This window comes from Natronolimnohabitans innermongolicus JCM 12255 (assembly GCF_000337215.1).
Taxonomy (GTDB): domain Archaea; phylum Halobacteriota; class Halobacteria; order Halobacteriales; family Natrialbaceae; genus Natronolimnohabitans; species Natronolimnohabitans innermongolicus.
Genome location: NZ_AOHZ01000017.1, coordinates 1 through 57,671 on the forward strand (window position 1 = coordinate 1; position 57,671 = coordinate 57,671).

Consider the following 57,671-nt stretch of genomic DNA (forward strand, 5'->3'; position numbering starts at 1 on the left):
CCCGCTCAGAGATGTGTATAAGAGACAGGTTCAGAACGGCGAAGGGGCCGTCGATGTGTTCGCTGGCGGCGTTGACGGCGTCGGCCGTCCCGGCCTGTTCGGTCTGGACCGCATACGAGACCGGAACGTCGCGGTACGTCTCGCCGAAGTAGTCGCGGACGGTGTCGGCTTCGTAGCCGACGACGAGGACGATTTCGTCCGCGCCGGCGTCGATCGCCGCGTCGATCGTGTGGGCGACGAGCGGCCGGTCGGCGACCGGCAGCATCGGTTTCGGTACCGAATCAGAGAGAGGTCGAATACGTGTCCCCTGGCCCGCCGCGAGAACGACAGCTTTCATACGTTGGTCGGTTCCATGACCTGCCGGATAAGCGGTTCGCTCCATCACGCTAACTGCCGATCGGTTGATCAGACCGCGACGCGGCGAAACGATGCCGCGTGCACCCGTCAGTGAGAACTCTCGACCAGACGAGGTAACCAACGATTGGACCCGCTGGCGGGAAATCGGTTGCGACGCCGACGAACGTGGTCTGGCGCGCTCGGTCGGTTCGGTTGCGCTCGTGCAGAAGTGACCGGGTACTACCGCCCGTTACGGGACATTAGTCGCTCACAACGATTACCGGCGTATAAGAAACATCTCGTGGTCGGCCCCTCCGGGTAATGAGAATCGAAGAACTCACACTCGAAGAATGGGAGGACGAGTTTCCGGCGGACGGGTTCGGCGTCTTCCATCGTCCGGAAGCCCTCCAGGTGCTTGAGGAGTACTGGTCCGGTCGGCTGCTGTTGTACGGCGGCTATCGCGGCGAACAGCTCGTCGGGCTGATGCCGCTGTTCGTTCGGACGATCGCCGGCGTCACGGCCGTACTGTCTCCGCCGCCCGGGTTTAGCGTCCCTCGGCTCGGACCGATCCTCTTGCCGGCGAGTCCGAAACCCCACAAGCGTGAGCGAACGAACCGAGAGTTCGTCGAACAGGTCCTCGAAAAGGTGGGTGCCGACGATCCGCTAACGCTCGTCGGAACGGTGGCGACGCCGGCGTACGCGGATCCGCGTCCGTTTCGCTGGCACGGGTTCGACGTCGAACCACGCTTTACCTACAGCATCGACCTCGCCGACCGCGATATCGACGACGTGATGATGTCGTTTTCGAAAGATCTTCGGACGGAGATACGGGACGCACAGGAACTCCCGCTCACGGTCTCCGTCGCGGACGTGGACGCTGCGGCGTTCGTTTACGATCGCTATCAGGACCGGTTCGAAGAGCAAGGGCTCTCCATGCCGACGTCTCGAGACTTCGCGATCGACCTGGTACACGCGCTCGGCGATCACGCGCGGGTCTACGTCGTAGAGGGGCCGGACGGCGAACGGCTGAGCGGGATACTAGTGCTGTACTCCGACGAGGTCGCCTACTCGTGGATGGGTGGGACGCCGGCGTACTACGAGGGCACGAGCGTAAACGGCCTCCTCGAGAAACACCTCATGAGCGATATTCTCACGGAGCCCGAGCTAGAGTCGATCGTCGCGTACGACCTCGGAAACGCGAACAAAGAGCAACTCGTCGAACAGAAGAGCAAGTACGCACCCGAACTCGTCTCGCACTACGAACTCAAATCCGGACCGCTGATGTCGGTGGCAAAGCGTGTTTACCAGGAACTGACGTACTAGGTGTCGCTGGGCGGGGATCGCCGAGCGCGGCCGCGCGGGTCGCACGCGAACCGGCACGGCAGAGCGTTTCGCCCCGAATTCGCGGCGCCATCTTATCGGACAATAACCATTTTCCGACGGTGTCGACGAAACACGTGGTGTCGAAAGGCGGCGCGGGCCGCCTCGAGGGCGGACACCGGCACGGGCGAGTTTATCGCGGTGGTGACGCGACGAAAACCCCGCCTTGTGTCGTCGCGCCGGAAATACGAGTCACAACGGATCGGTAGCGCCGAATCCCTCGCGTCGGAGCGTCTCTGTATCCCGCCTATAACAATGCTCGACAGCGGACAGCAGTTCGCCGTGACACGGGCAACGAAACGCACACGGGCAACGGAGTCGGTACCCATCGTGCGTCCGAGCGCGTTGGTCGGAGTGAGGACGGGTGCCGACGACCGAGACCGGCTCGGAACTCGGGACGCGACGAGCGAAGAGCGACGCACCTGGAGGACGGATCGATGACGGGGCCGATCGGGCCCCTCGGCGACGCCGGATGGCCCTTCGACGGCGCGGTTGCACTGACGCTCGATCTGGAGTGTGATTACGGGACGGCGCTCGAGACGAACACCTACGAGGCCGCGAGACGGACGCCGAAACTGCGCTCGTTGCTCGAGACGTACGACGTGCCGCTGACCTGCTTTCTGCAGACGGAGCTGCTCGAGGACGCGCCCGAGGCCGTCGAGTCCCTCGAGCGGGCGTCGGTTCCCGTCGAGTTCCACGCGCACTCGCACACGCACCCGCATCCGAAGCGGGCGGATTTCGCGGCCGAACTCGACGAGAGTCTCGAGCGAATCGACGACCGGTACGCGAACGAGGTCGTCGGGTACCGATTTCCGGACGGGGCGATTCCGTCCGACGGGTACGAACTCCTCGCCGAACGCGAGGTCGATTTTAGCTCGAGCCTCTTTCCGACGTGGCGACCCGGTCGGTTCGACAATATCGACCGACCGATCTTCCCTCACGCGCCGCGTCCCGACCTGGTCGAACTCCCGTTGACGCCCTTCTCTTCGACGGTGCGGGTTCCCGTTTCGCTCTCGTATCTGAAGGTGCTCGGGCGGCCGTATCAGTGGCTCACGGAGCGGCGTCCGCCGAGCGTGATCGTCTTCGATCTGCATATGCACGACCTCACGACCCCGTCGGCGATCGACTCGCTTCCCTCGTCGTACCGACTACTCTACGAACGACGCCGCGACCGAGGGTACGCGATCCTTCGATCGTTCATCGAGACTCTCCAGCGGCGCGGATTTCGCTTCGTCACGATGTCCGAACTGTACGCCGCGTTCGAGAACGCGTCCGACGATCGATCGGAAACCGATGCCCGCATCACCAGGTGAACCGTTCGGGATTACCGAGCAGGCGCCGTGGATGCGGCCCGTACAGCCAGAAAAACAGCATCGTATCCCTGGATTTGACCAGCGAGATCGTCATTCCGTCGACGACGTTTCGCTGCGCCAACAGCTCGTTTCGCTGCTGCCAGAGCGTCTCGAAAATTCGTTTCATCGGTCCGATTTTGAACCCCGTACGGGCGAATCCGTACGCCGACCACAGCAGCGTCGAGAACACGACGTAGCGCCACGGAAGGTTCCGAACGGCCAGCCGGATCCGGTTGCCGACCAGCAGTTCCAGGACGACGTGGTCCGGCCGTCGAGCCGTCGGTGACTTCTTGTGGCGAACGACCACCGAGGGGACGTAGAGAATGTCGTATCCCGAATCGAGGACGCGGATGGAAAGGTCCATCTCTTCGAACCCGTACTCGAAATTATCCGGGAAGTCGCCGGCCGATTCGAGCGCCGACCGACGGATTGCGGTGCCGACGCCGATGAAGCTGGTCGTCCGGTACTCCTCGGTCGGATCGGTCTCGAAGTCCGGCGGATCGGGAATCTCTTTTCTGAGGATCTCGTCGTCGTAGTAGTCGCGACTCTGAAACGCGAGGACTCCGACGTCTGCTTCGCGTTGAAACCGAGAGACGATGATGTCCGTCGCGTCCGGACTCGCGAAGACGGCGTCGTCGTCGGTCGTGACGAGGATCTCGCCCGAGGCTCGTTCGTAGCCGATGTTTCGCGCTTCCGGCGGACTCAACCGGGTTGGAAAGTCGTAGAGCGTGACCTCCGGTCGGTCGAAACGCGCGCCCGATTCGAACATCGAGGCGGTCTCGTCGGTCGATCCGCTGACGACGATCACCTCGATCGGCCGGTACGACTGCTCGAGGACGGAGTCGACCGCTTCCGCCAGATCGTCGGGGCGATTGTACGTCGGGATAACGTACGAAACGAGCGGCTCACCGTCGTCGCTCTGTGTCGGCGTGGCTGCCATGTGAAAGCGCTCATCTGCGACGGGCATAATAAACGTTGAGGAGAAGAATACGGGATTACCCGACGCACCCCGGACGGAAACGTCGTATTTTCGTCCGGACACTTATTGTCGACTGTCTGACAGTTCAGCCTCGCCGATAGTCGCTCAATCCGCGCCGGTGGCCGGTTCGACGATCGTCACATCGTCGTTCTGATACGCGATCGACCGATCCTCGAGAACGACCTCGACCTCGGCGGCGCTCAGAGACGACACGGGAACTTCGTCGGGGTCGCCGTCGTCGATCGCGGCGTGGCGGATGAACACGTAGCCGTCGCGGGTTTCTTCGGGTTCGAACGTCGGTTCCCACTCGTCTTTGAGCATGACGATCTCGACGGTGTAGTGTCCCTCCGGTGTCACGGCGCGAAACAGCTGGGAGGACGTTCGGTCGGTGTATATCGGCGCGAGGTCGTCCTCCGACAACGCCTCGGCGTCGGCCGCCGTCTCGACGGGCTCGACGTCGGGCTGGCTTTCGATCCACTCGGCGGCTTCGATCTCGTCGTCGCTGAACGAGTAGTCGTGTGCGTCCTCGTTGAACGTGTAGTCTGAGGCGGACCCGATCGCGGCGCCCGCAAGACCCGCGTTGATGACGAACAGGGCGGCCAGCAGGGCCGCGATCGCCGACCAGTGCTCCTTCGAAATGCCGGGAGCGCGCTCGGCCGCTGTGGCGAGCGCGGAGAACCCGACGACGGCGAACGGCGCGAGAACCAGTAGAACCATCTGATACACCCTGTCGGCCCACAGGTCGACGATGAGCACGTACGACGTGCCCAGAAAGAGAAACAGCGGAAGCGCGATCGCGGTGAATTCGACCTGGTCTCGACGAAGCGTGACGTCCCGCCAGACGCGATAGAGCGTCGACGACGTCTTCCAGGCGAGACCGAGTGCGATGAGCAGCGTCAACAGGACGTAGAGCGCGAGATTTACCTGTTGGACGAGCGCTTCCTGGCCCGCGACGTAGCTCGCCCCCGATCCGGCGGCGGTATCCTCCCCGAGGGTCGCGAGCTGCGCGACGATCGACACCGGAATCGAAGCGAGCGTCTCGAGCAACTGACTCGAGGCGTAGGCGTACCACGCCGTCGCGCCGACGAGGAACCCGGTCGGGTACAGCGGTGAAAGCCCGTTGTCGTATCCCCCGTGGATTCGATCGAGGAGGAAAAGCCCGATCGATGCGGCGAGAGCCGAGAGTCCGAAGACGTACGCCGAACCGTAGTGTGACTGGACGAGTCCGATCGCCAACAGGACGGCGGCGGCTTTCTCCCCCCGCCCGTGAGAACTGCGATGGAAATACAGGAGGAGCAACAACACCACGAACACCTGAGAGAGCTGCTGTTTTTCAGGCGTATGATAGAACGTGCCGTGGTAAAATACGAAGAACAGACAGCCGTACAGTGCGACGTTCGTCCCGAAGAGATCGCGTGCGAGGTAGTACAGCCCCACCGGAACCGTCGCAAAGATGATCGGATAAACGACGATGAGAACCGTCGTTAGCTCGAGGCCCGTCAAGACGGAGTACGCGGCCGGCACCGCAGCGACGACCGGCAGCGACGAAAGCGATCCGCCGACGTCCGGCGCCCACTGGTGGTTCTCTGCGATCACCGAGGAGAGAAAGAAGTTGTACTGGATGTCCGCGCCGACGACGTGGGTCGCGGTGAGATTTCGGTGGAGGAGTACGGAGACGGCGACGAGAAACACCGTGACCGGATACTGCTGGGGTCGGATCAACCGCGTCGCGGAAAGCAGCGTGACGAGCGCCACGCCGACGACGAACAGTCCCATTCCGTAGTTGGCACCGAAGCGGCTCATCTGCCAGGCGCCGACGACGGCCAGCACCGGAAGGAGACACGGAATAGCGTACGTGGAAAGTGGTTTGGCGATCGGAACGTGAAGCTCGCGCGACCGGTCCCTCGTGAGCCACGCGAAAAGAGACAGCGCGAAGATAAGTGCGGAGACGATAGCCGCGAGCGGAATCAACGACAGCGGTTCGGCGACGCCGAGCGGCGGAAGAATCACGCTCGCGAGGACGGTGACGACCGACAGCACGACGAGGCTCAGCCCGACCGCGAACACGGAGAACTCGCCGGCGCCGCGCGTTCGAACGCCGAGGAGGTGAACGAGCAATCCGCCCGGAACGATCCCGAGCAGTACCACGCCGAACAGCGCTCGAACGGGCGGAATCGCGAGGCCGACTGACCCGAGACCGATGCTGACCCAGAATCCGACGAGCATGCTCAGCACGATCGTAATAACCACTGACGGACGCCAGTCGACGGACGTATCGAAAACCGATATTGAGTGTGCCATTGATGAAATCTCGAGCGGTTGTCTGCGCGGGTACCGCTCGAAAAACCCCTGTCGGATTAACGGCTCTCGACTGTTTTTCGAATAATGTTCAATTTATGTTTCAGTACTCCCTGTTGACGATAGTCGTCCGAACGCGACGCGTAGCGTCTACGACACCGCTATAGTAGCCGCTGACCGCCCCCGCACATCTGCTCGCAGGATGGCGTCGTGATCAGCGTGTCACTCGGTTCGGTGGCTCCGACGCTCCGGCGTTCCGGAATAGCGCCGGATCGGACCGGCTCGCGACGACCTGCACGGGACGCGGGGATTCGAAGCCGAAGTCGATCGATCGGCGGAGAGCGCTGACGGCGTTCGACGATCGACCGCGTCGAAACGGAGCGGCTTCAAATGAGCGCTCGTACCGCCGGAACGACGACGTCGTTTCGGACCGTCGAGATCGAAATCACGAAGATTCCGTACAGCACCATGCCGAATCCGATCATGGCGAACAACACGGCGGTGTTCGTGACGGGGACGATCGATTGAACGCCGAGAAGAATCGCGCCCATGAGGGCCGACGAGGCGACGTACCAGCCGGCGATCCGATACGGAAACTCGATCGTGATGAGCCGACTGAGGTAGTACGAGTGCAACGCTGCGCTGACGATGCCGGCGACCGTCGTCGCGATCGCTGCACCGACGAACCCGACGGTGAGAACGAGAACGGGGTTGAGAACGAGGTTGACCCCGACGGTGACGAGCGTCGCGATGGCGGCGAGATCGGGCCGGTCTATCCCGCGAAGCGTGCTTTCGATGATATCGTCAACGGACTGCACCAGCTTCTCGACCAGCAGAATAGCGAGCACCGCGGCGCCGATCGCGTACTCGGGTCCGAACAGGAACCCCAGCAGCTCCGGTGCGAAAATCGTCCCGCCGACGAGCGCCGGAACCGAAAACAGCAATCCGAACGAGATCCCCTTCGAGACGACCCACTCGATCTCGTCCTGGTTTCCGTCGGCGTCCCACTGGCTTACCTGCGGGAAGATAGTCCAGCCGATGGATTTGCTGACGAGTAACACGAGGAGCGTAACCTGCCAGGACACCTCGTACACGCTGACGAACTGCTGGGTAAGGAAAAAGCCGATAATCGCGACGTCCATCCACTGGTACACCCGGCCTCCCGTCGACGAGATCGCGTGGAACTTCGCGTACCGGACGAGCGATCGAATCGGTCCGATCGCCGGCCGGCCGATTCGGGTCCGACACTTCGTGTATCCCCAGACGGCCGTCACGAGACCCGAGACGGCGAGCGCGACGGCGATTGCCATCACGCCGTAGCCGAGCGACACCGCGACGGCGCCGATGCTGACCCAGAGCAACCGCTGCGTGAACATGACGCCGGCCGTTTCGCCGACCCGAAGTTCGCCGCGCAACGTCTGGACGAACAGGTCTGAGAGTTCGAACGTCGCGAGCGCCAGAATCAGCACGATCGCCAGATCGGCTCCGATATACGCGTTCACGAAGGGACGAGCGGCCAGGACGACCGCGGCGACACACGCGTACAGAATCGCTTTCAGGAACAGCGCCGATCCGAGCATTCGGTCCGGATCTTCGCCTTCGCTCAGTCGCTTCTCGAGAGCGCCGCGAACGCCCAGATCCGCCGGAATCGAGAGTAAACCGATTAACGCCTGAAAGAGGAACAGCGAACCCAGTTCGCTCGCACCGAGCTGGCGTGCGAAATAGATCACGGCGAAAAAGAGGATCAGTGACCGTCCGGACTGCATGAGAAAGAGTTTGAAGGTCGAACGGCCGAGATTCATGGCCGCATAGTGAGGAACGATGGTATTGAGAGTGAGGGGAGTAGTCGATCGTTAGCGCCGGGGGTACGAAGGGACTACAGAACCGTTTCGCGGGTAATGATTCGCGACCGATTGTCGCGTTCGCTTACCGGTCAGTCGGGTACGGATGTGATTCATAACCCCCGGTACTGAGTGGCCTCGTATGAGAGACGACAGCGCACGCCGCAACGCGAAACGAACGGACGAAACACGAACCGCGCGAGCGAACGGTGACGTCCGACTGCTGTCGACCGTTGTGGACCGCTGGGTGAGTTGAATCATGAGCGAGTCTTCACCCAGCACCTCGCAGTTGGACGTCCGAACGTACCGCAAGCCGGCGGCGTGGAACGCGTTTCTCGAGGAGAACGACGGCCCGGTGTACGGGTCGTGGGAGTGGGGGGACGCGGTCGAAACGTACGGCCACGATCGGTACTACCTCGCCGTCGAAGCGGACGGCGAGATCGTCGGCGCGCTTCCGCTCGTTCACATCGAGAGTTTCGTGTTCGGCTCCAAGCTGGTCTCCCCGCCGTACGCCGCTCGAGGCTCGGTTGTCGTCGACGAGGCCGCCTCCTCGGCGGTGACGTCGTTGTTGGTGGATCACGCGAGATCGCTGGCCGACGAACTAGCAGTCGATTTCGTCAGTCTCCGTGGCAAGGATCTCGACGACATCGATCCGTTCGAAAAGCGGACCCGCTTCGTAACGCACCGCGTCGATCTCTCCGGTGGCACGGAACGAGTCTGGGAAAACGTCCAGGAGAGTCGACGTCGACAGATCGAACAGGCCGCCGACGATCCGACGCTCGAGTACACAGTCGGACGATCCCTGTCGGAGCTCCGCGAGTACTACGACTTGCACCTCCAGTCGATGCGGGGCCACGGGACGCCGGCTCACTCGTTCGAGTTCTTCCGGACGCTCTGGGAGCTTACGGAAGCGGGACCCGGAGACGTTCACCTCGGGATGATACGGCGAAACGGCTCGCCGATCAACGCGATCCTCGATCTCTCGCTCGGCGGAACCACCTATCAGTGGGGCGTCGTCAACGATTACGAGTACCGGGAGCTAAACGGCGGGAGCTGGCTGTTGTGGAAATCCCTCGAGCGCGCAGCCGAGGCGGGGTACGAGACGTACGAGATGGGGCGGACCCGCGAGGGGTCCGGCGTCTACATGTTCAAAAAGAGCTTCGGCGGGTCGAAGACGTGGTACGACGATTATCACTACTTCCCCGACGGCGACGCCAGCCTTCCGGATCCCGAAGACGACAAATACGAGCCGGTAAAGCGCGTCTGGAAGAAACTCCCGCTCCCCGTCACGAGAACCGTTGGCCCGTTCGTTCGCAAGGATATCAGCCTCTGAACGCATGGCAGGATACCGACCGACCGACAGTTCGAGGGGAGTCGAGTCGTCCCGGCAGCGCAACACCGAATCAACCGACGCATGAGTTACACGTACGATCACCTCGTCGAACACGTCAAGACCGCGTTTTCGGACCGACACAGTTCCGGCGAGTCGGCGAGCTACGACGGACCGCTCGAGTCGCTGCCGATCTCCGTCTGTCTCACCACGAAAAACAACGTCGAGACGATCGACGCGTGTCTCGAGAGCGTCCACGCCTGGACGGACGAGATCGTCGTCGTCGACAGTAACAGTCAGGACGGGACCGTCGAGCGCTGCGAAGCGTACGGCGCGAACGTCTACCAGCACGAGTTCGAGAGCTTCGCCCAGATAAAGACGCAGGCGATGGAGCACGCGGAAAACGACTGGGTGTTCATCCTCGACGCGGACGAGAAGGTACCGGAGACGCTCAGAGACGAGATCCTCTCGACGTTCGGCACACCCGGAATCGTCGCCTTCCTCATCGAAAAACAGGAGTACATGATGGGGGCTCGAACCAACCAGTACCACTACAAACGACCGTATCTCGCCCGCAAGGACGTCCTGTACTTCCAGAACGAGTACATCTGGGAGCGCCTCTCCGTCGAGGAGGCGTACGAAGATCGGACGGAGACGCTCTCGAGTCGCATCGACCACTACCGGTTCGACCGCGCCTCGGAGATCGAATCGAAGATGATGCAGTACAGCGCGCTCGAGGCCCTCCAGGCCGTCGAGGGCGACGGCGGCGAGAGTTTCCTCTCGTTTCTGGTCCGAGGAATCGCCGTCGCCGGCGACCGACTCGTGATCAGTCGCGGACTCCTCGACGGCTACCGCGGATTCTACGTCGCGTTTCTGGAGTTTTACCAAATGATCGCAGCCTACGTCAAGGTTCGAGATATCTACCGCTTGCAGCGTCGGTATCCCGACCGCTGGAGAGAGATCTGGATTCGAGAGGAATGCCGGCGGTAATCGACCGAGCGGCGATCCGTCCGTTGTACGATACCCACCGATGACCCGAAATACCGATACCCCGTTCAGACGTACCGTTCTCCGTACCGGCGCCGCGGCCGTCGCCGCGTTCGGCGCCGGCTGTTTCAGCGCGCCCGACGAGACCGATCCCGCGGACAACGAAACGAGCGACGACGAAACGATCCCCGACGTTCCGCCGGAAGACGACGACGAACTCGAGCTCGTCTTCGAGGACTGGTTCGAGGAAAACACCGTCGACGCGGGCGTCTGGGAGACGGAGTTCCCGTGGGGCGAACGGATACACAACTTCAACGCCTACGCGTCCACGAACAACTCGTACGTCTACGACGATCGGCTCGTTCTCGAGGCCAGGGAAGAAGAGCGGTATATCGGCGACCTCGAGGAGGCCGACCAGAGCCGTGACGTCGGTGGACCGGACGAAGAGACGGAAGGCGACGACGATGACGACGAACGCGACGAGGAGCAATCGGACGTCGTCCCGTACACGACGGGTGTCGCGACCCCGTATCGGTCGTTCTCGCCGGGCTTCATCGAAGGCCGAATTCGCGTTCCGCCGACCGTCGACGGCTTCTGGCCGGCGTTCTGGCTCACGCCGGACGACGCGTGGCCGCCCGAAATAGACATCTTCGAATTCTTCGGCTCGGATCCGTGTGCGTACGTCAACTACCACTATCGCGATTCGGAGGGAAGCATCACCGACGACCAGGCGTCGTACTGCGACTCGACGTTCAGCGACGACTTTCACGAGTACGCCGTCGACTGGCGGGAGGATCGAATCGTCTGGTACATTGACGGCGAAGAAGTGTACCGGTTCGACGACGAGGAGTACATCTCGACGACCGAAATGCGTCTTATTCTCAACTTCGGCGTCGACGCGTCGTTTATCGGCGAGCCCTCGTCTGACGATCTCCCCGCGTACATGGAGATCGACTGGGTTAGGGCGTGGGAGCGCTGATCGGCACCCGCTCGAGGGTATCGGTCGTTCGGTTTGCACGTGCGTAGGCGGCACACCGTAATCGGCCGGGAACTGCTGTGCCCGTCAGCTGCGGCGTGCGAACGAGAAACACGTGCGATATCAGAAAAACTACCGGTAGTAACACGCGAGTCTCGAACCGATGGCCGCCGTCAGCGACCGATTGGCCGCCGCTGATCGAGCGGTAGAGAGGGTCTCTCTCAGCTGAAGCTATTGCACTAGAATTTGATGGTCGTTCACCGGTACTAAATTTACGACTAGATATCTAGTTAAATAATGTATGAATCGTGAGTTTCTTCTTACAAAAAAGAATTATAGGAACCGAATTCATTCACTGAATCGGAACGATGGCACGCGAACGAAAGTCTGGAAGTAGAGATAGTGACGAAAACAGATCACTCGTGAGTCGCCGAAACTGGCTCAAACTGACCGGCGCGAGCACCGCGGCGGCGGTCGGCGGCCTCACGATCGGGGCAGCTCCCGTCTCGGCGACCGACGGCGGTCCGAGCGATCCGGAAAACTGGAGCCTCGTCCTCGAAGATCAGTTCGAAGGATCGACGCTCGATACGGATAACTGGGACGTCGGCTTCGGCTGGGGGAACGATGCAAACGGTGACGACGCTACGGTTACCGCGGATAACGTCGTCGTCGATAACGGAACGCTCCGCCTGCTGATCACCCACGGCGGGGGAGGGCGCAACGACGTGTACCAGGGAGCGATCAATTCCCGGAACCGACAGTCGTTCGGTCCGGGCCATTACTTCGAAGCGAGGATACGGATGCCGGGTCGGGAAGGATTGCTTCCCGCGTTCTGGGGGAAACCGAACACGGAAGATTGGCCGCCCGAAATCGATTTCGTCGAACTCTTTCACGACGGCGGCGTCGACGCCGAGACGGCTCATTTCAACGTTCACTGGTCGACCTCCGGCCAGACGAACGACGAGTCGACCCACACGCACAACTCCCTGCCACATTACACGGGCGTCGACCTGACCGACTCGTTTAACGTCTACGGCTGCGCCTGGCACGAAGATAGCATCGACTTCTACTTCAACGGGGAGTACGTCGGGTCCAGAGACGCCTCGAGCATGATGGACGCGGTCAACGCGGGCGCTCCCTTCTACATGATGTTCACCACGCACGTCAATCGCATCGGCAACGCCGATCTCTCGTACGCGTGGGAAGAGGAGATGGCCGTCGACTGGTGTCGCGTCTGGGAGTACACGCCCGGCGACGGCGACGAGTCCGTTCCCGAGGAAAGCGAGGACGAGGCTGACGGCGAACCGGCGGTGAACACGACCGGAACGGCCACCGTTGGCGAAACGAGCTTCGAGGCCACCGGCGAGGTTACCGATCTCGGCGGTCGGTCGCGAGTCGAACGGTATATCGACTACCGCGAGGTCGGCGCCGGCGACTGGGAGTGGGTCGAAGCCGGATCGGCGACGAGCCCGGGCGAGTTCTCCGCGGCCGTCGACGACCTCGAGTCGGAGACGGAGTACGAGTGGTTCGCCGCCGTCTGGGACGCCGACAGCGACGAGGAACTGGCAAGAGGGAGCGTCGAGACCGTGACTACCGGTGAACCGGACGCGAACGACGAACTGCGCGTCTCGACGGTCGAAACGACCGAGGTCGCCGAAACGAGTTTCGAAGCCGTCGGCGATCTCGAGGGGCTCGGCGACGAGGACGAAGTGACGCTGTACGTCGATTACCGCGAGGTCGGCGCCGGGGACTGGGAGTGGGTCGAAGTCGGTTCGGCGACGAGTCCGGGCGAGTTCTCCGCGACCGTCGACGGCCTCGAGTCGGGAACGGAGTACGAGTGGTTCGCCGCCGCCTGGGATGCCGACAGCGACGAAGAGTTGGTGTCCGGCGACGTCGAGACCGTGACCACGGACGCACCTGACGAACCGGAAGCCGCCCGTATCTCGTCGGTGAGGACGGACAACGTCGGAACGACGAGCTTCGAGGCGATCGGCGATCTCGAGAGCCTCGGCGAGGCGGATGCGGTCAACCGCTACGTCGACTATCGCGAGGCCGGTGCCGACGAGTGGCAGTGGAAACCAGTCGGCTCGACGTCGAGTCCGGGTGAGTTCTCTGCGACGCTCACTCGACTCGAGCCGGGAACGGTGTACGAGTGGTTCGCCGCCGCCTGGGACGCCGACAGCGACGAGGAACTGGCGAGGGGCGACGTCGAGACGGTGGCACTCGAGGACGGGTCCGACTGACGTCGCGGCAATAGACTCGACGTGGTGCGGGAGCGACCGGGTGCGACGGCTCTCAGAAGCACCTCGCTCGGCGGTCCGTCCGAGCGGATCGTCGCACTCCGTATCTGACGGCAGGTGAGTCTCACGAGCCCCTCGCTCCGTTACCGGTTCGTCGGAACGAGCAGTTGTCGGGGCGAACAGTCGCCGGGATATATGTGTACGGAGGGGCAGTATTCGGTACGATGGCCCAACGGGCTGCGACGCGGGATGCCGTTCTCGTCCCGGCGACGTACAGCCCCGTGGGATACACGTGCGTTCGATCGCTCGCCCGACGCGGTCTCAGACCGATCGTCGTTTCGGAACACGAGCGCGTTCCCGCCGGCCGGTCGCGATTCTGTGACGAGTACGTCCGCATCTGTAGCCCGTACGAGGATCTGCTCGGCTACAGGGACGAACTGCTGACGCTCGCCGCCCAGCCGCGCGTCAGAACGATCCTGCCGCTCCGCCCGGCGGATCCGTACGTTCTCACGACGTACGGGGAAGCGTTCGAACGGCACGTCTCGCTTTGCGTTCCGTCGGCCGAATCGTTGCGCCGAATCAACGACCGCGTGGCCCTCTACGAGACGGCCGTCGACGCGGGGGTTCCGGTTCCGAAGACGTGGCGCTTCGAAGCGTTCGACGGCTGGGACGATGCGGTGGTCGTCAAATCCCGGTACAACCACCTCACCGCGGCCCAGATCCCGTCGTACACCGAATCCAAATCGAGTACGCAATCGGACGTGATCCACGTTCCGGCCGGGCGCGATCCGGACCCCGAGGCGATCCGCTCGACGATGAAACACAGTCCGATCGTCCAGGAGTACGTCCGAAACGACGACCAGTACGTCTTCGCCGCGCTTTGCGATCGCGGAACGACGGTCGCGACGTTTCAGCATCGGCAGATCCGCGGCGATTCCTACACCGGCGGGGGCGGCGTCTATCGGGAATCGATCGACGACCCGGCACTCGAGCGCGTCGGCCGACGGCTGCTCGACGCGCTCGAGTGGCACGGCGTCGCCTGCGTAGAGTACGCCAAGGATACGGCCACCGGCGAGTACAAGCTTCTCGAACTCAACCCGCGGTTCTGGAAGTCGCTTCCGACGGCCGTCCGCGCCGGTGCGGACTTCCCCGCGTACTACTGCCACCTGGCGACCGGGCGCCCGCCGGCGATCAATCCCGGGTACAAGCGCGGCGTCAGCACGCACTCGCTGTACGGCGAGTTACACCACCTACTGAGCCTCCGATACGACGAGTCGGCGATCGTGGACCGCCCGTCGGTTCCGGCGACGGCGTGGCGGATTATCGAGTCCTGCCTCCGGTCGCCGAACTTCGACATGGCACGCCTCGACGATCCCGTCCCCTTCGTTTGCGGGCTTCGATGGGCGGCCAGAAACGCGATTCGTGGCTCGTTGCCGTGAGGTCGTTCGCTCACCTCGAACTACCGGTGGTACCGGGCGTACCAGACGACGCCCGCAAGGACGGCGCTTACCGCGGCCGGCCAGCGATCCGTGCTCAGGTACAGGTTTCCTGACGGCGGCTGGTAGTCGGTGAGCGGCCAGAAAACGGGGTAAGAGTAGCCGGTGGCGTCGATCAACAGGACGTCGAGCGCGTGGTGAGAGGCCACTCCCAGAAGCAACAATCCGGCGACGCGTCGGCGGTGTGGCGGTGCGGTCAGCAACGCCCCGATCGCGACGGCGAGCAGCGATCCGCCGAGGACGTGAAACGCGCCCCAATCGAAGGGGACCCCGGTCACGGCGGTGATCGTCTCGGACGGAACGACGAGGTCGAGGCGGTTGAGATCGGGGATCGCGGCGCCGATCATCGCCACCGTAACGAACGGCGGCGTGAGCCAGTCGTACCGCCAGGAGAGCAGCGTCGCGAGGACGTACGCGACGAGGACGTGCGTCAGCAGATCAGCCACGGCGGCCGCCCCCGTTCGAGTCCGCGTACTCGTCTTCGGTCGGTTCGTCGGTGGCGTGCGACGCGCCCCCTTCGTCGGACGCGTCCGTCGCCGCTGTCCCGGAGTCGCGGGGAACGAACGCGAACTCGTTCCGGTCGAACCGCCACCCGGCGGCGGCCCGATAGAGGACGCCGGCTGCTCCGAGAACGGAGATCAAATACATGTACGTCAGCTCCCACGGTTCGCGCGTAACCGCCCGCTCGGCCTCGAGGGTGTTCTGGTCAGTCAGCACGCCGTACGCCGATATTTCGGCACCGGAATCGATCTCGGTGTCGCTGACGCCGGTTCCCTCGACGGTGACGACCCACCCACCGTCGTCGTACCAGAGCTGGACGAGCACCGGATCGGTCTCCGTGACGACGCCGTTGAGTTCGACTCGATCGCCGACGTAGCGTTCAGGCGTCGGGCCGACCGCTTCTTCGTCCGGTACGGGCTCCCGGGAGCGGTCGTCGCCAGCCGCACCCGACCAGACGAACGTCGCACAGAGGAGTAACAGGAGAACGCCCATCGCGAGCGCCCGTCCCCGTCGCTCGAGAAATCCGGCAGACGTCATCCACCGCCACCGCCATCGACTGCGTCCGGGATCGACCCGTGAGTCGGGAGTCGACGACCGCGGTGCGTCGCTGCCGGTCCGCGTCGAAAGCCGTTTCTGTGATCGTCCGAATCGTTCATGACGGAGAAATCGAGCGGCGTACAGGCCGGGGTGGATTTGAACCACCGACCAATCGGTTCGGAACCGATCGCTCTGTCCACTGAGCTACCGACCTTCGATGTATCGCTCGAGAAAGTCGATAATAAACGTAACTACCGTAACTAGCATTTCGGAGACCCAAATTACGAATTTTACCAGTTCAACGGAGTAAGGCGGCTGTTGACGCTATGATACCGGTGAAACGAACGAGAGCTCACTGCCGCATCTCGTCGGTGAATCACGAGTCGAGCGGCGGCCAATTACACCTGGTGAAAGCGAGTCACAGAGTAGGCGGAATCGCAAGTTCATCGATGATTACCCGCCAATACCGATGCGAGCGAGCGATTTGAACCCGTTCGAGCGACTCGAGAAATACCGGTATACCGTTCGACGGAGCTGACATTTCTATCGACCGATCGGTTACTGTTTCCGCTCCGAATCGAATCGCGACTCACTGCTGTCGGTCCTTTCACCAGCTATTTCAATTCTAACTAGATTATTATAAAATGATAAAACGGATTCGACTGATCAATGTCTGTTTTCTATATACACTGTGGGTTCGTGAAGGTCATATCAACTTTCGTCACGTGTTTTAATGTGTCAGGTGCGATGAAACGATTGTAGTTCCTTTTTCAGTCTCGGCACAACGGGGCACGAATGATGTCCGAGAGAGGATGGTTCAGTTCAGCTATCGCTGAACCGAAAGAGTACCAGGGGGGTGAGAGTGGAGAATCTAGACCGAACGCGTCTGGACGTATTTCTCGCCAGCATATGGTACGGTCGTCGCCGGTTCTTCAAGGGGATGGTTCAGCGTGGTATACAATATAAAACAACAAAGCGGTCCGAATTTAGTGCGATCCGAGCCAAATAAGAAGCCGGCAATCGGGGTGATCGTTGCAGACGAGTACGCCGATGAGACCGCCCGCGTCATTCTTCGTGCCCACAGCCACGGGCACCCCGTTCTCGTCACCCATCGAGCGGGGGGCGCGGGAGAAGCGCTGACGTTTGCCACGCAACTGGGCGCCCGGGTCGTCCCTCCCGAAGCGAGCGACGACTCGGCCGCAAAGGCGCTCATCGAAGAGTGTCGACGGCTCGATTACCCGGGACTGATAATTCACAACGATCTCGAAAAGCGGATCGACTACGACCGCGCACTGGTCGAGTTTGAAGAGAGCGCTGCGTACGTCGTGCACGCGAAAATCAAAGCGGACGAAACGCGAACCGACACTATCGTCGGTATCCCCGCGTACAACGAAGGAGATTCGATCGCGTCGATCGTTTCGGCGGCCCGAGAGTACGTCGACACGGTTCTCGTCGTCGATGACGGCAGCACGGACGACACCGCTGATGTCGCTCGGAGTGCGGGTGCGACCGTCTTCGAACACCGGCAAAATCTCGGCTACGGCGGTGCGCTCAAAACGGTGTTTCGACGGGCGCTCAAATGGGACGTCGATCACCTCGTTATCCTCGACGGGGACGGACAACACGACCCCGCGGATATTCCCAGGCTACTCGAGCGACAGCGAGATACGGGCGCCGAAATCGTCGTCGGAAGCCGATTCTCACCCGATTCGAACACGATGCTTCCGGTCTATCGACGGATCGGACTCTGGGTCGTCAACACGCTGGTAAACGTGAGTATGCGCGGAGGAAATGCAGCGGTCCGAGATACACAGAGCGGGTTCAGGGCCTACAACGCGCGAGCAATCCGCTCACTGGCAACGGAGCCACTCGGGGACCACATGGACGCCAGTATCGACGTCCTTTATCACGCCCACCGCCACGGCTACCGGATCGAGGAGGTTGGAACGACTATCCGCTACGACGTCGACAACGCGAGTAGCCACAACCCAATCGTTCACGGCCTCGTTCTCGTAAAACGAGCTGTCGAAACGGCGGGGTTCGAACGTCCGAACACCGTCCTTGGCGCGCCCGGCTTTACCGCGGCACTGTTCGGCCTCGTTACGACGCTATTTTTCCTCCTTGGATACGTTCCGCCAGCGTACACTTCGCCGCTGACGGTTATCCTCTCCGCAGTTGTGCTCCTCGCAGGTATCACGGTTTGTTTTCGCGCCGTCGTACTTGGCGCGGTAAACACGAATCGGGAGCACCGGTAGTGGTAGTCGTACTTCGTGACCGCTTGTTCGACTCTCCCCTGCACCCGCTATAGTAGTCAGTGAAAGTCACTGCACACCCGATCGCAAGGTGGCGTCGCGATCGGTGTGTAAATCGTTTCACTGACTACTATAGACCATCGTTCGATCTCTGCATTATTTTCACAGACCACCACTCATTGACATCCACCTCCGCCTGAAGGCGGAGGAATCCCGAGGTTGGGATATTAGGGTTTTGAGTCTACCACCGCTGTCCGAGGTTGGAATCNAGGCGGAGGAATCCCGAGGTTGGGATATTAGGGTTTTGAGTCTACCACCGCTGTCCGAGGTTGGAATCCTCGGGAGAGGTCATGAAGGTAGACTCCGGGCTGTGCCACCCAGCCGGTACTCCTATCCTCACCCAAACTGGGTGCAGACTCGGAGTTACTTGCGTTGCTGTCGAGACGGATGTTTTCCGCCCCGTTCACGTCAGCGTTGAACGCCGCCTCACACGTCTCACACACGTACAACCCGCGTTCAACGCGCTGACTATCGTCTTCTCTCCCGCAAACGCAACACGTCTTGCTCGTGTCGCGTTCGGACACTTCCACGACCTCGATCCCTTCGACCTTCGCTTTGTACTCGAGAATCGAGGTGAAGCGGTCGAACGCCCACCCGTGTAGGTCGAGGTTGCCATNCACGACCTCGATCCCTTCGACCTTCGCTTTGTACTCGAGAATCGAGGTGAAGCGGTCGAACGCCCACCCGTGTAGGTCGAGGTTGCCATCCGTACCCCAGTTTTTCGACTCGCCGTTCTCGTCATCGCGGACACCCTCCAAATCACCGACGTTGATGCGGCCAACACCCTTCTCGACACACCGTTCGACGATGTGTTTCGCCAAAGAGTGGAAGAAGTGTGTACGGCGTTNATCACCGACGTTGATGCGGCCAACACCCTTCTCGACACACCGTTCGACGATGTGTTTCGCCAAAGAGTGGAAGAAGTGTGTACGGCGTTCCGACCACTTGTGGTGGAGTCGAGTGGCCCTATCCCCACCGCTGTCGTCGCAGTTGGCGATTTCCTTCGGGAAGTAGTAGCCGTCCTGTTTCAAGCGGTTGCCGGGGTAGAGGTCGGCGTCTTCGGTGCTGTACGCGACGGCGGCGAAATTACTGATGCCGAGGTCGATACCCGCTGTCTCGTTGCCGGGGGCGTCGGGCGTCTCGATTTCGCCTTTGCAGACGAGGTGCAGTTCCCATCGCTCCTTNCCGAGGTCGATACCCGCTGTCTCGTTGCCGGGGGCGTCGGGCGTCTCGATTTCGCCTTTGCAGACGAGGTGCAGTTCCCATCGCTCCTTCGATTGGTCGTAGACGGCCCTGATTTGTTGCAAGTTCTCAACCTCGACGCCGGGGCGTGTCTCGTATTCGACGAGGATGTATTCCCACGCTCGAGGGTGTTCCTTGTGATTGGCACCTTTGGAGAGGCGCACGCGGTTGTTCTTGGTGTCGTGGCGGATACCGTTTTGCTTCCACGTNGCTCGAGGGTGTTCCTTGTGATTGGCACCTTTGGAGAGGCGCACGCGGTTGTTCTTGGTGTCGTGGCGGATACCGTTTTGCTTCCACGTCACGGTAGAACGCGGGTGTTCTTCGTGGACGCGGCGGCCCTCGTCGTCGTAGTAGTTTTCTTTCCGGTAGCCGGGCGGATTGTCCCTGTCATCGTCACTGGAGTACCACGAGTTGAAGGCTTCAGCGAGTTCCTCCAGAACCCGCTGGCTGGACTGTGAGTGCAGTCCCTTGTATTTNTCATCGTCACTGGAGTACCACGAGTTGAAGGCTTCAGCGAGTTCCTCCAGAACCCGCTGGCTGGACTGTGAGTGCAGTCCCTTGTATTTTGGATGCGTCTTCAACTCGTCTTTTAACTCCTCGTGGTCGGGTATCTCGCCGGTTTCCTCCCATACTTTCCGGGAATGGTAGTTAGCGACGTTCCACAGTTTGCTGGCACTCCACCCGTGCCGGTCGAGCGACTCNAGCCCTGTCGAAGTCGGTGGAACATGGCACTGAGTGACGGCGCGTATCCACGGCCTGAAGGCCGTGGTATTGCGCCTGTTCAGCCTATAAACGTTTCGGACGGAGGTCGAACGCGCCGTCGGTCGGCGAGTTACTCACGTGTTAGAGACAGTCACCGGAGTCAACGTTTTAGTGATGGGCTGTGATACACGACTGAGAACATGGCCCCGGACCTCTCTGAAAAGCTCCTCGGGATCGACATCGACGGCGCCGACGACCGAACGGACGAAGCCGGCGACGATTCGGACGACGACCAGGAGGAACTCGAGCAGTTCGTCTTCTTCCAGCTCGGTGATCACCGTCTCGCCCTGCCGATTGCGGCCGTTCGAACGCTCGCGGAAGTGCCGGACGAGATGACTCGCGTCCCGCGGACGCCGAACGCCATCGCGGGCATGATCGACCTTCGGGGCGAGATCACCGCCGTCGTCGAGCCGCGCGTCCATTTCCCCGAGATCGAGGCCGACGAGGCGGCCGACAGCTCGGGTCGCGAGCGACTGCTGGTGCTCGATCGGCCGGCGGACGAACAGTCCGCGGCGATCCGCGCCGACGACGTCATCGGCGTGGAGACGGTTCCGGTGAGCGACGTTCACGACGAGTCGACCGTCGAGGACAGCCCGCTTTCCGGGGACTCGCTCGAGCATCCGCTCGTCGACGCCCTCATCGAGCAAGCGCACGAGCGCCAGCCCGACGCCGAGACGGGCGTCTCGAGCCACGCGGCGCCGGTCGGCGGGGCGACCGACGTGAGTATCGAACCCGCCGACGGCGACGCAGACCGCGTTTCGGGGACTGGTGTGGGTGCCGGTGTCGATATAGGTACGGGATCGCTGACGGTCGACGACGAATCGGCGCATCCGCTCGAGGCGGAAGACGACAGGGCGGTCGCAGGCGAGTTGGAGCCGACCGAGGCGGTCGGCGGCGCGACGCGAACGGTCGTCGTCGAAGCGACGCCGCTGTTGAACGTCGAACGGCTGCTCCTCGCTTCGGGACATCGAGAACAGCCCGTCTGAGCCGCCGTGTCGCCCGATCCGGAACGCGTCTCCTGACCGGGGTTTCCGTCCGGAAAACGTCATTTATCACAACTGATAACCGAGAGACAGCATTTATGGTAGTAGTATTTCTATCAGCGGTTGGTGTACTACTGAATGTCGACAGGGGTGCTCATCGTGGACGACTCTCATTTTATGCGGAACTTACTGCGCCAGATTTTGGAACAGGAGTACCGCATCCTGGGAGAGGCGTCCAACGGCGCCGAAGCAGTCAAACTGTACAAAGAACACGACCCCGACATCGTCATGATGGACATCGTGATGCCCAAATGCAACGGCATCAAGGCGACCGCGGCGATCAAGAAGATCGATCCGGACGCACGCGTCATCATGTGTACGAGCGTCGGACAGCGTGAGAAGATGAAACTCGCCGTGAAGGCTGGTGCTGACGGCTACGTGACGAAGCCGTTCGAAGAACCCAGCGTCAGAAAGGCCCTCACCGACGTCGCCGCGGCATGACGCGAGTACTCGTTGTCGACGACTCGCAGTTTATGCGGACAGTCGTCGGTAACGCACTCAGCGACGCCGGCTACGACGTCGAAACGGCAACGAACGGCTCGGAAGCGATCGACGCCGTCGCAGCGTACGATCCCGACGTCGTCACGATGGACGTCGAAATGCCCGAACTCGGCGGTATCGATGCCGTCGAACGTATCATGGCAACGAATCCGACGCTGATCCTCATGCTGAGCGTCCACACGGAAGACGGCGCCGAGGCGACGCTCGATGCCCTCGAACGGGGTGCCGTCGACGTCCTCCACAAGCCCGACGGCGCTGATTCCCGGACCGTGGCCGACCTCAGCCACGAGGTCGTCGACCGGGTCGACGAGCTCGCCGATGCGGATATCTCGTCGATCGCGCTCGCACGCGCCTCAGCGTCGGCGTACGCGACGCGGTCGAACGGCGATACAATCGACGCAACCACCGATCGGGCGGTCGCGGGCGCTGCGAGCGAAACCGGGCCGCGAGCCGGATCCGGTGCCGGTGCCGGTCACGGATCGGCCACTGGAGACACGCGTACGCGCCACGGTGGGTCGGCGTCGAGCGTCGGAACGGAACCCCGTTCCCCGGCGACCGATGACCGCGCCTCGAGCGAGGTCGAGTTGACCGCCGAGTGCGCGGCAAACCCCACCGTCATCATCGGCGCCTCGACCGGCGGTCCGAAGATCGTCGAACGGCTCTTCGAGCGGCTTCCCCGCGAGCTCGGGGCGAAGCTCTTCGTCGTCCAGCACATGCCCGCGGGCTTTACGAGTCGCTTTGCGGATCGACTCGACGAGCGAAGCGAGTACGACGTCGCCGAGGCGACCGACGGCGAGTCGGTTCACCCCGGCGAAGCGGTCGTCGCACCGGGCGACGCCCACCTCGAAATCGCGAACAACGTCAACGGTCGCGTGCGCGTTCGCCTCGACGACGGCGAGCGGCGCCACGGCGTCCGACCGGCGATCGACGTGACGATGGAGACGGCCGCCCGGCGGGTCGACGACCCGCTCTGTGGCGTCGTGTTGACGGGTATGGGCCGCGACGGCGCGGTCGGGATCGAGGCGATCAAAACTGCCGGCGGCCACACCGTCGCACAGGACGAAGCGACGAGTCCGGTCTTTGGCATCCCCTGTCAGGCGATTCAAACCGGTTGCGTCGACGTCGTCGCACCCGCAACGGGACTCGTCGAAGCGATCGTCGACGCGTTCGAGACGGACGGTGAGACAGATGACTGAGTATGTAACCGACTTCGTTCAGGAGAGCGAAGAACGCATTACGGAACTGAACAACGCGTTGCTCACCTTAGAGCGTAAGCCGACCGACGACGAGGCAATGGAAAACATCTTCCGCGTCGCACACACGCTCAAGGGGAACTGCGGAGCGATGGGACTCGAGTCAGCGAGCGACCTCGCACACGCGATCGAGGACCTCCTCGACGCCGTCCGGAGCGGCGATCTCGACGTAACGCCGGAGCTAATGGACTCGATTTTCGACGCTGTCGACGAACTCGAGACGATGGTCGACGAGATCGCGACGACCGGCGACATCGAGACCGATCCGTCGGCGACGATCGCGGCCCTTCGCGGGCACCTTGAGGACGAATCCGGAGACGTCGGCGGGTCGACGACGGTCGCCGCGCCGTCGACCGACGAAATCGACGCCGTCGTCGAGCAGTTCGAGCCGCCGGCTGACGACGACCACGAGGCCTATCTGGTCAGACTCGCCGTTGCCGACGAAACCGGCGTCAACCACGGCTCGGCCGTCGTCGACGCGCTGGTCGACGCGTTCGACCTGATCGGCACCGACCCGCCTCGCGACGCGATCGAAGCCGGGGAGTACGACGGTCGGTTCGACGCCGTCTTCGGAAGCGCCGTCGGTGAGACGGCGATCACGTCCGGACTCGAGCCGGTCGAAGAGGTCGCCGACTTCGAACTCGTTACCGTCTCCGACCGGTTCGCGGCGCTCGCCCAGGCCCAGACGGAGGCTGAGGCGGACGTGGACACAGAGGCCGAAACGGATCCGGACGCCACCGGAGACGCGACAGCCGACGACGGACTCTCGAGCGAGGACGCCGCCGACCTCGAGGTCGACGACCTGCTCGACGAGTTCGACGAGTTCGACGACCTCGACGGCATGGTCGAGGACCTCGACGACGACGACCTCGAGCCATTCGACGAGATGGGGGAAGCCGGCGCGTTCGACGACCTCCTCGAGGGCGACGAGATGGACGTCGATCCGGTACTCGACGAGTCGGCTGCTCCGAACGGCGACGACCACGAGGGCGACGCCGCCGACTCGAGTGTGCCGGCGTCGTCCGCGGTTGCTGGCGACGAGGTGGCCGATCGATCCGACAGTTCCGGTTCTGATACCGAAACCGGGACCGGAACCGACGCCGACACCGACGCCAGCGACGACGTCGAGGACGCCAGCGCCGTCTTCGACGAACTCAAAGACGAAGTCGAGATGGTCGGTTTCGACGAGTTACAGGACGAACTCGACGACCTCGAGTTCGACGAGTTCGACAGCGACGACGAGGTCGGCATGGACGAACTCATCGGCGACGACGTCGACGTCGACGACGACTCGTTCCTCGAGGGGGCGGAGCCGACCGACGACGAACTCGACGAGTTGCTGGTCGACGAACCGACTGCCGAGGACGACGACGAGTTACTGACGGACGAATCTTCCGTCGCCGACTCCGTCGACAGCGACGACACGAGCGAAGCGACGGCCGCAGGCGACGCGTCCGACGACGCACAGCCGGCCGGCGACCGGTTCGGCGACGAACCCGGGGCGAGCGACGACTCGCCAGCGGATGATGACGCGGTCAGCTCGTCGGCAGTCGACGCAGCAGACGAAGCGCACGGCAAAGCGGAACACGAAGCGCACGGCGGAGACGAACGGACGACCCCGGCCGACGATCCATCGGTCTCGGCTGCCGAAGCGACCGACTCGACGGAAGAGAGCGATCCCGCGACCGACTTCGAGGCGGCCTTCGAAGACGAGTTCACGACGAATGACGAAGGAAACGTCAGTGACGAGGCCGGTGACGCGTTCTCTGCTGCAGATTCGACCACGGAGACGGACGTATCCGACGACGAATCCGCGGCCGGTGCCTTCGACGAGACCGCCGATCCGTTCGGCGACGCAGAGTTCGACGAATCCGCGAGTGCGGAACTCGACGACGAGACTGACGCCGATTCCGCGTTCGAAGCAGCCTTCGACGACGAGTTTACGGACGATAGCGGTGAGATGTCCGCCGACGAGTTCGCAGACGACGGCTTCGACGATGGACTCGAGGACGACGCGTTCGAGGACCTCGACGACGAGTTCGGTATCGACGTTGCAGACGACGTATTCGGTGACGACGAGTTCGACGATGCGCTTGCGGACGACTTCGAGGCCGACTTCGGTACCGGACTCGGTGACACTGGTTTCGACGAGTTCGGCGGTGGCGTCGAGACGTCGGAGACCGCAGAAAGCGCGACGGACGCGTTCGGCGCGGATTCGACGCTCGAGGGCGGTGACGATACCGAGGCCGGCGCCGACGCCGACACGGTCACCACCCGCGTCGACGAACCCGCCCTCGGCACGCCGGAGCTGACGATTCCGGACGGGCCCGACCGGCCGGACGCGAACCAGCGAAGCGACGAGGTGCAGTCGGTTCGGGTCGACGTCGACCAGATCGACTCGCTGCTCACCCTCGTCGAAGGGCTCGTCACGACCCGCGTTCGGCTCCGCCACGCGGTGACCGAACGCGACGGCGATGACGCCCCCCTCGAGACGGAACTCGACGATCTGGAGGATCTGACGACGGACCTTCAGGAGACGGTGATGGACATCCGGCTCGTGCCGTTGCAGACGGTGACGAACCGGCTACCGCGGGTCGTCCGCGACATCGCTCGCGAACAGGACAAGGACGTTGCCTTCGAGATCACCGGCGAAGAGATCGAACTCGACCGGAGCATCCTCGACCGCATCGGCGATCCGCTGATTCACCTGGTTCGAAACGCCGTCGATCACGGTATCGAACCGCCCGAGGAGCGAGCGCAAACGGACAAACCCGCCGACGGATCCGTCGAGGTCCGCGCCGAACGGTCGCGGGACCGCGTAACCATCACGGTCGAAGACGACGGCAGCGGCCTCGATCCCGATCGGCTCCGGTCCGAAGCCGTCGCCGCCGACGTCCTCACCGAAGACGAGGCCGCTGCGCTCCCGGACGACGAGGCCTACGACCTCATCTTCCACCCCGGTCTCTCGACGGCCGACGAAGTGACCGATGTCAGCGGCCGCGGCGTCGGGATGGACGTCGTCAAGCGAACGGTCGACGACCTCGAGGGGACGGTTTCGATCGACAGCGACCCCGGCGAGGGAACGTCGGTGACGATGACGCTGCCCGTTTCCGTCGCTATCGACGACATCCTGTTCGTCGAGTGCGGCGGCGAGGAGTTCGGCGTGCCGACGAAGGCCGTCCAGGACATCGAACCGGCGAGCGCACTCGAGGCCAGCGACGGCGGATCGACCGTCGTCGATCCGGAGTCGGTGATCCGACTCGACGAGGTCCTCGAGACGCCACGGTCGGGTGTCAACGGCGACGGGATGCTCGTCCGGATCCGCGACGAGGTCAGACCCGTCGCGCTCCACTGCGATCACGTCCACGGCCAACAGGAAGTCGTCGTCAAGCCGTTCGAAGGCTTCATGGGCGACATTCCGGGACTCAGCGGTGCGACGGTACGGGGGCGAGGGGAGGTAGTCAACATTCTAGACGTGAACACACTATGACAGCACTCACTCATCCACAGTCAGACTCACGGAGGAACCAATGACGCTAATGGTCGATATTCGAAAGCTGAGCTTTATCAACGAGATGGCGAAAGTCGGGACGAACGGCGTCGCCGACAACATGGGGAAACTCACCGGCGAGGACGCCCAGATGGAGGTGACGAAGACGAACTTCATCGACGTCGACGACATCGGCTCCCAGCTCGATTCGGGCAAGCGCGTCGGCGTTCGCGTCCGACTGCTCGATCCGCCCCACGGCCATATCCTCATCCTCTTCCCCGAGGCGAGCGCGAAAAAGATCACGGCGATCATGCTTCGCGACGTCGTCGACGACATGTCCGACGTTTCGGGCAAGATGGCCAGAAGCGCCGTCGAGGAGATGGGGAACATGATGGCAAGCGGCTTCATCGACGGCTGGGCCGACGTGCTCGGCCGTGCGATCGACATCGCGGCGCCGCAGCTGGTCTACGCCCCGACAGGGGAGATCGTCACCCGGACGGCCGGACTCGGCGGCGACGACCTCGCGCTGTTCTTCGACTCGGACCTGACCGTCCCGAGCTACCAGATCGAAGCCGAGATCTACGCCTTCCCGGATCTGGAGGAGTTCGTCGAGATGGTCAACGGCATCGACGTCCAACACGCATGAAACTCGACGTCAACGCGCTCGGGACGTTCTATCGAATGGCCCGAGAGGGCGCCGGACTCGCCGCGGGTCGACTGACACACATGACTGGCGTCGAGACGCAAGTCGGCGTCACGAAACTCAACTTCATGCGCGGCCGCGAGATCGAACGCGATTTCGAAGACTCGAGGGAGAAAATCGGCGTCCGCGTCAACCTGACCGGCGCCATCGAAGGCTACTCGATGATCGTTTTCGACCGCGAGAACGCCCTTCGAACCGTCGAGACGCTTCGATCCGAATCCAACGAGCCGATCGACGTCGCCGGCGGCGAGTTCGATGAGATGACCGAAAGCGCCGTGACCGAGGTTGGCCACATCATGAACAGCGGCTTCATCGACGGCTGGGCCGACGTTCTGGAAACGGTAATCGACGTTTCGACGCCCGAATTCGTTCAGGGGGAAACCGCCGAGCCGTTCTTCGGCGACGTCGACAGTGCCCCAGAAACCGACGACCTCGCCTTGCTCTTCCAGAGTCGAATCGAGACCGTCGGCGCCGAGGTCGGCTTCAACCACTACCTGTTCCCGAAACGAGAATCGATGGCGTCGCTGCTCGATCGCCTGCGGACCAGCGGCGGCATCGAGTACGACAAACTCGACGGCTTCGATCGGATGGCCGAACGCGGCGCCGAAGAGGTCGCCAAGACGGCGACGACGCTGACCGGCATCGACACCAGCGTCGAGATCCGCCGGCTGAACTTCGTCTCGCTCGAGGCGATCCCCGAGCAGGTGGCCGACGAGAAACTCGTCGGCGTCGCCTTCGAGTTCGACGGCATGCCAAGCGGTTATCTCCTCTTCCTGTTCGACGAGGACTCCGCTCACGAGATCGTCGACGCGATGGTTCCCATGGAGGTCGACGAGGACGGCTTCGGCGAGATGGGGACGAGTGCGATCAAAGAGCTCGGCAACATCATGGCCAGTGGCTTCCTCGACGGCTGGGCGAACGTCCTCGACACGACGATCGATCACTCGACGCCGGAGTTCATCCACGACATGGGCGCTGCGGCGGTCGATCCCGTGATCATTCAACTCGGCGAGAACCAGGAGTTCGCCTTCGTCTTCGACACCGTCGTCGTCGCCGACGGCCGGGAGTTCGACTGCGAGATCTATGCGATCCCCGACGAATCCGATCTCGAGCGCGCGCTGAACGATCTCGACGTCGACCGAATCGAAGAGACGCCGACGACGGCGGAGTTCCAGGAAGTCAACAACACATGAAAACGTACGGAAGCGAACCGGGCGCGCCGTCGCCAGTCCAGGTCGGCATCTCCGAGCTGGTCGTCAGCGACGGCGACGATACACTCAAGTCATACGGGCTGGGATCGTGTCTCGCGATCGCCCTCTACGATCCGGACAGCGATATCGGCGGATTGGCCCACATCATGCTCCCCGACGGTGACGCCGTCGACAACAGCGACCGAAAACCCGGAAAGTACGCCGATACGGCAATTCGTGCGCTACTCCGGCGGATGGTCGAGCAGGGTGCCAGCTACACGACCGTCGAAGCGAAGATCGCCGGCGGCAGCGATATGTTCGAGTTCGAGAGTTTCGGCGACGGCGTCGGCCAGCGCAACATCGCCGCCGCGAAAGATGAACTCGAGAAACTCGGCGTCCCGCTGATCGCCGAGGACGTCGGCGGCAGTCACGGTCGTACCGTCGAGTTTACGCCGGGGACGGGGACGCTCGTCGTGAAAACGGCAGATGAAAGTGCAGACCACGGAGTGAAAGAACTGTGACCGATGACGACGACTTCGACGCCCTCCTCGCGTTCGTCGAGGACGAACTGGCGTTCGCGACGAGCCACTACAACGACAGCTACCTCGATCGGCGCATCTCCTCTCGCATGCGACGGACGAACTGCGAGACGTACGCGTCGTACTTCGAGACGCTGCGAACCGACGCCGACGAACAGGAGGCGCTCCTGCAGGCGATGAGTATCAACGTTACGGGATTTTTCCGAAACCCAGACGTCTGGGACGGAATCCGTGAGGTCCTTCGATCGCTCTCCGAAAGCAACGACACCGTCCGCGTCTGGAGTGCCGCCTGTGCCGACGGCCGCGAGCCCTACTCGGTCGCGATGCTCGCCCACGACGATCCGGCGATCGATGCGGACGCGGTGCAGGTACTCGGAACCGACATCAGCGAACCGGCACTCGAAACGGCCCGAAGCGGCGTCTACGAGGAGTCGCGGACGGTCGATATCGCCGATCAACTGTCCTTTCTCGATCGGTACGACGCGTACGTCGAGCAGGACGGTCGGACGTTCCGGATCGACGACGCCGTCCAATCGAACGTCTCCTTCGAGCGCCACGACCTGATCAACGACGAGCCGAAGACCGGTTTCGACCTCGTCATCTGTCGGAACCTGTTTATCTACATCGACAACGAGTACAAGCGATCGATGCTCGAAACGATCGCGAAGTCGCTCCAGCAACAGGGCTATCTCGTTATCGGGAAAGCCGAGACGATTCCGCCGAATCTCAAGTCCGCCTTTACCGTTCGAGACGCCCGCCTGCGGATCTATCATCGCGACGCCGTCGAAACGACGAGTTTGACGAGCTCAGCTGCGAAATCGAACCGATCGTAGTCCTCCAGCGATCGTTACTGTCCGTAACCGCACCCGTATTCCGAGCGGTGAAACGAACACCAGTTTACATACCGATCTGCCGACAACCAGTAGTCGATGAGTACATTCGATCTCGACGCGTTCGTCGAGCGCGCGCGGACGCTCACCGACGCCGCGCCGCCTGCGACTCCCCGGGAGACGCGCGCCTGGCTCGTCGACCCCCTCCTCGAGACGCTCGGCTGGGATGTCCACGGAAACGCCTGTCTGCTCGATACGACCGTCGACGGCACCGACCTCGAGTACGTCTGTTCCGTCGGCGGCGTCCCCGCGCTGTTCGTCGCCGTCGAGCGCTACGGCGAGTCGCTGTCGAAAGCGCGGGCCGTCTCCCTCCTCGAGACGATGGCGTGGACGGGCGTCGATCGAGCGATCTACACCGATGGCCGCGACGTCCTCTTGCTCGCCGGGACCACCGACGTCGACCGCCTGGCCTGTCACCTTCCAGAACTCACAGCCCACGAGTCGGCCGTCGCACACTTTACGCGCGAGACCGTCGGCCAGCGCCTCGAGCGTCACGCTCGGCCGTACGTCGCCCGCCAACTCGCTATCGAACGCACCGCCCTCGTCGACGCGATCGTCGCGGAACTGTCGGCCGTCACCGACCGCGGCGACGCCCACCGAGCCGAGTTCGAATCGGCCGCCGATCGATTCGTCGAGCGACTCGTCGCCTCCTTTTCGGACGACCGTACCGAACCGGTCGGCGAACTCGAGGCGGCGGAAACGGAGATTTCGATCGAGTTTTCCGAGTCTTCGATCGGCGACACCGCAACTGACCCCGACGACGAGTTCACTGGGTCAGCGTCGGGTACGGCGACTGAGCCGAATGGTGAGACCACCTCGTCGCCGGGTTCGACAGCATCCGATTCGTCAGTGTCACCGGAGAAGACGGACGGTACCCAGTCCGACCACTCTCACCCTCGGCCGCCGGACGCGAGCGGAGACGCCGAGGGAGCCGACGAATCGGATCGCACTGGGTCGACCGATCGAACCGATACAGCGGACGACAGCGACGACAGCGAGTACGTCGTCCGCGTCTTCAACGACCGCGGTTCGATCGGCGCGGTGGGACACTCCCGGTCAGCACAGGCGCTCGTCAGCGCCGCCGAGTTCCTCTTCGAACGCGGTCTCTCCGGTATCACCGTCCCCTGGAGCCCGGACGACGACGCCGAGACTCGAGCCGCCCTCAACGAGTCGCCGACCCATCCCGACGGCACGCCGATGGGCAACCCACAGCAACTCTCGAACGGTCTCTACCTCGAGACCGACGGCACCGTCGCCGACCACGCCGAGCGCGTCGAGGCGCTGGTCGCTCGAGCTGGGTTTCGGGCGATGCTCTCGGGTGACTGGTGACGACGGGAGTCGGGGACTCGAGTCCGTGCAACCGGCACTGAAACGAAACCTATCGGACGTCGATCAGAGCGTGACTTCGACGTCCACGACGGTCAGGACGAGGCGGTCGACATCGCTCTCTTCGCCGCAGGTCCATCCGTCATCGTCGCCGAGCATCGACTCCCACGCGACTCCGTACTCGTTGTCGTCATCAGTATCGGCAGTGATCGTCACTTCTCCCGGCTCGTCGTAGACGGTCGTGTCGTACTCCTCGACCGACATCGTTACACCAGTACCGGAACTGCTCTGGAAGGACCGCTCCTCGCCGGTGACGCTGACCAGCGAGACGACGGCTGTCGTTTCGCCCTCGCTACCGCGGTCCCGACAGGTGAACTGTGGCTCTCTGATGGGGACGCTTCCCGTATCGTCGGCGCGGATGAGAGCACCGCCTTCGTAGGCGACGATTTCGCCGTCGTCTTCGTACGCGAATTCACCGAGTTGGATCGGATCTGGATTCTCCGTATCGTCTAAGTCGACCGTGATCTCTGTCCCGCCGTCACCAGTCGTTATCGTTCCACCACGCAGCGTCAGCTCCCCGTAGCGTTCGTTGACGCCGTCGCTCCGCATCACGTCGTTGAAGTTGTCCGTCAGCGACTCCATCGCACGAACCGCGTTCGTCTGTTGCTCGTTCTCCTGGTAGCTGTTCATCGCGCCGAAGCCGGTTGTATAGAGGAAGCCGACGGAGCCGAGGATGATCGCGAAGATCAAGACGAACGCGACGACCTCGGAGATTCCGCGGGTACCGGGTCCGAGCGGCCTGTCTTCTACCGGGTCGTCTCGATTCATCATCGATCTGCCTCCCTGATACTAATAGCACCGTCTTCGAGGTACACCTCGATCACGCCGCCTTCAGCCGTCGCATCGGGGTCGATCCCTTCGTGTGTCTCGAATGGAACGTACACAGTCACGTCCTCGCCATCCGAGGCGAGCTCGAGACACGAGGTCGAGTCGTCGATCAGCGGCGCCTCGTCGTCCGAACAGGTCTCGTGTAACACGACTGTATACCCCGAATTCGTTATCGTTCGCGGGTGTTCGACCTCGAGTGAGACGTCGTCTGCGGTTTCGGAGCCGTTCGCGATCCGATCGACGTTATCGATCTCACCCGCCAGCCGTTCGCCGACGGTCTCGAGTGCGACCTCGGTCGATCGCTCCCGCTCGGAGTCGAGCATCGTTCCGCCGGTCATCAGGAGCATGGCGATGAGGACCGTCGTGATGCCGATCGTCAGGGAGTGTGTGAGCGCGACCGAGAGGCCGCGGTCGGTTTCGTGGTCGGGGGTTCGAATCACGCGGGACACCCCGGTTCGATCGTCAGCTCCCGATCGTAGTTGAGGTCGCTCGAGGTATACGATACGGAAACCGTGACGTTCTCAGTCCCTTCCTCAACGTATTCGATGTGTATGTCTTTTGGCGACGAGTGAGCCGTCGCGTTCCGGTAGTGTTCGGCGAACGAGGAGATATTTTGTTTAATTATCGTATTGTTGACGTCCCCCTCTTTGTCTTCGTGCTCATCCTCGAGTCGCTCCAGCAAACAGCCGATTCCCTGTTCGATCTCGAGTTCGGTCACCTCTGCGTCGCTCCCACTCTGTCCGGTATCGGCCGACGAGAGCGTCTCGGTGTAGAGGACGCCGTTGAAGACGACGACCACGCCGAGAATAATGAACGCGAGCGCGATCGCGCCGATGAGGATGACCTGACCGCGATCCGGTCGGCCCTCGCTCGAGCAGTCGGTCCGTCGGGTACGGGTTCTATCAGTTACCATACTGAAACGCGCACCTCCACGACGTTGTAGATCTCACTGCCACCCTCGGCCGGATCACCGGTCGCGGGCGGAATCGGATAGTCGTTGTCTCCATCTCCGTGAGCGTCTCGGAGCCGTTCTTCTTCGCCAGCGGTCAAGTTGTCTGACTCGTAAAGCGTCACGGTGTAACTCGCCGTCACCGCACCCGACTGCCCCTGCTTGACCAGCGGCCTGTCCACATCATGGACGAACTCCCCGCTCTCGTTCTGATAGATCAGTTCGACGTTGTAGCTCAGTCCGCGCTCGGAATACCGTTCGTACAGTATCTCACCGAGTGCGAACTGTTCGGTGAACTCGCTGTCGTTCGCTACCTCGTAGTGGTACTCGTCGGCACCGACTCCGCCGTGGAACGTTCCTTCGGACTCGTTCCAGTACCGAACGAGCGTCGACAGATTTTCGCCTTCGTCTGCCGTCGCACCAAGAACGAGTGCATCCTGTGCTTCCTGCTCGAGTTGTGCCTGTACCGTCCGATCCGCGAGCCCACCGGTCGTCGGGGCGATCACGACCGACTGCATCGCAAACAGGATGGCCATGAGAACGATCATCGCCGAGACGAACCCCTCGAGGGTGTAGGCCTGTCCGCGGTCGGCGTCGGATTGTGTTTTGTCTCGCATAGTCTCACCAGGTCCTCACGACGAGTCGACACGTCGGTGCACAGTTCGGTGGATCGGTCTCCTCGAGCGCGCCGAGATCCGAAACGCGAACCAGCCGTGCCGAACTGGCCGCCGATTGATTCTCGTACACCGATCCAGCTTCCCACGCCGTCTGATTGGCCATCGTCGAGCCGTTCAGATACTCGAGTCGAACACTGACGCCGTCGCCAACCTCCCTATAGCCGAGTCGTTCGACGAGGGTATCGTCGTCGGCCTCGACGTAGGCGTCCTGAAAGAGCGTCCCGTCGATCGTGTTCGGCTCGTCGGACGCCGCGGAGAGATCCTCGACGGCACGGTCCGCGAGTCGATCGGCCTGTGCCGTCTCCGCGCCGGTGACCGACGAATCGTACGGCGTCAGAACCGTCGGCAGAAACGAGAAGACGAAGGCGATCGCCAGGATGAAAACGCCGATACCGATGGCGAAATCCTGCGTGGTCTGGCCGCGCTCGCGCAGCGAAATCGACACCGTCTGCGGGCGTCGAGTGCGGTCTGTCTCGCGGTTGCATTCGCCTCGAGTTCGTGTTCGCGTGCGGATCATGTTAGACGATCAGTGTCCAGCCGACGAGGGCGATCGTTGCGAGCGCGACCGAGTACTTCAGCCCGCTGAGGACGTCCGCGTCGCGGATGTAGCCACAGATGACCCCCGAGAGGATCGCCTGCATCGTCACGGCGTGGAAGAACAGCATCGACAGCATGTCGACCTGAATGTTCTCGCTCAGGTCCGCATCGGCGAGCGGCCCACCCATGCCCGCATCGACGTCCGATTCGGGGCTGCTCGACTCGAGGCCGGCCATCGTATCGATGAACTGGGTCTGCAGGATGCCGATCACCGCGAGGACGGTCATGAACGTCATGATGATGATCACGACCTGCATCCGCGTTCGGGACTTGCGCTCGCGCTCGATGTCGTCGTGGTTCTCGCTTGCGCGAGCCGCCGTCCGAAGGACGTCCGAAATCTGATTAGAGGCTTCCTGTGCCTCGGTGATCAGTCGGGTCGTACGAGCCAGTCTCGGGATGTGGTACTTGTTGTTAAACTCGATGAGCGCCTGCTTGAGACTCGTTCCGTACTTGACCTTGGTGTGCATGACCTCGAACTCGCGAGCCAGTTTCCCGTTGGTCGTCTCGGCGACCGATTGGAACGACTCGAGGAGGGTCAGCCCCGTTTCGTTCGAACTCGAGAGCTTTCGCAGGTCCTCCGAGAGCTGGCTAACGACGGTGTTGCGGTGTCGAACGTTCCACTCACGGAAGACGGCGAGCGGAATCGCGATCACGTACAGGGGGACGTAGATGTAGATGAACGTTCCCCAGATGGTGTTCTCGACGAGGCCGTCCCAGCTCGTGGGTGCCGAGCCGTTCATCATCGCCGTGGCGACGATCACGAGCGACGCGGGAACGGTGAGCGCGAGCGTGAAAAGCGGATTATCGCGGAAGAAAATGTGCGGTCGCTTCAGGACTTCCATCGTCTCGTAGGTTCCCTCGCGGTTCTTGACGCGATCGAAGACACTGTGATCGCCCGTGAAGTTCTCGACGAGTCCGAGATCGAGCAGTCCGCGATCATGCTGTGTCTCGACTCGTTCGTCGCCGGTCCCCATCGTGAGGTAGCCGTCACCGGGCTCGTCGTGTTTGACGGTCGAAACCATCACGAGGAAGGCGAGCCCGATCAGCGGAATCAGCGCGTAGACGGTCATATAGAGCATCATATCCGAGACCTCCGCCTGCGGGATCATCTGCATCACGACCATAATGATGATCAACAGCAGGGGGAACAGCGACAGCGTCATATACATCTCGCCGAAGAGTTCGAGGGTTTCCAGCGTGAGTTCCTGTTCCTGCTTGGCCGTCCGCATGTGCTTTTCTTTCTTGTCCTCGAGGAAGCTCTCCATGTCGCCGCCGCTGTTGACGATCGAGAGCATGTCGGTCAGAAACTGCGAGAGTTCGTCACTCGGCGTCTCGAGAGCCTGTTTCCGGATCGCGGTCCGGTAGTCGACGTCGAAGTACTCGGTCTCTTTGACGATGCTCTGGAACTCCTTTGCGACCTCGCCGTAGGTGTCGTCGGCCTCGGCCATCGCCTCGATGATCTCGAGTTGGTTCAGGCCGCCGACCGACAGCGCGTACATGAACGAGACGGAGTCGGTCAGGAGCATGTTGATCTCGCGTTTGCGGGCCGACGCGCGCGAGTAGGGGATCGCGACCAGCGACCCGAAGCCGATCGCAAAGCCGATCGAACCGAAGATGAGTCCGGTCACGAAGACGAGCGCCGGCACGCGAGTCATCTCGATGAACTCGAGTACCGACTGATTGCTCACCGGGAAGCCGATAATCTCCTCGACCTGAACGAGCCCGGTCGCGAACAGCCCGTAACCGAGCAGCAGGCCGAGCAACCAGAGCGCCAGCCCGCTGATGAAGCCGATACCCAGTGCTCGAGAGAGATAGAGTTCGACCGTATCGGTCATTCGGGCCTGAGCGAGCTTCGTCTCGACGTCGCCGACGAACTCGCTGTCCTCGCTGAACAGTCGGTCGTACAGCGGGTAGAAACTCTCTCCGAGGACGTCCGATCCGCCGCCGGAGAGGCCGCCGGAGCCGCCGCCGCTGCTATCGGTCTGAAGGCTCATGCGTCACCGTCCTCGTTGTGATCGTCTGGTTCGTCGTCGTGTTCGTCGCGTTCGGCGACGTCGGGATCACTGTCGGCCGCAGGATCCGACTGCGTGAAGATCGAATCGTCCCCGTTGGGAGATTCGGCGGCATCGAACAGCGAGCCATCGTCGTCTCCGTCTCCGCCCTCGTCCCCGTCCCTGTCCTCGTCGTCTGAGAAGATCGATCCCGAATCGGATCCGAAAATCGAGTCCGAGCCGTCGGATTGCTGGTCGTGGTCTGTTGCGGTTGGTTCGGTCTGATCCGACGCTGTAGCCTCTGATCGCTGTTCGCCATCGGCTGTCGCCGGCTCGAACTGGTCGCTGAAGTCGCCGACGACGTCTTCGGCGGCGTCCGGATCGAAGATCGATTCGAACTCCTCGTCCGAAACCACGGACTCGCTATTAGAACGGTTCGCCGCCGACGAGTCGGCGTTCCCGTCCATCGCGTTCGTCCCGGCTCGGTCGTCGAGTTCGTCGATCGTATCGACGATATCGTCGAAGAGTCCGCCGAGGGACGATTCGTCAGCAGTATCCGCGGACGCATTCGTCGTTTCTGTGGTTTCTGCCGCGTCGGTCACCGGTTCCAGCGTCTCCGACTCGTCGGCCGTCGGTGCCGGCGGTCCACTAACGCCATCGCTCGAGTCGGCCGCGTCAGTAGCTTCGGCCGCTTCCGCGGATTCTAACTGCGCAGCGGGCTCGGTCGCCATGTCGAAGCCGTCCGCTGTCGGTGCGTCAGGGCTGTCGTCGGTGTCGGTGGAGGCGGTCGATTCCGCTTCGGCTGCAGCCGTCGTCCCCTCCGCGGTCGCGGTGTCCGGTTCGTCGTCCGAGCCGACGTCGAAGCCGCTATCATCACTGAGCCAGGCCGGTTCGCTGTCTCCGGCTTCGTCTCCGCTGTCGGAGCCGACGCCGAAGTCGGTGGCGTCGTTGCCGAGTTCCCAGTCGTCGCTGGTTGCCGACTCGTCGATGCTCCCGCCGAACTCGAACTCTTCGGCGGCTGCGGAATCGACTTCGACCGTCTCCTCGCGGTCGACGTCACCGAGCGCACTCGCGAGTCCGCTGGGAACGTTCCCGCGGTACTCCTCGAACAGCGACTCCTCGGCGCGCTCTAAGATGTCCATCGAGAGGTTGTACGTCTCGTTGGTCGCCTCGGGTCGCGGAACGAGCTCTTCTTTCTCCTGATCGACGTCGATCAGGACGCTTTCCATCTCGCGGAGGTCCTCGAGGCTATCCTCGAGTTGGCCGTTGGCGATCAGCGTCAGAATCGTATCGGGGTCGTTGATGAACGCCTGTGCGGTCGCGGCGACCTCCGCGTACGTGTTCAGCTCGTTTTTGATGAGGTACGCGAGGATGACTTCCCGCTTGAACAGTTCCGCTTCGAGTTTCTCGTCGCTCCAGCCGCGGTCGAACTGGATCTCCGCCAAGGTGTTCGAGTCCCCCATCTTGAGGTACTCGTCGGTCTCGGCCTGCCACTGGTAGACGTCCTGGACGTTGATCTCGTCGTGTTCGGCCTCGTAGTGGTTGATCTCCGTGAGGGATTTGTTCCGGCGGACCTTCCGACCCTGCACGCGCGTCTGGGTCTGGATGGAGACCAGATCCAGCGCGGTGAACATCGTCTTCGAGACGTTGATCGGAGCGGTCGTAAACCGCTTGAGCACCTCGTCGACGGAGTCGGCGTGGAACGTTGTGTACGTGGTGTGGCCCGTCGACATGACCTGAAACAGCGTTCGCCCCTCTTCACCGCGGATCTCACCCATCACGATGTAGTCCGGGCGCTGGCGGAGCGCGGCCTCGAGCAGGTCGAACTCGTCGACGTCGCCCTGCTCGTCGTCGGCGAACGACGGCCGCGTCACGGAGGCGATCCAGTTTCGCTGGGGCAGTTCGACCTCCCGGGTGTCCTCGATGGAGACGATCTTCGCGTTCGAGGGGATAAACAGCGAGACGGCGTTGAGCGAGGTCGTCTTCCCCGACGCCGTCCCGCCGGCGAAGATCAGGCTCTTGTGGTTCTCGATACAGAGCCAGAGAAACGCCATCTCGTCCAGACTGAAGGTGTTCCAGTTGATGAGGTCGATCGGCGTGAAGGGGACGTCCTTGAACTGACGAATCGTGTAGTTGGTCCCGTGGTCCGAGACCTCCTGGCCCAGGGTAAGCTGTGCGCGAGAGCCGTCGGGGAGCGTCGCGTCGACCTGCGGGAGGCGTTTGCTGATCCCCTTTCCGGAGCGCTGGGCGAGTTTGACGACGAAGTCGTCGAGTTCGTCCTCGCCGTGGTAGACGTTCGAGATGATCTGTTCGTACTCCGAGTGGTAGACGAAGACGGGCGAGTTGTAGCCGTCACAGGAGATGTCCTCGACGTTGATGTCGTGTTTGATCCCGTCGATGCGCTCGTAGCCGATGAAGTTGCGCTTGAGCAGGTAGAGCAGCTTCTCGACCTGATACTCGCTTAGCGTGTCCGGGTCGTCCTCGAGGATCGCGGGCTCCGGCCTGACGGAGATTCCCTCGAGTTGGCTCGGACCCGACTTCTCGTCGTCCGTTTCGTCATCGTCGAGCAAGTTCCGGACGGTCTCGAGAAGTCCCTCTTTCGTACTTCCCGAGTGCTTCTCGAAGAGGTCGTACCGCTTGAGCAACTGGCGCGTCTCGTCTTCGATAACCGTCCGTCGTCCGTCCTCGGTCGATTGCTCTTTGATCCCCTCGTCGGAGTATTTGATCGCCGTTCTGAGTTTGCCCGAGAGAAACTCCTGTAGCTCCGTCTCGATCTCGTTGAGGTAGGGTTCGACCAGGTAGTACTTCTTCTCGTTTTCCTTCTCGGAGTGGAAGATGACGACGTAGGCGTAGGGTTTGTGTACCCAGTAGCGTTCGACCTCCCGAAAGTGGGTCTTCTTGTCCATCGGGACGGCCTTTTCCAGGTCGTACCGGTTCGAGACGGTGGTGTTTCCTGCTGCCGTCGAGAAGAACTCGTCTTCCTCGATATCGTCCTGGACGTTGACCGTCCGTTCCTCGACGAGGTCGGCGAGTTCCATCGCGGCTTCGTCGGCGGCGAACAGGCGCTGTTCTATGGTCTCCGGATCGAAACCAAGCGCCTCCGCTTCGTCGTGGTGGACGACATCGCCGTTCTCGTCACGCGGCCGGGAGCCGTCGTCATCGTAGTAGTACTCCCACTTGTAGTGTTCCCAGGTCCAGACGTCTTTGGTGACGGGTGTCGTCTCCGGGTCCGCGTACTCACAGAAAATTTCCCAGAGTTCGTCTGCGTTGTCGCCGGCCGTCGGAACGACCGTGCGCGGGATGTTGTCCGGGTGGTAGCCGAGATACGATTCGGGGGCGAACTCGACCTGCGCCCAGTCGTCGCCGCGTGGAACCGTGTGTTCAGGTGCTTCGTCGGTGTCGAGGCCGAGCTGGTCGTCCGCGGCCACGTCGGGTTCTTCGGGATACAGCACCGAAACCTCGTCGCTGTACCCGTATTCGTCCATAAAATCCTCCCACGTATATTCACCGACGCGGGCACGACTCGAGTCCGGCCCACTTGCCTCGTGAGATTCGTTGTCCGCCGACTCGGTCTCGGATGCCTCCCCGTCAGAAAAGTCCCCGGCATCCGATCGGTCGGCCTCGTCAATAGCCATTGACTTCACCCAAACTCTCATCCTTCAAAAAATTCATCCATACATTACCACTTCTGATAATCCCGAGTACAGTGGGAAATACACGATGTCTCCGTAAACGTCGAAATTTGCTCGGCGTTCTATCCATATTGCTGTCACCTTCGTCTGCACCCATCCTTTCAGAGTAATACTATTTATATCATCGCACGAGGCTGCCGTGGGAACGAAAGACGTTACGCGGCGGTCGCTGGGTGCTCGTCGAGTGAACGACTGGCGGGCAACACCTATACGATCGGCGAAAGTAGCAGTCTACCGATGCACGGTACCGCTGTGTCAGCAGGTATGGAAGGTGGTAGACGTGAGTGATCGATTCGACCTCGAGGGACGCGTCGCGATCGTCACCGGCGGCGGTCGCGGTATCGGGCGAGCGATCGCGGTCGAACTCGCCAGCGCCGGCGCGGCGGTCGTTCCGTCGGCTCGCTCGAGCGACGAGATCGAAGCTGTCGCCGGCGAGATCGAGCGCGAGGGCGGCGACGCCCTCGCCGTCGCGGCGGACGTCACCGATCCGGAGGCAGTCGCCGACGTCGTCGACCGGGCGGCCGACGCCTTCGGCGGCGTCGACGTCGTCGTCAACAACGCCGGGTTCAACCCCGACGACGCGCTCGGCCGGCCGGAAGACGTCTCGACCGAGGGCCTCGACCGCGTCCTCGACGTCAACCTGAACGGCGCCTACGAGGTGACTCGCACTGCGGCGTCCCACCTCCACGAGAACGGCGGCGGCTCGGTGATCAATGTCGCGAGCGTCGGCGGGCTGGTCGGCCTCCCGCGCCAGCATCCCTACGTCGCCTCGAAACACGGCCTCGTCGGGCTCACGAAGAGCATGTCGCTTGACTGGGCGCCCGAGGTCAGGGTCAACGCCGTCGCCCCCGGCTACGTTTCGACGGAGCTGACCACGGACCTCGAGGCCGACGACCGACTCCGGCAGTCGATCGTCGATCGCACGCCGCTGGATCGATTCGCCGAGCCGGAGGAGATCGCCGGCCCAGTCGTCTTTCTCGCAAGCGACGCCGCGAGTTACGTAACCGGCACGTGTCTCGCGGTCGACGGCGGCTGGACCGCTCGGTAGCCGGCGGGCGATTCTCTCGACCGCGTCGCCGTCTTTTCGTTTCCATCGGTAGGATTACGATCGTTTTCCCCGCTCGGTGGAAGCAAACACCGAAACTACGACTACAGGCGCAAATAGCTTTGGGAGAGTTCCACACCCACGGGAGTTCCCACTCACCCCTAACGTCGTTCCGATTCGACGAGTCACATGGACTACGCTGACTCCGACCGAGCGCGGGAACTCGCCGACCGTGCCAACCGACTGATGGAAGAGGTCGTCCTCCCGATCGAACGAGAGCGCCCGGGGGGAATGGCCGTCTCGAGTGGCACCGTCGCCGAACTCCGCGAAGCCGCCCGCGAGTACGACATTTACGCGCCCCAGATCTCCGAGGAGTACGGCGGGATGGGCGTTGACTTCCGCGACGCGTTGCCGGTCTTCGAGGAGGCCGGCCGCAGTCAACTCGGCGCCACCGCCATGCGCGTCGACGCACCCGACGAGGGTAACATGCACCTGCTCGAACTCGTCGGCGACGACCTGCAAAAAGAGACGTATCTCGAGCCCCTCGTCGAGGGCGAGATCGCTTCGGGCTTTTCGATGACCGAACCGCTGCAAGGGGCGGGATCGGATCCGAAGATGATCCAGACGACCGCGGAACGGGACGGCGACGAGTGGGTCATCGACGGCCACAAGTGGTGGACCTCGAACGGAATCGAGGCCGACGTCCTGATCGTCCTCGCGCGGACCGACCAGGATGCCCATCCCTACAACGGCTGTTCGCTCTTTCTCGTGCCGGCCGACGCCGACGGCGTCGACGTCGTCCGCGACGTGCCACACATGGGCGGCGGTCTTCGCGGTTCGTCCCACGCCGAGATCCGCTACGAGAACGTTCGCGTCCCCGAGGAACACCTGCTGGGCAAACTGAACCAGGGCTTTACCCACGCCCAGGAACGGCTCGGCCCCGCCCGGCTGACCCACTGCATGCGGTTTTCGGGAATGGCTCAGCGTGCGCTCGAGATCGCGAAAGCCTACACCGACGAGCGCGAAGGATTCGGCTCGACACTTTCGGAAAAGCAGTCGCTCCGGTACGAAATCGCCGACGCCGAGACGCGACTCCACGTGGCTCGGACTGCCATCCGTGATGCCGCCGACCGGATCGCCGCCGGTGAGGAAGCCCGAGTTCCCGTCTCCATGTGTAAGGTCTTTACCGCCAACGCCACGCAGGAGGCTATCGACCTCGCCGTCCAGTGTTGCGGGGCAAACGGCATCGGGAAGGACCTCCCGCTGGCGGACTTCTACGAATCCGTCCGCCAGTTCCGGATCGTCGACGGCGCCGACGAGGTTCACCGCCGCGTCATCGCCCGTGACGCCTTCGACGACGTAAACGAGGCGGAACTCGAGCCCCTGACCCGCTTCGGCGCGCCGAACACGCGCGGCGGGCGCGGCCACTGACAGTCACCGACCCACCAGCGACGACTCGCTCTTTCTCGATAGCAGGGGCGAACTCGAGAGATCATCTGATACTGTCGTGTGAGCGACTGTGACCGGTGTTCGTGGGGAGTAAGTGGGACTCGAGGAGAGGTTGACTGGTGGTTTCGATGGTACGGTCGGTTAATATGATAACTGAATGAATTACTCGATTCGAGTACAGGATTAATTAGTCGCTGTACCACTCGAGTCCGTGCGCTCGGCACGTCACTGCGCCGAAAGACGGGCGTGGCGTGATTCGAGCCACGGTCGTTTCGCGTCGCTACATTCCCTGATTCGAACCTCGGTCCCGTCGGGCCACTCACGTCCGTGCGCTCAGCGGTCTCTGGACCGAAAGACGGGCGTGGCGGGATTCGAACCACGGTCGTTTCGCGTCGCTTCACTCCCTGATTCGAATCCCGGGCCCGTCGGGCCACTTACGTCCGTTCGTGGCCACGACGGGCGTGGCGGGATTCGAACCCACGATCAGAAGGTTAGGAACCTCCTGCCCTCTCCGCTAGGCCACACGCCCTACCGAGGAAAATATCTTAGTTGGTTTCCGTTTCCGTGTCCGTTTCGGTCTCGTCTTCCTGCGTGACGGGCTCGGTGTCGACGAATTCGTCGTTATCCTCGTCGAATTCGTCCTCCTCGAAACCGCCATCACGCATCTCCTCGAGCTCCGTTTCGACCTTTTCACGCCCCTTCTGGAATTCGCCCATGGCCTCGCCGGTCGACCGGGCCAGCTTCGGGATCTTGTTGGCCCCGAACAGCAAAATGGCGATGAAAAGGATGATCAGTAGTTCCGGACCCCCGGGTGCGCCGGGGATGAACAGCGGTGCGATTTCGGCTACCATCTCTGTCCAATGCTTGGCCACTGGCAATTATAACCTTTTTGGACCACTTAGTAAAGCAAGGATCGGCGAAAGTCCGTTTGAGCCGGACTACTAAGCTAATTACGCACTATATCACATAATATTATCTCAACAAGTGAGAAATCAGCTCGTCGACTTCCCTCGAGGCGATCTGCGTGACGGAGCGTTACCGACCGATACGCTGTGGTGCAGGTTCCGGGAACGAAACTGTCTTTCCCGTATATGCGCAAGACCGGAGTGATGGTAGAAACTGGAGATACGGCACCCGATTTCACCGCACCGCTCGCAAACGGCGACGTCGACGAATTCTCGCTCTCGGACCACCTCGACGACGAGGCGCCGATCGTCCTCGCCTTTTTCCCGGGCGCGTTCACCAGCGTCTGCACGACCGAGATGTGTGCGTTCCAGGATCGTCTGAGTTCGTTCGACGACCTCGACGCCACCGTCTACGGCGTCAGCCGAGACTCCCCGTTCACGCTCAACGAGTTCCGCGCCCAGAACGACCTCGAGTTCGGACTCATCAGCGACTACAACAAGGAGCTCATCGACGACTACGACGTCGAGATGGACTTCGCCGACCTCGGCGTCTACGGCGTCGCCAAGCGCTCGGTGTTCGTCGTCGACGGTGACGGCGAGGTCACCTACGCGTGGGTCAGCGACGACCCGGGCGTCGAACCCGACTACGACGAGGTCGAGGCGGCCGTCGAAGACGCAGCCTGAAGCGACGACGCTTCCCACACCGTCGAATCGACCGTCGCGAGCGTTGCAGACCCACCGTTCCTGTATCCACCGCCGCGGCGCGGTCGGCGCAGGGCTTTTTTACGACGCAGTCGATACTCAGGTATGAGCGATTCTGCCGGCAACGACGCTGCACGTCGTGTCTACCGTCCTGATGCAGACCACCACTTTCCCGATGCGAAACTAAACCAGGTCCTCGAGTTCGTTACGACGGACGAGGAGATTCAGGCCTATCTCGAGGCCCAGAACATCAACGCGGTCGACCGCATGCGCTACAACGACCACGGCGCGAAACACATCGAGATCGTCCGGAACCGCGCGCTCTGTCTCTACGATCTGCTCAAAGCCGGCGACGTCGACTTTAACGGCGCGCGCCAGCAGGGACTCGAAGAGGCCGACGAAGCGGTCATCATCGCGCTGGCGGCGACGTTACACGACGTGGGCCACGTCGTCCACCGCGACGAACACGCCTACTACTCGATTCCCCTCGCCGCGGATATCCTCGACCGGGTTCTTCCGGAGTTCTACGGCGCCGCAGACGCCGTTCGCGTGAAAGGCGAGGTCCTTCACGCGATCCTCTGTCACCACCGTTCGGAGACGCCGCTGACCACCGAAGCCGGCGTCATCCGCGTCGCCGACGGTCTCGATATGGAGAGCGGTCGCTCGCGGATCCCTTACGAACACGGCGGCCGCGGCATCAACACGCTCTCGAGTCAGGCCATCGAGCGCGTCACCCTCCAGCAAGGCGAGAGCGTTCCCGTCATGGTCGAAATCGCCATGACCAACGCCGCCGGCGTCTACCAGGTCGACAACCTGCTCAAGGCCAAACTCGAGGGGTCGGGCCTCGAAGAACAGATCCGCATCGTCGCGGTCAACACCAACGAAAACCGCGAGCAGTTGGTCGAACGCATCGAACTCTAGTACCGGCTGCCACTCCGTTTCGGTACGGAGAGAAAACGTGTTGGTTACGGAGACCGCTTCGCCGTTTGCAACCAGAACGGGAACAACGTTATCACCGTTAGTCAACTGCACACAGTTATGACCGCCCGGGGGACAGAGGCACTCATTCCAGCGGCTGTAGACACACTCCCGATCAACTTTGCAATCCTCGATGACGAAGGGACAATCCTGTATACGAACCGCGCATGGCAGGAGTTCGGGGAGGAGAACGATATCGAACTTCGACCGGATACGATCGGAACCAACTACCTCACGATCACCAGACAGGCGGAAACAGAGGAGGCACAGACTGCTGCCGCCGGGTTATCCGAGATTTTAACAGGGGAACGAGACGTGTTCGAGTTCGAGTATCCGTGTCACACCCCAAACGAACAACGGTGGTTTCTCATGCGGGCAGCGTCGTTCACTACCGATGACCGGAAATACGTCGCTGTTGCCCATTTCGACATCACTGGCCGGTACGAGTATCAGCGCCAGTTAGAACGATCCAACGAGCGCCTTCAGCAGTTCGCCTACGTCGCCTCCCACGACCTTCAGGAGCCGTTACGGATGGTCACGAGCTACCTTCAACTGCTCGAGCGCCGCTATAGCGACGAACTCGACGACGACGCCGAAGAGTTCATCGAGTTCGCCGTCGACGGCGCCGAGCGGATGGAAGCCATGATCGAGGGGCTGCTTACCTACTCCAGAGTCGAAACACAGGGAGACTCCTTCGATTCGATCGACCTCGAAGCGGTGCTGGACGACGTTCTGACGGATCTCGGTATCCGGATCGACGAAACCGATGCTGAAATCACTGCTGACCCGCTGCCGACCGTCAGCGGTGACGCCAGCCAACTCCGCCAACTCTTCCAGAACCTGTTGGAAAACGCGCTCCAGTACAGCGGCGAGCAAAACCCTCGAGTGTCACTCTCTGCGACGCGTGACGGGGACGAGTGGATCGTTTCGGTCAGCGACGAGGGGATCGGGATCGATCACGACGATACGGACCGGGTCTTCGAGGTGTTTCAGCGACTTCATAGCCACGAGGAGTACGAAGGGACGGGAATCGGCCTCTCGCTCTGTCGACGGGTTGTCGAACGCCACGGTGGCGAGATCTGGGTCGACTCCGAGCCCGGCGAGGGATCGACGTTTTCGTTTACGCTTCCGGCAGCCGATACGTGACACCCTTTCTGCGGATTTTCCATGCGGTATTCGCGCTCCGTACTCAGCCCCTTCTGAGAACGGAGCCGCGCTGACGGTGACGTCGTCCTCGTCGTACGACGCGGCGTTCCCTCGTCATCGGCGGCGCGGATGCAAAAGAGCACAGCCGTCTTCGGACTCGTCGATGCCGCTCACCCGAGTTCGAAGCCGTCGGTCGTCCGCTCGAGGTAGCCGCGGTCGCGCAGCGTCCCGGTGATCGAGAGCACGGTTCCCTTCTTGACCCCGAGGTCCGCACAGAGCTCCTCGGCCGTCACGACGCCGTTGGCCGCGACGTAGAGGTAGACCAGCTTCGCTCGCGGCGACTCGAGGTCGTCCGGAACCGTTACAGTCGACTGTAATCCGCCGTCGGATTCCATACGCCACCTCTATGTTCGACGATATTAAAACTCCGTATCGTCAATCGTCGAAATAGTCGCCGTGAGGGGTTCTACCTGCGGATCAACGTCGCTTCGAACGGACTCAGAGCGCTTTTGGGTGTCGGGCGTCTCCACACTGCGCATGGACCTCCAACTGATCGTGCTGGGGCTGTTAACCGGCCTTCTCACGGGTGCGTTCTTCGCACTGTTCGACGTTCCCATTCCGGCTCCGCCCGAACTACCGGGGCTCATGGGAATCGTCGGTATCTACCTGGGCTATCGGCTGATCCAGTTTTGGGACATCAGCGTCGATGTGTTCGATTCTATCGGCTTCTGACGAGCGGGGTCTCGTCGGTCGTCGAAAACGGATTTGTCGTGTGGTATCAGGGCGCAACGTCGAGATCGGCGGCGAACTCCCGCGCTCGAGCGCGGATCTCCTCGGCGTCTGCGACGACGACCTCGCCGTCTCGTTGCAACACCTCGCCGTCGACCATCGTGAACCGCACGTCGTCGCCGTGGGCGGCGAAGACGAGATGCGAGAGCACGTCGTGGAGCGGCGTTGCGCGGGTGATATCGGTCTCGAGGCCGATGAGGTCCGCCTTCCAGCCCTCGCGTACGTTTCCGACTCGATCGAAGCCGGCGGCTCGAGCGCCGTTTACGGTCGCCATCTCGAAGACCGTCGGCGCGGGCAGCGCCTGGGGCTCGAGTCGATCGACCTTCTGCAGTAGACTCGCCTGCCGCATCTCCGTGAAGGGATCGAGCGTGTTGTTACACGGCGGGCCGTCGTTGCCGAGCGCGACGGTAATTCCGCGATCGAGGTAGTCGTGAACCGGCGCGACGCCGCTCGCGAGCTTCATGTTCGAGGAGGGGCAGTAGGTGACGTTCGTGCCGGTCTCGGCGAGGATCTCCCGCTCGGTCTCGTCGGTCCAGACGCAGTGGGCGAGGACGACGTCCTCGCCGGTCAACCCGACTTCGTTCAGCCAGTGGACGTTCCGTCGCCCCGTTTCTTCCTCGACCGTCTCGATCTCGTCGCGGTTCTCGCTGGCGTGAGTGTGGATCATCACGCTCTCGTAGGCGTCGGCGAGCTCTCGCGTCCCGCGGAGGCAGGCCTCCGTACAGCTAACGGCGAACCGCGGCGTCAGTGCGTACCTGATCCGGCCGCCCTCGACGCCGTGGTAGCGCCGGATCAGTCGCTCGCTCTCCGAGAGCGCGTCGTCGGTATCCTCGAGCAGGCCCGGCGGGGCCTCCTTGTCCATCATCACCTTTCCGAGTCGCCCCCTGATGCCGAGGTCGCGGGCCGCCTCGAAGGCCTCGTCGGCGTGGTGGACCGACAGGTGGTCGATGCAGGTCGTCGTCCCGCTCTCGATCATCTCGAGGTAGCCGAGTTCGGCAGCCGCTCGCATCTCCTCGGCCGACAGCGAGGCCTCCATCGGCAGGACGTAGTCGAACAGCCACTCGAGCAACGCGGTGTCGTCGGCGATGCCGCGACCCAGACTCTGGACCGAGTGGACGTGTGCGCCGACGGTTCCCGGCGCGAGGAGGTCGTACTCGTCGCGTTCGTGGTCTGGATACCGCTCGAGACACGTCGATCGGTCTCCCACGGCGACGATTCGGTCGTCCGCGACGACGACCGCACCGTCGTGGATGACGGTTTCGGCGTCGACGATGACCGTCCCCGATAGCAACATATCGATCCAGTAGCCGCCGTGTGCCCTTATCGCTGTGCATCCGCCGGCCGCCCGAACAGTAACTGCTCACGACGGCTTGCGACGGCTCACGACGATCCGATCGCGGCCGACGCCTTCGAGAGGCCGTACGCGAGCGTGATGATGATCGTGAAGGTAATGTAGCCCACGCCGAGTGGCAGGACGAGCAGCGGGAGCCACTCGTAGAAGAGGTATCCACCGACGGCGAGCAGCGGCACGAGAACGAGGTTTACTCGGACGAATCGAGCGATACCCATCTAGCCGAAGCCAGTGGGAGCGCGCATATAGCCCTGCTGGTGTCGGCTCGCGGTTGCGTTCGAGAACGTCGTTGCAAAAACGGGATCGCCGGCGAGTCGGCGGTCGTCAGTAACTGCGGACCTTCGGCTCGTAGGTCTTGTCCTGTCCCTCGAGGATGACGGGCCGGTAGAAGATCTTCGGCTCGCCGTCTTCCCAGGAGATGAGCGTGTGCTTGAGCCAGTTCTCGTCGTCGCGCACCTGGTTCTCCTGGCGCCAGTGGGCGCCGCGGAACTCGTTTCGCACGAGCGCGCCGAGCGCGATCGTCTCGGCGACGTCGATCAGGTTACGCGTCTCGATGGTCTGCTGGAGGTCGGTGTTGAACGTCCGCGACGGATCGTCGACGTAGACGTCCTGATACTCCTCGCGACACTCGCGGATGATCCGCAGCGCCTTCTTGATGCCCTCTTCGGTCCGGAAGACGTTGACGTAGTCGGTCATCGCGTTCTGGAGTTTCTGACGGATCTCGGCGTGCTGGACGCCGTCGTCTTTGTCCATCAGGGTGTCGACGCGCTCGCGGGTGCGTTCGACAGTCTGTTCCAGGACGCCCTCGGCGTCGGCGGCGACGCCGCCGTCCGCCGCGACGCCACCGGCGGTGTCGAGGCCGGCGTTGCCCGGTTGGACGGGAAGTTCGGTGTCGGTCTCGTCCTCGACGTCGTCGCCATAGCCGGTTCGGATCTCGGGTTCGCCGAGGTCGTCGCCGGCCGCGTGGCGACCGGCGCGCTTGCCGAAGACGATCAGTTCGGGCAGGGCGTTCCCGCCCAGGCGGTTGCCGCCGTGGACGGAGACACAGGCACACTCGCCGGCCGCGTAGAGACCGCTGATGTTGGTCTCGCCGTTCTCGTCGGTTTCGATGCCGCCCATCGCGTAGTGCTGGCCGGGCTTGACCGGCATCGGTTCGACGAGACCGTCGACGCCCTCGAAGTCCTCCGCGAGGTGAAGGATATTTTCGAGGCGGTCTATGATGCGCTCCTCGCCGAGGTGGCGCATGTCGAGGTGGACGTACTCGTCCTTGACGCCGCGGCCCTCGTTGACCTCGGTCAGTTCGGCCCGCGCGACGACGTCCCGGCTGGCGAGTTCGCCGGAGTTGTTCGCGTAGCCGTACTCGAACATGAAGCGCTCGCCCTCGTTGTTGTAGAGGATTCCGCCCTCGCCGCGGACCCCCTCGGAGATTAACACGCCCGTGGAGGGAAGGGAGGTTGGGTGGAACTGGATGAACTCCATGTCCTCGAGGGGCGCACCCGCACGATACGCCATCGCGTGGCCGTCGCCGGTACAGGAGACGGCGTTCGTGGTGTGGTCGAACGCCTGCCCGGGACCGCCGGTCGCGAGGACGACGCCGTCGTTCGCTTTGAAGCCCTCGACCTTGCCGGTCTGGACGTCGTAGGCGACGATGCCGTGGCACTCGCGGTCGTTCGGGTCGTCTTCGTCGGTGACGGCGAGGTCCATGACGTACCACTCGTCGTAGACCTGAATCCCGCGCTTGACGACCTGCTCGTACATCACGTGCAGCAGGTGGTGACCGGTCTCGGCGCCGGCATACGTGGTTCGCGGGTAGGAGAGGCCACCGAACGGACGCTGGGAGACGCGACCGTCGTCCTCGCGGGAGAAGGGCATCCCCCAGTGCTCGAGTCGGATGGTGTCCTCGGGGGCGTCCTGTGCGAGGGTCTCGACCGCCGGGGCGTCGCCCAGGTAGTCCGACCCTTTCATCGTGTCGTAGGCGTGGAGTTCCCAGTCGTCGCCCTCCTGGAGCGCGGCGTTGATGCCCCCTTCGGCTGCACCCGTGTGACTGCGAACCGGGTGGAGTTTCGAGACGAGTGCGACGTCTGCACCCGCCTCGTCCGCTGCGACCGCAGCACGGAGGCCGGCGCCGCCGGCGCCGACCACGATAACGTCGTGTTCGTACATATTACCAGAATTTCAGGTTCTTCTTGACTGCCTCCCGCTTGAGCTCCTGAATGTGCTCGGTGAGCGGAATGTCTTTCGGACACACCTCGGTACAGGAGAACTGGGTCTGGCAGCGCCAGACGCCGTGTTCCTGCTCGAGAATGCGGAGCCGGTGCTCCTTGACGTCTGCGGGTTCGCGGTTGTCCATCGCGAACCGGTAGGCCTTGTTGATCGCCGCCGGACCGAGGTACTCGTTGTCGCCGGCCGCGATGTTACACGAGGACATACACGCGCCACACCAGATACAGCGCGTGGACATCTTGACCTTCTCGCGGTTCTCGCGGCTCTGGCGTTGCTCCTCGAGGTCGCTCGCGTCGGGCGTCTCCTCGTTCTGGAAGTACGGCTCGACGGTGTGCATCTGGTCGTAGAAGTGGTCCATGTCGACGACCAGGTCCTTGACGACCTCCTGGTGGGGCAACGGCTCGATGCGGATCGGCTGGCTGAGGTCGGCGATCTGGGTCTTACAGCCCAGTCGCTGTTTGCCGTTGACGAAGAAGGCGTCCGATCCACAGACGGCCTGCCGACAGGAGTGTCGGAAGGTCAGCGACGAGTCGTAGGTGTCGCGTGCGTACATGACCGCGTCGAGAACGGTCATTCCCTTCTCGAAGGGAACGTGGAAGTCGTCGAACCGTGGCTCCTGTTTGCCCTCGACCTCGGGGTCGTAGCGGAACACCTTGATGAGAACCGACTCCTCCTCGAGTTCCGATTCGGGCGTCGTCTGCTGGTCGATGTCGCCGCCCTGTTTTTCCTTCTCGTCGACGGGCGACTCCGCGCCCCGCATCTCGGGGTCTTCCGGTGCTTCCTGGCTCTCCGGTTGCTCTGGTTCTTGCTGTTGCGTACTCATATTACCATCCCGCCATTTCGATTGCAACCCAGATACCCTGGGCGATGAGTCCGACGCTCGCGATAACAAGCACCGCGAGCACGACTTTCTTTTGCGTTCCCTCGAGTCCCTGGTTAATCAAGGCGTTGTAGACGCCGTTGACGCCGTGGAACGTCCCCGCGATGAGAAACAGGACCATCGTCAGGAAGTAGCCGACGTTCTCCATTCGCGCCTGCGTGCCGGCGAATGTGACGTCCGCAGCGTGGTTGACGAAGTGCAAGAGGAAGAAGTGGAACGCGAGCACGACGACGAGAAACGCCGCCGTGATACGCTGCAGTAGCCACGCGGTTCCGCCCGGCGCGAACGAGGAGTATCGTTCAGCCATTAGATCGTCACCCCGTCCATGAAGGTCGGCACGCTGGCCACGGCGATGATCCCCGTCAGGATCAGCGAGGCGTAGAAGCTCTTATCCTGCGCCTCGAGCCCGACACCGAGGTCGACCATCAGCAGACGCAGGCCGTTCAGGATGTGAAAGACCGCGACCGCGAGCAGGCCGACCTCGAGCACGCGGATAATAAACAGCGACTCGAGACCCTGAATGGTGTTAGTGTAGGCCTCGGGACCGGTTAACGCACTACTCAACACGGCGATGTGGGTAAACAGGTAGCCGATAAGCATCCACCCGGTGAACTTGTGGAAGATCCACGCCCACATGCCGGCCGAGAACTCCTTCCAGCGACCGAAGTCCTCGATGAGACCGCGATTGTAAGACTGACTCATACGCTCATGTGGACGGTTAGACCGCTGGGGTATAGAAGTTACTTTTATCTCTCCTGTTTCGTTTTTCGTGCACCATCGGAACGCGAGAAACCATTCGGTTTCGTCGGTGAATCCCGGATTCAGCTGCGCTGAGACGCGTCGAGAGTCCACTCTCCGACGGCGGAAATCGGCGAACCCGCGCTACTCGGTCTCGGATCGGTCGCCGTGTCGTTCGTCGTCACCGTCGTCATCGTCGTCCGCGCCCGTCGGTCGCAGTTCCGAGCGCGAGCGCTCGGTCGTTCGTTCGCGCTCGAGGGCGATCTGCGTGTCCGGCGAGAGGCCGACCAGATGGCAGAGGGGGTTGCCGGGGTAGACGACGGGGTTCTCGAGAACGCCGACGACGAGACCCGTAAAGGGGGCCTCGACGGTGACGATGTCGTCTTCTTCTTTGAACGGATTCGTGATCGTACAGATCACTTCGCCCTCGCGGACGAACTCGCCGCGGCCGTGTTTCATGTCGACGATGCCGCCGGCGTCGGCGCGGATCCAGGTCTTCTCGTCGTCGTCGTCGATGACGGTTCGCCAGCCGGGCCAGTGGACCGACGAGTCGGGGTGACAGCCGAACTCGGCGAGGACGCTGGCGACGCCGGTCAGCGCGCGATCGATCAGGCGCCGCTGGAAACGGTGTGCTTCCCCCATCTCGACGGTGATCGTCGGAACGCCAGCCTGCGTCGCCTCGCGTCGCAAGGTGCCGGAGGGGCCCTCGCCCGCGATGATGACGTTCGAGCTGAACGCCCTCGCCAGGCGATTGACCGTTCGGTTTTCCGTGTTGGCTCGAACGTGGAGCATGTTCGTCCGACCGCGCGTGGAGGTATGAAAGTCGATTCCCAGATCGCAGGGTTCGATGAAGTTCGTAAAGATACGGTGAGCCATTCGCCTGGCGCTGGTCGATCCTTCTCGGCCGGGAAACGAACGGTTCAGGTCCCGGTCGTAGATCGGCAGATACCGTTCCTGGGCGAGAAATCCGGGGACGTTCATCACCGGCAGGCAGACGAGCGTCCCGTGAAGCGCCGAGTGATCCCAGTCGTGGGCCACCTCGCGGACGACCTCGATTCCGTTGAGTTCGTCGCCGTGGGCCGCAGCGGAGAGGAACACGGTCGGTCCCGGATGCTCGCCGTTGACGACCGTCACCGGAACCCTAACCGGATCGCCGAGATAGGTCTCGCTGATTCCGTAGCGGATGTTGGCCGACTCGCCGGGATCGACCCGACCACCGTTGTACGTAAATGGCTCGGCCTCGCGGTCGGACGCACCGGTCTCGCGCGGTTCGTCCATGTCGTCGCTCATACTGCACTCTCCGCCGGCAGCAATGTGAATCTTCTCCCCTCGACGCCGTGAGGGCGTGGCGAGGCGTCACTCGACTCGAGCGCGCAGGCGCCGGTGTGGATTTTACGCCGAAACCCCTCGTTCCGTCGAACCGAAGACGGGGAAAAACTCACCCCGTGGGCATACGTTTTGTAGGAAGACGTGGTAATGCCGGGCATGGAGATTCGTGAAGCCACCGACGACGACGTCGAGACGATTCGGTCGATCGCCCAGCGCTCGCTCGAGTCGACGTATACGGACTTTCTCGACCAGGAGACGGTCGACGACGCGATCGAGCAGTGGTACGGCGACGCGTTTGGCGACGACCTCGCGGACAAGCACTCGCTGATCTTGCTCCTCGAGCGCGACGGCGAAGTCGTCGGCTTCTCTCAGAGCGATCTGGTCGGACAGCGCCACGGAACCGGGCGAATCCTCTGGCTCCATATCGATCCCGACCACCGCGGGGGCGGCATCGGTGTTCGCCTGCTCGTTCGGACCCGTGAACAGCTCCTCGAGAAGGGCGCCGACGACATTCAGGCGTTCGTCCTCGCGGACAACGAGGGCGGCAACGAGTTCTACGCCCAGAACGGCTTCGAACAGGCCGGCCAACGCGAGGTCGAGATCGGCGAGGAGACGTTCACGGAGAACGTCTACGCGGAAGGAGCGATCGACGAGGAGGGCTGGGGCACCGTCGACGAACTCGAGGTCGACGGCGAAACTGTCTTCGTGAGCTACGGCGAGGCGGCTCGGGGCGCCAAATCGCCGTTCTACCGCGCCTACGAGACTGAGGACCGCGAGGAGCTGTACGGCTGGTTCTGTGGCAACTGCGACTCCATGGACAACAGTATGGACACGATGGGCCGCATCGAGTGCAACAACTGTGGAAACCGGCGGAAAGCGACGCGCTGGGACGCCTCGTATCTGTAAGGCTGGTGGCCGGGTAGCGCCGTTTTCGCTCGAGTCGTCGTCTCCGGTTTGCACCCACCTCTCGTTTGCTTTTGTCGCCCGTTGGCTTCAGTTCTCGAGTCGATCGACGAACCGATCGAACGCGCCGCTCTCGGGGTGAACGTGGGCGTAGGTCCCCATCGACTCGTACTCGACCAGCCCGTCGTGGTCGCCGTCGATCCCGTCGCCGCGGACGGTCTCGAAAGCGAAGCGGGCGTCACCGTCGACGTCGGCACTCGAGTAGTGGAACTCGTGGCCGCGGATCGTCTCGCCGGCGGTCGCGGTCAGCGTTCCGTCCGTCGCCTCGAGTTCGACGTGATCGAGCGCCCGATAACGGTCGTGCATCTCGACGTCGGCGGGCAGGATCCCGGCCATCTCGTGGCGCTCGCCCTCGGCGGTCGTCAGCGACTGACTCATCGCCATCAGCCCGCCGCACTCGCCGAGAACGGGACGCCCGTCGCTGGCCAACGCGCCGAGTTCCGCGAGCGTCCCCGCCGCCTCGAGTTCGGCGGCGTGGAGTTCGGGGTAGCCGCCGGGCAGGTAGACGCCGTCGCAGTCGGGTACGGGATCGCCGGCGACCGGCGAGAACGTGACCAGTTCGGCCCGGTCCCCGAACCGCTCGAGCGTCGCGGGATAGCGAAAGCAGAAGGCGGCGTCGTCGGCGACGGCGACCGTCGTCGCCGCGGAACCGGTCGACGCGACGGTGTCGGTGGACTCGTCGGGCGCAGGGGGGTCGCTCGCCACCGCGGCCAGCCGCTCGGCCTCGAGCGATTCCGCGGCCTCTCGCAGCGCGTCGGTCGGAACCGCGGCCTCGTCACCCATCTCGAGTCCGAGGTGGCGGTCGGGGATCTCGAGGGCCGGATTCCGCGGGATGCGTCCGAAGAACTCGAGGTCGTCGGGCAAGGCGTCGCGGATGCCCTGCTCGTGGCGACCGCCGTGGGCGCGCTGGGCGACGATTCCGGCGACCTCGATATCGCGGCCGATCGTCTCGGCGTAGCGCTGAAAGCCAAGCGCCGTCGCCGCGACGCTCTCCATGCCCGCCTTCGCGTCGACGACGAGGACGACCGGAACGTCGAGGGCCTCGGCGACCATCGCCGTACTCGAGCCGTCACCGTCGTACAGCCCCATGACCCCCTCGACGACGCAGACGTCCCCCTCGCCGCGGTGATAGTTTCGCCTGAGTCCGTCCGCGCCACAGAGCCACAGATCAAGCGTCCGGGACGGGCGGCCCGCGACCGCCTCGTGGTGGCTCGGATCGATGAAATCCGGGCCAGCTTTGGCGGGCTGGACCGAATAGCCGGCGTCCTCGAGCGCCCGAATGATCGACAGCGTCGCGACCGTCTTCCCGACGCCGGAGCTGACGCCGCCGAGAACGAATCCGTTCATTGTGATTGCGTTAGCACAACTCGACTTGAATCCGTCGGTGGCGGCAGCACACCCGAGCGACCGCAATCGAATTGGCGCTACTGTGCGTTCGCTCGAGCACCTGCCATGTCCGACTCGAGTACGGCGTCGTCGAGTACGACGTCACCGATCCCTGCGCTGAAAGAACGCGCCGGCGTCGTCAACGCGCTCGTCGACGGCGCACAGACGCTCCTCGTTCGCCACCCGACGCTGGATCCGGGAACGATCGACGAGCGGTTCGCCCTGTATCCGGCCTACAGTCACCAGGTGCCTGCCCGGTACCAGCCCAGATACGAGGAGTACTACCACCGGGCGAGTGCGAAGCCCGACGACGGGGTTCCCGTCCGCGCCGTCGCCGACGTCCACGAGGAGTACACCGTCCCGGTCTCGAGTTCGGAAGACGCGCTCGACGCCCTCGCTCGCCACTACGTCTACACGCCCGACGGCCTCCGGGACAAGTACGATCCCGACGGGGAGTTGCGCGTGTGCTTGCTGCGGGTGTCCGAACTCGAGAACCCGACGCTCCTCGAGGAGCGGGGCAGTTACCGGGGCTGTCGCGCCTGGATCGAACTGGCCGACGACGTCGAGGTCGACCCCGCATCAGCGACGCCCGTCCTCGACGACGCGACGTTCGCCGAGCGGCGGGCGGCGGTTCGAGACGCACTCGATCGGGCGTGATCGCCGGACGGCTGTCGGGCGGGTGAGGACGCGAGTTTCGGAAACAGGCTCCCACCCCGCCGACGGACTTAACCGAAGTGATCCGCTACGACCAGTCCCTCGAACTATGACCGACGACACCGACTCCGAGACCGAACGGCATCTTCGCGAGGCGCTGCGCCACCTCGGCGAGGCACAGGACGGCGACCTCCGGAAGACGAACGCCATCGCGCTCGAGGAAGTGTCGAACACCGTGTCGACGGTACTGCGCGAACACGAAGAGAAGCCGTAGACGGGGTTCTCGAGCCGTCTTCGAGACGGACGTATTCGGATCGTTCTTCGAAGATTCGTTCCCTCCGACGGGACAACTGTTCGATCGAACGAGAGATCGCCGATCAACGAACGGTATGGTTTAACATGCCACGACGCGTACGGACGCCGTGATGAGCCCCGAAGATACTCAGCCGCCAGCCGCGAGCGAACTGCGCAACAAAGAGGAGACCGAACTCCCGATCGGCGAGGTGCGAGAACCCGAGAGCCGCGGCGTCGCCATGTGGCGGTGTCGGGACTGTGGCGAGATGGGGCACCTCGAGGAGGAGTTGCCGCCGTCGTGTCCTGGCTGTGACGCGCCCCGAGAGGATCTGTACTACTGGGAAGAAGATTAATCGCGAGAGCCCCTCGACGCGGACGTCGCTCTGGTGTCGCTGCGACGCGGACCCGCCAACCGCCGAGCGACGCCGTGGCTCTCGGTCGGTGCGCCCTTCGTTCCCGAAAACCCGGCCGACGACAGCTCAGGGAACCGGCTGCCTGACGGCCAGCACGATCAGATCCGAAAACGGCGTCTCGTCCGGCC

General features: G+C 62.8%; 52 protein-coding genes and 2 tRNA genes (1 of these 54 running past the window's edge). 27 read left to right on the forward strand and 27 right to left on the reverse strand.

Annotation, left to right across the window (positions count from 1 at the left end):
- Nucleotides 1–337: sugar phosphate nucleotidyltransferase (locus C493_RS03395; RefSeq protein ID WP_152421088.1), on the reverse strand; the 337-nt coding region annotated here is incomplete at its 3' end.
- 320 nt (nt 338–657) lie between these two features.
- On the opposite strand from C493_RS03395, the gene C493_RS03400 reads away from it, so the two are divergent.
- Together C493_RS03400 and C493_RS03405 are read left to right on the forward strand one after the other, a co-directional pair.
- Entirely contained in the window at nt 658–1,659 is a 1,002-nt protein-coding gene (locus C493_RS03400) for a GNAT family N-acetyltransferase (RefSeq protein WP_007258003.1), read from the forward strand.
- A 494-nt stretch (nt 1,660–2,153) separates the two neighbouring features.
- The gene (locus C493_RS03405; protein WP_007258004.1) at nt 2,154–3,029 is read left to right on the forward strand and encodes a polysaccharide deacetylase family protein; all 876 of its coding nucleotides are present in this window, start codon (nt 2,154–2,156) and stop codon (nt 3,027–3,029) included.
- Here C493_RS03405 and C493_RS03410 read toward each other — a convergent pair.
- The 3 genes from C493_RS03410 to C493_RS03420 form a co-directional block, all read right to left on the reverse strand.
- Nucleotides 3,019–4,008 (reverse strand): glycosyltransferase family 2 protein, encoded by a 990-nt coding sequence (locus C493_RS03410; RefSeq protein ID WP_007258005.1) that lies wholly within the window; start codon nt 4,006–4,008, stop codon nt 3,019–3,021. The two genes, C493_RS03405 and C493_RS03410, sit on opposite strands and share 11 nt — an antisense overlap.
- A gap of 144 nt (nt 4,009–4,152) precedes the next feature.
- Entirely contained in the window at nt 4,153–6,297 is a 2,145-nt protein-coding gene (locus C493_RS03415; protein ID WP_007258006.1) for a DUF2206 domain-containing protein, read from the reverse strand.
- A gap of 434 nt (nt 6,298–6,731) precedes the next feature.
- Nucleotides 6,732–8,147: a flippase gene (locus C493_RS03420; RefSeq protein ID WP_007258007.1), complete on the reverse strand. Its 1,416-nt coding sequence runs from the start codon at nt 8,145–8,147 to the stop codon at nt 6,732–6,734.
- Nucleotides 8,148–8,445: 298 nt separating this feature from the next.
- Between C493_RS03420 and C493_RS03425 the strand changes: the two genes are divergently transcribed.
- The 5 genes from C493_RS03425 to C493_RS03445 all read left to right on the forward strand — a co-directional run bounded on the left by C493_RS03425 (nt 8,446) and on the right by C493_RS03445 (nt 15,158).
- Nucleotides 8,446–9,519 carry a lipid II:glycine glycyltransferase FemX gene (locus C493_RS03425; protein ID WP_049889105.1) on the forward strand — a complete coding sequence of 358 codons (1,074 nt, stop codon included), beginning with the start codon at nt 8,446–8,448 and terminating at the stop codon, nt 9,517–9,519.
- 81 nt (nt 9,520–9,600) lie between these two features.
- Nucleotides 9,601–10,506 (forward strand): glycosyltransferase family 2 protein, encoded by a 906-nt coding sequence (locus C493_RS03430; RefSeq protein ID WP_007258009.1) that lies wholly within the window; start codon nt 9,601–9,603, stop codon nt 10,504–10,506.
- 40 nt (nt 10,507–10,546) lie between these two features.
- Nucleotides 10,547–11,482: a glycoside hydrolase family 16 protein gene (locus C493_RS03435; protein WP_007258010.1), complete on the forward strand. Its 936-nt coding sequence runs from the start codon at nt 10,547–10,549 to the stop codon at nt 11,480–11,482.
- A gap of 419 nt (nt 11,483–11,901) precedes the next feature.
- Nucleotides 11,902–13,722, forward strand: a complete 1,821-nt coding sequence (locus C493_RS03440) for a family 16 glycosylhydrolase (RefSeq protein WP_007258011.1) — start codon at nt 11,902–11,904, stop codon at nt 13,720–13,722.
- Nucleotides 13,723–13,943: 221 nt separating this feature from the next.
- Nucleotides 13,944–15,158 carry a carboxylate--amine ligase gene (locus C493_RS03445; protein ID WP_007258012.1) on the forward strand — a complete coding sequence of 405 codons (1,215 nt, stop codon included), beginning with the start codon at nt 13,944–13,946 and terminating at the stop codon, nt 15,156–15,158.
- A 20-nt stretch (nt 15,159–15,178) separates the two neighbouring features.
- On the opposite strand, the gene C493_RS03450 is transcribed toward C493_RS03445, so the two are convergent.
- The 3 genes from C493_RS03450 to C493_RS03460 form a co-directional block, all read right to left on the reverse strand.
- Nucleotides 15,179–15,661 (reverse strand): metal-dependent hydrolase, encoded by a 483-nt coding sequence (locus tag C493_RS03450; RefSeq protein ID WP_007258013.1) that lies wholly within the window; start codon nt 15,659–15,661, stop codon nt 15,179–15,181.
- Nucleotides 15,654–16,253 (reverse strand): hypothetical protein, encoded by a 600-nt coding sequence (locus C493_RS03455; RefSeq protein ID WP_007258014.1) that lies wholly within the window; start codon nt 16,251–16,253, stop codon nt 15,654–15,656. Before C493_RS03455 ends, C493_RS03450 begins: the two co-directional genes overlap by 8 nt.
- Nucleotides 16,254–16,394: 141 nt before the next feature.
- Nucleotides 16,395–16,467, reverse strand: a tRNA-Arg gene (locus C493_RS03460).
- A 775-nt stretch (nt 16,468–17,242) separates the two neighbouring features.
- On the opposite strand from C493_RS03460, the gene C493_RS03465 reads away from it, so the two are divergent.
- On the forward strand, nt 17,243–18,508 hold the full coding sequence (locus C493_RS03465) for a glycosyltransferase family 2 protein (RefSeq protein ID WP_241430871.1): 1,266 nt from the start codon (nt 17,243–17,245) through the stop codon (nt 18,506–18,508).
- Between the two features lie 293 nt (nt 18,509–18,801).
- Here C493_RS03465 and C493_RS03470 read toward each other — a convergent pair whose 3' ends face one another.
- A complete protein-coding gene (locus C493_RS03470) occupies nt 18,802–20,556 on the reverse strand; it encodes a transposase (RefSeq protein ID WP_049889106.1) in 1,755 nt (584 codons plus the stop codon).
- Between the two features lie 153 nt (nt 20,557–20,709).
- Here C493_RS03470 and C493_RS03475 point away from each other — a divergent pair, with 153 nt between their 5' ends.
- From C493_RS03475 to C493_RS03515, 9 genes are all read left to right on the forward strand, one after another.
- Nucleotides 20,710–21,555 (forward strand): chemotaxis protein CheW, encoded by an 846-nt coding sequence (locus C493_RS03475; RefSeq protein WP_007258017.1) that lies wholly within the window; start codon nt 20,710–20,712, stop codon nt 21,553–21,555.
- Between the two features lie 135 nt (nt 21,556–21,690).
- Nucleotides 21,691–22,053, forward strand: a complete 363-nt coding sequence (gene cheY, locus C493_RS03480; protein ID WP_007258018.1) for a chemotaxis protein CheY — start codon at nt 21,691–21,693, stop codon at nt 22,051–22,053.
- Entirely contained in the window at nt 22,050–23,309 is a 1,260-nt protein-coding gene (gene cheB, locus C493_RS03485; RefSeq protein ID WP_007258019.1) for a chemotaxis-specific protein-glutamate methyltransferase CheB, read from the forward strand. Before cheY ends, cheB begins: the two co-directional genes overlap by 4 nt.
- The gene (locus tag C493_RS03490) at nt 23,302–26,856 is read left to right on the forward strand and encodes an Hpt domain-containing protein (protein ID WP_007258020.1); all 3,555 of its coding nucleotides are present in this window, start codon (nt 23,302–23,304) and stop codon (nt 26,854–26,856) included. The genes cheB and C493_RS03490 overlap by 8 nt, the downstream gene beginning before the upstream one ends.
- A gap of 40 nt (nt 26,857–26,896) precedes the next feature.
- Complete coding sequence (locus C493_RS03495) at nt 26,897–27,502, forward strand: chemotaxis protein CheC (RefSeq protein WP_049889107.1); 606 nt, start codon at nt 26,897–26,899, stop codon at nt 27,500–27,502.
- Nucleotides 27,499–28,752 (forward strand): chemotaxis protein CheC, encoded by a 1,254-nt coding sequence (locus C493_RS03500; protein ID WP_007258022.1) that lies wholly within the window; start codon nt 27,499–27,501, stop codon nt 28,750–28,752. Before C493_RS03495 ends, C493_RS03500 begins: the two co-directional genes overlap by 4 nt.
- On the forward strand, nt 28,749–29,270 hold the full coding sequence (locus C493_RS03505) for a chemotaxis protein CheD (protein ID WP_007258023.1): 522 nt from the start codon (nt 28,749–28,751) through the stop codon (nt 29,268–29,270). Before C493_RS03500 ends, C493_RS03505 begins: the two co-directional genes overlap by 4 nt.
- The gene (locus C493_RS03510) at nt 29,267–30,121 is read left to right on the forward strand and encodes a CheR family methyltransferase (RefSeq protein WP_007258024.1); all 855 of its coding nucleotides are present in this window, start codon (nt 29,267–29,269) and stop codon (nt 30,119–30,121) included. Before C493_RS03505 ends, C493_RS03510 begins: the two co-directional genes overlap by 4 nt.
- A gap of 96 nt (nt 30,122–30,217) precedes the next feature.
- On the forward strand, nt 30,218–31,507 hold the full coding sequence (locus C493_RS03515; RefSeq protein WP_007258025.1) for a hypothetical protein: 1,290 nt from the start codon (nt 30,218–30,220) through the stop codon (nt 31,505–31,507).
- Between the two features lie 63 nt (nt 31,508–31,570).
- Here the strand turns inward: C493_RS03515 and C493_RS03520 are convergent, their stop codons facing one another.
- The 7 genes from C493_RS03520 to C493_RS03550 all read right to left on the reverse strand — a co-directional run bounded on the left by C493_RS03520 (nt 31,571) and on the right by C493_RS03550 (nt 40,241).
- The gene (locus C493_RS03520; protein ID WP_007258026.1) at nt 31,571–32,332 is read right to left on the reverse strand and encodes a type IV pilus modification PilV family protein; all 762 of its coding nucleotides are present in this window, start codon (nt 32,330–32,332) and stop codon (nt 31,571–31,573) included.
- Complete coding sequence (locus C493_RS03525) at nt 32,332–32,832, reverse strand: DUF7266 family protein (protein ID WP_007258027.1); 501 nt, start codon at nt 32,830–32,832, stop codon at nt 32,332–32,334. The genes C493_RS03520 and C493_RS03525 overlap by 1 nt, the downstream gene beginning before the upstream one ends.
- Nucleotides 32,829–33,305, reverse strand: coding sequence for a hypothetical protein (locus tag C493_RS03530; RefSeq protein ID WP_007258028.1), 477 nt, complete (start codon nt 33,303–33,305; stop codon nt 32,829–32,831). The genes C493_RS03525 and C493_RS03530 overlap by 4 nt, the downstream gene beginning before the upstream one ends.
- Nucleotides 33,299–33,958 carry a DUF7288 family protein gene (locus C493_RS03535; RefSeq protein ID WP_007258029.1) on the reverse strand — a complete coding sequence of 220 codons (660 nt, stop codon included), beginning with the start codon at nt 33,956–33,958 and terminating at the stop codon, nt 33,299–33,301. The genes C493_RS03530 and C493_RS03535 overlap by 7 nt, the downstream gene beginning before the upstream one ends.
- 4 nt (nt 33,959–33,962) lie before the next feature.
- Entirely contained in the window at nt 33,963–34,463 is a 501-nt protein-coding gene (locus C493_RS03540) for a DUF7287 family protein (protein ID WP_007258030.1), read from the reverse strand.
- Nucleotides 34,464–34,536: 73 nt separating this feature from the next.
- Nucleotides 34,537–36,609: a type II secretion system F family protein gene (locus C493_RS03545; RefSeq protein WP_007258031.1), complete on the reverse strand. Its 2,073-nt coding sequence runs from the start codon at nt 36,607–36,609 to the stop codon at nt 34,537–34,539.
- Nucleotides 36,606–40,241 (reverse strand): ATPase, T2SS/T4P/T4SS family, encoded by a 3,636-nt coding sequence (locus C493_RS03550; RefSeq protein WP_007258032.1) that lies wholly within the window; start codon nt 40,239–40,241, stop codon nt 36,606–36,608. The genes C493_RS03545 and C493_RS03550 overlap by 4 nt, the downstream gene beginning before the upstream one ends.
- Before the next feature lie 337 nt (nt 40,242–40,578).
- Here C493_RS03550 and C493_RS03555 point away from each other — a divergent pair, with 337 nt between their 5' ends.
- Together C493_RS03555 and C493_RS03560 are read left to right on the forward strand one after the other, a co-directional pair.
- Nucleotides 40,579–41,346: an SDR family NAD(P)-dependent oxidoreductase gene (locus tag C493_RS03555; protein WP_007258033.1), complete on the forward strand. Its 768-nt coding sequence runs from the start codon at nt 40,579–40,581 to the stop codon at nt 41,344–41,346.
- A 186-nt stretch (nt 41,347–41,532) separates the two neighbouring features.
- On the forward strand, nt 41,533–42,774 hold the full coding sequence (locus C493_RS03560) for an acyl-CoA dehydrogenase family protein (protein ID WP_007258034.1): 1,242 nt from the start codon (nt 41,533–41,535) through the stop codon (nt 42,772–42,774).
- Between the two features lie 474 nt (nt 42,775–43,248).
- Here C493_RS03560 and C493_RS03565 read toward each other — a convergent pair.
- Together C493_RS03565 and tatA are read right to left on the reverse strand one after the other, a co-directional pair.
- A tRNA-Arg gene (locus tag C493_RS03565) sits at nt 43,249–43,321 on the reverse strand.
- Nucleotides 43,322–43,337: 16 nt separating this feature from the next.
- On the reverse strand, nt 43,338–43,643 hold the full coding sequence (tatA, locus tag C493_RS03570; protein ID WP_007258035.1) for a twin-arginine translocase TatA/TatE family subunit: 306 nt from the start codon (nt 43,641–43,643) through the stop codon (nt 43,338–43,340).
- A 258-nt stretch (nt 43,644–43,901) separates the two neighbouring features.
- Between tatA and C493_RS03575 the strand changes: the two genes are divergently transcribed.
- The 3 genes from C493_RS03575 to C493_RS03585 all read left to right on the forward strand — a co-directional run bounded on the left by C493_RS03575 (nt 43,902) and on the right by C493_RS03585 (nt 46,523).
- A complete protein-coding gene (locus C493_RS03575; protein WP_007258036.1) occupies nt 43,902–44,381 on the forward strand; it encodes a redoxin domain-containing protein in 480 nt (159 codons plus the stop codon).
- Nucleotides 44,382–44,504: 123 nt separating this feature from the next.
- Complete coding sequence (locus C493_RS03580) at nt 44,505–45,320, forward strand: HD domain-containing protein (protein ID WP_007258037.1); 816 nt, start codon at nt 44,505–44,507, stop codon at nt 45,318–45,320.
- A gap of 117 nt (nt 45,321–45,437) precedes the next feature.
- Nucleotides 45,438–46,523: a PAS domain-containing sensor histidine kinase gene (locus C493_RS03585; protein WP_007258038.1), complete on the forward strand. Its 1,086-nt coding sequence runs from the start codon at nt 45,438–45,440 to the stop codon at nt 46,521–46,523.
- 170 nt (nt 46,524–46,693) lie between these two features.
- Here the strand turns inward: C493_RS03585 and C493_RS03590 are convergent, their stop codons facing one another.
- Nucleotides 46,694–46,918 (reverse strand): MarR family transcriptional regulator, encoded by a 225-nt coding sequence (locus C493_RS03590; RefSeq protein WP_007258039.1) that lies wholly within the window; start codon nt 46,916–46,918, stop codon nt 46,694–46,696.
- A 142-nt stretch (nt 46,919–47,060) separates the two neighbouring features.
- On the opposite strand from C493_RS03590, the gene C493_RS03595 reads away from it, so the two are divergent.
- A complete protein-coding gene (locus C493_RS03595; RefSeq protein WP_007258040.1) occupies nt 47,061–47,255 on the forward strand; it encodes a XapX domain-containing protein in 195 nt (64 codons plus the stop codon).
- Nucleotides 47,256–47,301: 46 nt separating this feature from the next.
- On the opposite strand, the gene C493_RS03600 is transcribed toward C493_RS03595, so the two are convergent.
- The 7 genes from C493_RS03600 to C493_RS03630 form a co-directional block, all read right to left on the reverse strand.
- Nucleotides 47,302–48,606 carry a 5'-deoxyadenosine deaminase gene (locus tag C493_RS03600; protein ID WP_007258041.1) on the reverse strand — a complete coding sequence of 435 codons (1,305 nt, stop codon included), beginning with the start codon at nt 48,604–48,606 and terminating at the stop codon, nt 47,302–47,304.
- Nucleotides 48,607–48,692: 86 nt separating this feature from the next.
- The gene (locus C493_RS03605) at nt 48,693–48,881 is read right to left on the reverse strand and encodes a hypothetical protein (RefSeq protein WP_007258042.1); all 189 of its coding nucleotides are present in this window, start codon (nt 48,879–48,881) and stop codon (nt 48,693–48,695) included.
- A gap of 106 nt (nt 48,882–48,987) precedes the next feature.
- On the reverse strand, nt 48,988–50,826 hold the full coding sequence (locus C493_RS03610; RefSeq protein ID WP_007258043.1) for an FAD-binding protein: 1,839 nt from the start codon (nt 50,824–50,826) through the stop codon (nt 48,988–48,990).
- 1 nt (nt 50,827) lies between these two features.
- Entirely contained in the window at nt 50,828–51,709 is an 882-nt protein-coding gene (locus C493_RS03615; protein WP_007258044.1) for a succinate dehydrogenase/fumarate reductase iron-sulfur subunit, read from the reverse strand.
- A 1-nt stretch (nt 51,710) separates the two neighbouring features.
- Complete coding sequence (locus C493_RS03620; RefSeq protein ID WP_007258045.1) at nt 51,711–52,073, reverse strand: succinate dehydrogenase subunit D; 363 nt, start codon at nt 52,071–52,073, stop codon at nt 51,711–51,713.
- Complete coding sequence (gene sdhC, locus C493_RS03625; RefSeq protein ID WP_007258046.1) at nt 52,073–52,468, reverse strand: succinate dehydrogenase, cytochrome b556 subunit; 396 nt, start codon at nt 52,466–52,468, stop codon at nt 52,073–52,075. Before sdhC ends, C493_RS03620 begins: the two co-directional genes overlap by 1 nt.
- A 180-nt stretch (nt 52,469–52,648) precedes the next feature.
- A complete protein-coding gene (locus C493_RS03630) occupies nt 52,649–53,794 on the reverse strand; it encodes a succinylglutamate desuccinylase/aspartoacylase family protein (protein WP_007258047.1) in 1,146 nt (381 codons plus the stop codon).
- 195 nt (nt 53,795–53,989) lie between these two features.
- On the opposite strand from C493_RS03630, the gene C493_RS03635 reads away from it, so the two are divergent.
- Nucleotides 53,990–54,739: a GNAT family N-acetyltransferase gene (locus C493_RS03635; RefSeq protein ID WP_007258048.1), complete on the forward strand. Its 750-nt coding sequence runs from the start codon at nt 53,990–53,992 to the stop codon at nt 54,737–54,739.
- An 87-nt stretch (nt 54,740–54,826) separates the two neighbouring features.
- Here C493_RS03635 and C493_RS03640 read toward each other — a convergent pair whose 3' ends face one another.
- Nucleotides 54,827–56,143: a cobyrinic acid a,c-diamide synthase gene (locus C493_RS03640; RefSeq protein WP_007258049.1), complete on the reverse strand. Its 1,317-nt coding sequence runs from the start codon at nt 56,141–56,143 to the stop codon at nt 54,827–54,829.
- A gap of 105 nt (nt 56,144–56,248) precedes the next feature.
- Here C493_RS03640 and C493_RS03645 point away from each other — a divergent pair, with 105 nt between their 5' ends.
- The 3 genes from C493_RS03645 to C493_RS03650 all read left to right on the forward strand — a co-directional run bounded on the left by C493_RS03645 (nt 56,249) and on the right by C493_RS03650 (nt 57,483).
- Entirely contained in the window at nt 56,249–56,839 is a 591-nt protein-coding gene (locus C493_RS03645; RefSeq protein ID WP_007258050.1) for a DUF1802 family protein, read from the forward strand.
- Between the two features lie 106 nt (nt 56,840–56,945).
- On the forward strand, nt 56,946–57,110 hold the full coding sequence (locus C493_RS23340; protein ID WP_007258051.1) for a hypothetical protein: 165 nt from the start codon (nt 56,946–56,948) through the stop codon (nt 57,108–57,110).
- 151 nt (nt 57,111–57,261) lie between these two features.
- Nucleotides 57,262–57,483 (forward strand): DUF7130 family rubredoxin-like protein, encoded by a 222-nt coding sequence (locus tag C493_RS03650; protein ID WP_007258052.1) that lies wholly within the window; start codon nt 57,262–57,264, stop codon nt 57,481–57,483.
- Between the two features lie 126 nt (nt 57,484–57,609).
- Here C493_RS03650 and C493_RS03655 read toward each other — a convergent pair whose 3' ends face one another.
- A protein-coding gene (locus C493_RS03655) for a cobalt-precorrin-7 (C(5))-methyltransferase (protein ID WP_007258053.1) crosses the window boundary here: on the reverse strand, nt 57,610–57,671 show its 3' portion. Its footprint extends 727 nt past the window's final position; 62 of the gene's 789 nt are visible here — the last part of the coding sequence; its start codon lies off the right edge, out of view; the stop codon is at nt 57,610–57,612.

Bases quoted from the DNA above. Each gene is read 5' to 3' on its own strand.
- C493_RS03500 (WP_007258022.1), top strand. From the start codon at position 27,499: ATGAAACTCGACGTCAACGCGCTCGGGACGTTCTATCGAATGGCCCGA.
- C493_RS03535 (WP_007258029.1), bottom strand. From the start codon at position 33,958: ATGCGAGACAAAACACAATCCGACGCCGACCGCGGACAGGCCTACACC.
- C493_RS03575 (WP_007258036.1), top strand. From the start codon at position 43,902: ATGGTAGAAACTGGAGATACGGCACCCGATTTCACCGCACCGCTCGCA.
- C493_RS03645 (WP_007258050.1), top strand. From the start codon at position 56,249: ATGTCCGACTCGAGTACGGCGTCGTCGAGTACGACGTCACCGATCCCT.
- C493_RS03520 (WP_007258026.1), bottom strand. From the start codon at position 32,332: ATGAATCGAGACGACCCGGTAGAAGACAGGCCGCTCGGACCCGGTACC.
- C493_RS03635 (WP_007258048.1), top strand. From the start codon at position 53,990: ATGGAGATTCGTGAAGCCACCGACGACGACGTCGAGACGATTCGGTCG.
- C493_RS03545 (WP_007258031.1), bottom strand. From the start codon at position 36,609: ATGAGCCTTCAGACCGATAGCAGCGGCGGCGGCTCCGGCGGCCTCTCC.
- C493_RS03505 (WP_007258023.1), top strand. From the start codon at position 28,749: ATGAAAACGTACGGAAGCGAACCGGGCGCGCCGTCGCCAGTCCAGGTC.
- C493_RS23340 (WP_007258051.1), top strand. From the start codon at position 56,946: ATGACCGACGACACCGACTCCGAGACCGAACGGCATCTTCGCGAGGCG.
- C493_RS03495 (WP_049889107.1), top strand. From the start codon at position 26,897: ATGACGCTAATGGTCGATATTCGAAAGCTGAGCTTTATCAACGAGATG.
- C493_RS03640 (WP_007258049.1), bottom strand. From the start codon at position 56,143: ATGAACGGATTCGTTCTCGGCGGCGTCAGCTCCGGCGTCGGGAAGACG.
- C493_RS03620 (WP_007258045.1), bottom strand. From the start codon at position 52,073: ATGGCTGAACGATACTCCTCGTTCGCGCCGGGCGGAACCGCGTGGCTA.
- C493_RS03430 (WP_007258009.1), top strand. From the start codon at position 9,601: ATGAGTTACACGTACGATCACCTCGTCGAACACGTCAAGACCGCGTTT.
- tatA (WP_007258035.1), bottom strand. From the start codon at position 43,643: ATGGTAGCCGAAATCGCACCGCTGTTCATCCCCGGCGCACCCGGGGGT.
- C493_RS03445 (WP_007258012.1), top strand. From the start codon at position 13,944: ATGGCCCAACGGGCTGCGACGCGGGATGCCGTTCTCGTCCCGGCGACG.
- C493_RS03630 (WP_007258047.1), bottom strand. From the start codon at position 53,794: ATGAGCGACGACATGGACGAACCGCGCGAGACCGGTGCGTCCGACCGC.
- C493_RS03400 (WP_007258003.1), top strand. From the start codon at position 658: ATGAGAATCGAAGAACTCACACTCGAAGAATGGGAGGACGAGTTTCCG.
- C493_RS03580 (WP_007258037.1), top strand. From the start codon at position 44,505: ATGAGCGATTCTGCCGGCAACGACGCTGCACGTCGTGTCTACCGTCCT.
- C493_RS03595 (WP_007258040.1), top strand. From the start codon at position 47,061: ATGGACCTCCAACTGATCGTGCTGGGGCTGTTAACCGGCCTTCTCACG.
- C493_RS03420 (WP_007258007.1), bottom strand. From the start codon at position 8,147: ATGAATCTCGGCCGTTCGACCTTCAAACTCTTTCTCATGCAGTCCGGA.
- C493_RS03610 (WP_007258043.1), bottom strand. From the start codon at position 50,826: ATGTACGAACACGACGTTATCGTGGTCGGCGCCGGCGGCGCCGGCCTC.
- C493_RS03410 (WP_007258005.1), bottom strand. From the start codon at position 4,008: ATGGCAGCCACGCCGACACAGAGCGACGACGGTGAGCCGCTCGTTTCG.
- C493_RS03405 (WP_007258004.1), top strand. From the start codon at position 2,154: ATGACGGGGCCGATCGGGCCCCTCGGCGACGCCGGATGGCCCTTCGAC.
- C493_RS03605 (WP_007258042.1), bottom strand. From the start codon at position 48,881: ATGGGTATCGCTCGATTCGTCCGAGTAAACCTCGTTCTCGTGCCGCTG.
- C493_RS03515 (WP_007258025.1), top strand. From the start codon at position 30,218: ATGAGTACATTCGATCTCGACGCGTTCGTCGAGCGCGCGCGGACGCTC.
- cheY (WP_007258018.1), top strand. From the start codon at position 21,691: ATGTCGACAGGGGTGCTCATCGTGGACGACTCTCATTTTATGCGGAAC.
- C493_RS03490 (WP_007258020.1), top strand. From the start codon at position 23,302: ATGACTGAGTATGTAACCGACTTCGTTCAGGAGAGCGAAGAACGCATT.
- C493_RS03600 (WP_007258041.1), bottom strand. From the start codon at position 48,606: ATGTTGCTATCGGGGACGGTCATCGTCGACGCCGAAACCGTCATCCAC.
- C493_RS03560 (WP_007258034.1), top strand. From the start codon at position 41,533: ATGGACTACGCTGACTCCGACCGAGCGCGGGAACTCGCCGACCGTGCC.
- C493_RS03590 (WP_007258039.1), bottom strand. From the start codon at position 46,918: ATGGAATCCGACGGCGGATTACAGTCGACTGTAACGGTTCCGGACGAC.
- C493_RS03425 (WP_049889105.1), top strand. From the start codon at position 8,446: ATGAGCGAGTCTTCACCCAGCACCTCGCAGTTGGACGTCCGAACGTAC.
- C493_RS03435 (WP_007258010.1), top strand. From the start codon at position 10,547: ATGACCCGAAATACCGATACCCCGTTCAGACGTACCGTTCTCCGTACC.
- C493_RS03455 (WP_007258014.1), bottom strand. From the start codon at position 16,253: ATGACGTCTGCCGGATTTCTCGAGCGACGGGGACGGGCGCTCGCGATG.
- C493_RS03530 (WP_007258028.1), bottom strand. From the start codon at position 33,305: ATGGTAACTGATAGAACCCGTACCCGACGGACCGACTGCTCGAGCGAG.
- C493_RS03650 (WP_007258052.1), top strand. From the start codon at position 57,262: ATGAGCCCCGAAGATACTCAGCCGCCAGCCGCGAGCGAACTGCGCAAC.
- C493_RS03615 (WP_007258044.1), bottom strand. From the start codon at position 51,709: ATGAGTACGCAACAGCAAGAACCAGAGCAACCGGAGAGCCAGGAAGCA.
- sdhC (WP_007258046.1), bottom strand. From the start codon at position 52,468: ATGAGTCAGTCTTACAATCGCGGTCTCATCGAGGACTTCGGTCGCTGG.
- C493_RS03585 (WP_007258038.1), top strand. From the start codon at position 45,438: ATGACCGCCCGGGGGACAGAGGCACTCATTCCAGCGGCTGTAGACACA.
- C493_RS03550 (WP_007258032.1), bottom strand. From the start codon at position 40,241: ATGGCTATTGACGAGGCCGACCGATCGGATGCCGGGGACTTTTCTGAC.
- cheB (WP_007258019.1), top strand. From the start codon at position 22,050: ATGACGCGAGTACTCGTTGTCGACGACTCGCAGTTTATGCGGACAGTC.
- C493_RS03475 (WP_007258017.1), top strand. From the start codon at position 20,710: ATGGCCCCGGACCTCTCTGAAAAGCTCCTCGGGATCGACATCGACGGC.